This window comes from Bartonella sp. B1098 (genome assembly GCF_944896145.1).
Taxonomy (GTDB): Bacteria; Pseudomonadota; Alphaproteobacteria; order Rhizobiales; family Rhizobiaceae; genus Bartonella.
Window position 1 is genome coordinate 1 of record NZ_CALYLP010000004.1, and the last position, 57,671, is coordinate 57,671.

Sequence of the window (57,671 nt, forward strand, 5' to 3'; positions counted from 1 at the left end):
AGATAAAATATCAACTTATTAAATCATAATGTTCTCTAAAACACAGAAAACATTGAAAGAACAGAATCCTAAAAGTCATGAAAAATTAAGATATTAGGTGGAAAAGCAAGATGAACAGATTTTTAAAAGCACTTATCTACTGAAAAATGAGAGGTTTTTAGCATATTTTATTTTTTCATAATGAAATTATATATAGTTTTTTTTAACTAATTTATGCATAATATATTATGTAATTTAAATAAATTGGGGACGTTTTATGAATACAAAATGTTTAATTGCACTCTCTCTTTTCACTTTTATGACTGCTTCAACAGCGCAAGCGGCTGATACGGTAATGTTTCAACCATCAAAGTCGAATGTTACAGCGCCAAGTGGTTTAGCTCCAAGGATTGCGCCAGTCACTGTTTCTGTGCCTTTTTCTTGGTCTGGTTTTTATTTTGGCGGACAAATTGGACAAGTTTTCACTAAGAGCACTTTAGATTACGCTCCAAAAACAGAGAACGGGAAATGGGCTTGGGTCAACAGAGATCTCTCACCAAAACCATCAGGATTTGTCGGCGGTTTTTATGCAGGTTCTAATATTGATTTAGGAAATAGCCTTGTTGTTAGTTTTGATACAGATATGATCTGGTCTGGGCGGAAAAACAGCCAAACGGACAATGGCAAGAAAATTCTCGATAACTTAGACTCTCTTAACGCAGTCTTTCAAGAAGCTGGAATTCCTATTATAAAACCCGCTGCTCAGGATGAAAAGATCCCCAACTATGGTGATATTATTGTGAGCAGTGTCACATTGAAAGAAAAATGGGCTGGCGCTCTGCGTGCGCGCATTGGTTTTGCTTCCCATCGTCTTATGCCTTATATTGCAGGGGGTGTTGCCTACACACAGATGCAATATATCCTATCTCTTTTAACAAAATCGCAAGAAGATTCGACAGTATTTGCTTCTGGCAATGTGTTCGATAAGACAAAAAGAATGATTGGTTATACTGTTGGTGGTGGCTTTGATCTTGCCATGACAGATGACATTATCATGCGTACAGAATATCGTTATACAGATTTTTTTAAACAGAAATTTGCCAATGATGAACTTAAAATGAGTGCCCAGGCGCATAATTTTCGCCTTGGCATCGCTTATAAATTCTAATGTCTTGTAGAAAACAATGAAACGTTTAAAAAGCCCTGTAAAAGCAGGGTTTTTTTATGCTTCTCTCCCCCCTTTAAAAAAGACGAAGACTCTAAAAACCAGCGCTAAACCGTCCATAAAGGCTAAACCATCCATAAAGAAATTGTGAAACAATCCAGCTTTTCGCAAGCTCCTATCCTCCCCCCCCTTTAGAGGACACATGTGAAATAGAAAAGCTTTACCCTCACGATCATTACATGAAATAAGGAAGAACACGGATATTTCTTTAAAACAAAGACGCATACTGCGCATCAAGGGCAGCTGATGATGATAACACGGACAACAGCATAGCAGAGATAGAGTGTATGTGTTTATTTTTCAATCTTTATCTTCACGCCTCCCAAAGCAATGTTTCTTCATCGATAAACAATCCAGTTTTTCAGTGTCAATTCACCGATCACCTCCTTTTTCCTCAAGTAAGATCACTTGATAGGGTCACGGAAATTGCTTTTCGCGCCCCATCTCAAAAAAACAAAGATTTTAACCCGCTATTTTAAACCACTATTCTAAAAACCCATGGCGGATTACCTTCTATCACCCCACGTCAAATGACGCTGTTGACAACTGTTCTATGCAGAGTGGAGCAAGAATATCGCCTCTCTCTGTTTGTGTCATTTCTGAAGCGAAAGAGACAATCTCATTGGGGAAGAACTCATTGGGGAAGAATATGACGTTGTAAAAGCAAAAAAAACCATTTGTGAAAAGCCGTTTCCAGCCTTACCTTCTCCTTTTTGACGTCTGCTTCAGCAAGCAAAGGCCAAGCAGTATCTTTTAAAGAGTTGAGTTTACACATAGACCTCACGTTTTTTTTTCAACCCATTTGGGTCCCCTCACATCATAGGAGAGTCCTTCAAACCATGCCCTCAAGACACGGGCTCATTTGCAGGCGTATTAAAAAAAACATGAAACCCGCAAACCCATTTCGCCACAGATCCCATAAAAAATAAAATCTATTGTGCACCCTCTTTACCCTTCATTAAAGAGCACGCTGGAAGCTTCCTATACTTTTCCCCCCTCCAAGGATACCCCTTCGCACTTAATCAAATTCATGAAAAGGCATGCTTGTACAGTTTTACGCCACAAAAGTGTATCCGGTTTATCATGTGCAAGAGCATGGTTTTGACTGATTGGCAATCAACAGATTTTAAAACAAGAGCCCGCTCTCGTCTTCAAGGTTGTTCATTCAACAGACAAAACAATAAATTCTCTTGATAAATCCCAATATTTTACAAATCCCAGGATTTTATAAATCAATATGGCGCACTCTGACAGGATAAAATAGAAGTCTTTATCAAAGTGGTGCGGGTGGTCGGACTCGAACCGACACTCCTCTCGGAACCAGATTTTGAGTCTGGCGCGTCTACCAGTTCCACCACACCCGCACTTGTATTATAAAAGACAGACTTGTCGATTATTCCTTTGCACTATATGAAGAAGCATAGATTCGTCAACAGCAGACTTTTGATTTTTTAAGAATTTCTCTCATTTTTTCTCTGTTTAATGGAATATTTTCTTTATCGCATTTATAGCAAATTCATTGGTAAAGTTTTTACCTCTTAAATTTATAAAAAACTCATGATATTAAACAAATTAAAGCTTTGGACGATTTCTTTAGCAAATCGGCGTACAGCACCACACTGGCTTGGTTTCATTGCCTTTATTGAAAGTTCTTTTTTTCCCATTCCCGTAGATATTTTATATATCCCGCTGCTGCTTATCCGCCAAAATCGGGTTTATTGCTATGCTTTCATTGCAACCATCTGTTCTGTTTTAGGAGGCATTGCCGGTTGGTTTATCGGACATTTTGCCTATGACACCCTTGCCAAACCCATTTTAGAATTTTACGGTAAAGTTGAAAGTTTTGAAGCTCTAAAAAACCATGCAACCCTGCAATTTCTAATCATTTTATTGATAACATCAGGTTTTTTTCATCTTCCCCCCATCAAAATTGTCACAATTTTGGCGGGTGTGATGAGTGTACATCTTGAACTTTTCATTCTCATTTGTATTTTTTCCCGAGGTGCCCGTTTTTATCTTCTCGCGTGGCTGATTAAACATTTTGGACAAAAAGCAATGAATTTTCTGAAACAGCATTTCAAATGGATTATCCTCATGGGGTGTGTTAGTCTCCTTTTAATTTATGGGCTTTTCATAGCTTTTTTTAACAAACAGCTTTTATAAGGAACAGACCCAATGGCATGTGTTTTTTCTTCCCATTCCCTTTTACACAAGCATCTTCATCTAGAACCCAGCAGAAAAGAACAAAGTTTATGGGCTTTTTTTCTGGCTTTTTGCTTGTCCGCCACCGTAGGTCTTGCCCTTTGTTTTGAATATTTTGGTGGGTATCTTCCTTGCGATTTATGTCTTATCGAACGTTTTCCCTATTACGGTGCCATCCCCTTTTTGCTCTTAGCAGGTTTTGGAGCATGGTTTTTTCGCATGTCTTCTTGGATACAACTTTTATTTTTATGTGTTTTTGTCTTAATGAGCATCAGCCTTGTTTTAGCCATTTATCATGCCGGTATTGAATATGGCTTTTGGGAAGCTCCTCTCAGTTGTGGTTTAAACGCTGTGCGAAAAACCTCAGACATTAACCAACTGCTTAATCAATTAAACAACATTCACCCTCCTTCTTGTTCAGAAGCCCCCACCCGTTTTCTTTTTCTTTCATTTGCCGGTTGGAATGTGGTTGCAAGCCTCCTTTTCATCCTTATGAGCCTCTATATTACTTCAAAAGGCATTCTTTCAGTCCACAAGACATAAACGAATTCCCCCCATGCAGAACAGCATACTTTCTCTTTAAAACACTGCATAGCGCATGGGTTTGCAATAGCAAAAGAGCCCCCAGCACAAAGCGTCGAGAACACAAAAATTATCCCTGCAACACGCGTCCGCAAACATCATCTTCTCATCAAACTTCTCCTTAAACATTAAAACGGATGAAACACACCTTTTGTTGTAAAATCTTCCTCTGTTTTCTTTTTCATGCCTTTGCAGATTTAATGTTGTTATCAATATTCTCCTCTCCAAAAGGAGGAGAAAAACAACGAATATCTATATTTTATTGTTTTGCTTCTCTATACTTATCAGCAATATTTTGATAGAAGCTGGCGGCAGAAAAGCGATCAGAGAATTAAGTGAGGGGACCAATAAATATTGAATGGTCAACCATGCCTGAGGATAAAAACACAACGCCTCCCACTACCCCTCCCTCGCTCACTCCTGTAGAGATCTGTCACATTGAAGCACCGCATAGTGTGATGGAACATGATCATACCGCATGGCGAGAACATGAGAAATTTGGAGATCTTAATGCGCCTTACACAAAACCCCCTCATATAAAACCTCGTCTCAAATCAGCACCGCGCATTCGACAAGTTTTTTGGTGCGATTTTCCTCATGATTCGATCCTCCCTGAATTCTGGAAAAAACGTCCTGTTTTAGTGCTCTCTAAGAATGCGAAACTCTACGGGAATGTTACGGTTTTGCCCTTTTCAACAAAATCGCAACCGAATAATCCCGCGGCTTATGCTTTACAATCTCCAATAGAACATAAAAAAGCATGGATTATCTGCAATTATGTGACAACCGTTTCGGTAAGCCGTCTGAGTTGCTCACGGGGCGTCCCAAGGTTATCGGAGGAAGAATTTCATAAAGTTATTTCTCTTATGCTTAAATATTTACCCCGTTTACACCCTTGACTTTTTTTTACAATAAGCGTATATAAAAAAGCATATACGGCATCAGTAATGGTGGCCGCTTCCCCGCAAGGGGAGATAGGAACGGAGGAGTGGGAAACCACTCCTTTCGTCATTTAAGCGCTCCCTTTAATTTAAGCGATCCAGCAAGAGTATCACCATCATCACGCAAAAGCAACGATCACAAACTGCAGTAAAGAGGCTTACGCAGTAGCAAGGATTATAATTCTCTCTTTAGAGAACTGTTTCACAATAAACAGCCCGCAGGATGCATTCTCCTTACACGGTTACCTGTTTCCTTTAAACAAGCGATTTTAATGGTCAATTTTATTTCCAAGAAACACCCCTCTTTGGTGGAATATATTTTTCTTTGTTTTATCCCCTTGAAAGCCCTTGATATTCTTCAAGTGTCATTCTTTAACGTTGACCACCATCACCATAAAACAAAAGCTTGTTCATCACTTCCATTGGCCAGAAATAAATGGACAAAAGAGACACTGAAATATCGATCATCATCTGCGCGAGCGACAGATTCTTCCAGAGTGACCACGCCCTACAATCGTTTTTCTTTTCGCATTTTTATCATGATAAATCATAAGATATCCTTTTCGTATTATGCCATGAGAGGATTTTACTATGGCGCCAATTTTTCAAGAGAAATCCTTCACAAAGCGATAGAGAGCAAGGTTTCTTTATGGAAAGCGCGCAGGACGCCGTGTTTTGACCTTTTCCATCACAATGATAAATTCAAACTTTAACCAACGCGACAATACGCTCCCTCTAAATGATTTTCGCACCACCTCATCCGCCACAGGCTGCTCCAATATCGATCCATTCATCGGTGTATTTCCTTGAGATTTTTTTGCACTTTCAGTCCCCGTAAAAAAAGAAAAGATTTTTTTTAGCATTGTCACCTCCATAACATTTTCAACTCCATTGCATTTAATTTTCCTATTCAGTTGATTCGAATTGAACAATGCCCAAAAAAAATCAATAAAAATAGAGGGTTAAGTTATGAAAACGATAGGGGAGGTTTTACTGCCCCACAATATCTCTTTCCCCCCTCTGAATAGTCATTGAAATACGATAAAATATTTTCTTATGTAAAAACAATTAGTTATAATCTAGGGGAGAATAGCTTAAACCTCCCCCCTGAATAGGAAGGCATCCTCAAAATTATTAAAAAAAACGACGTAATTTTAGTGATCTTTTTATTTTTTTTCTGATAAAATTAATTGGCAGGTTTCTTAGGAGGAGCCCCTCCGGTAGGTTCCCAATTAGCAACAGCCGCTAATTCCTCAATGAGCTTCTCTCTTGGTATATTTTCACCATTGGCCAACTTGTACTGGACGGCATGTTCACGAAGCCACTTTATAAGCGTTGCTTTAACACTTTTACCCAGTTCAGCCTCACTCACGGCTTCCCACGCCGCAACACAGCTACAGTAAGCTTTGGAGCATAACGTGGATGATTTGGATCTTGAAACGTACATTTCTGATCTTTAATGTCGTCAGAATCATTCTTAGGGAAAAAATGCAGGATAAAAATCGCGCAAGAAAAGCCAATAAAAATAGAGGGATAAGTTACGAAAACTATAGGGGAGGTTTCAGTCTTATGTAAGCCTTTTTCATCCTAACTTATCCTTATAAAAAACGTTTTTTTAAAAATATAAAGAATATTTTCTTATATAAAAACAATTAGTTATAACCTAGGGAAGGATAGCTTAAACTTCCCCCTAAATAGGAAAGCATCCTCAAAATTATTTAAAAAAAAACGACGTAATTTTAGTGATCTTTTTGTTTTTCTTCTGATAAAATTAGTTGGCAGGTGTCTTAGGAACCCCTCCTTTAGGTTCCCAATTAGCAACAGACGCTAATTCCTCAATGAGCTTCTCTCTTGGTAGATTATTATCATCGACCAACTTGTACTGAATGGCATGTTCACGAAGCCATTTTATAAGCGTTCCTTTAACACTTTTACCACTCTCAGCCTCGCTCACGGCTTCCCACGCCGCCACAGCTGCAGCAAGCTTTGGAGCATAACGTGGATGATTTGGATCTTGAAACGCATATTTCTGATCTTTAATGTCGTCAGAATCGCCCTCAAGAAAGAAAAATGCAGGGCGCTGTCCATATGATAAAAGCCATTCTTTTAAATCTTTAACGGAAACATGCGAGGAATCTGCATCTATAAAATCCTGAAAATTATAGTACGACCATTCTATCGTTAACCGGTGATCTTTTCCTGCTTGAACGATGGCATGATAAACTGCTCGGAAATTAGCAATATTTTCTAATGATAAAAGAACATTACCTTCGTAAATATCACCCTTTTCTGGTTCTATTTTGTTGACAAACCGACATTTTCCTGGATTTAATCCGGCTATTAAAAGTGCTGCCTGCGATATTGTTAGTTTTTCAAGAAGTCGCCATAATTTTAAACCGTCATCAATTTCCATATACTACGTCTCTGTTATTATCTACAAAATTTAACCATTTTTTTAAACATCAAGAGTACTCATCCTTTGATGTTTAAAGACTATGCACTTCTCACATTGCGACTCATCTCATTCATCAAAATGAAGACCTCCCCCATGTATGATCCACAAGGAAATGATTTTGATTGATTCAATATAAGAAGTTTTGAAGTGAGAGAATCCTACTGAATTTGGGGCTTTCATGCAAGATATAAGGCGCGTTGCAAGGCGATAAATGACCTTTCATAAAGCACCATTTTCATGCGTGATCAAACAATTTGATAGATAATATCTTTTGCACTCTAACCTTTAAAACAAGTTCCAATTACAGCACAAAAGATAATTTGTTAGACGCAAACAAGTCCACCTCAATGCTAATATCATAAGAGGGCTGACTTACACTTAAAACGCGATGCGGAATGTAAAACGATCCAATAAAAATGCCGAGAATAAACGCTGCTAAAGACTGTCGCGAACATTGGGGACTAAGACAAGTGATGGCGCTGGCGTGCTCTTTTATGAAGCATAAAGATGAGAAGACTCAATAGATTTTTATTATTTCATGGGGGAATTTATCTTACTTCATGGGTGCCTTACTGCTCTACCCTTCACGAACATCCTTACGAAAAGGAACTTAGAGCCCTTGAGACAAGGTCTCTTTTAAAGAATGATCTCAAATTTCAAAAAGTTTTTTATCGTTTTTTGAACGCACCAACTAAATAATAGCGCTGGCTTATTTTTTCATACATTTCCGAGCATAAATCCATTGACTCTCGTACAATAATTGGAATGCTCCATTGGAACACCCCTTTAGCAAAATAAAGCCTATTTTCTCTCAATTCCTTCACGGGCCCCCCTCGCGACACCCCTGAATAAATCTCCTTTATTGATTGGTCAGCTTTACTTTCATGGCGCCCGCACATTCTTTTTTTCTCACTGCAACCTTTTTGCATTTTTTCAGTTTGTAACTTTTAGGTTGACTTTCAGTTTATTTTTCTTCATCTTTTAGAATTATTCTAAAGTGCAAAGGAACAGAAAATGTTGAAATCGTTTTTTTCATTTGTACAGCGTAAAGCTCTGTTCTTTCGTTCAGCACAAAACATGCTCCTTCAAGCGCTGAAAGTTAAAGAGCAACAAGCAGCGCTCTATTTAAAATATGCAAAAGCGCTAGAGCCTTATTCCTCTAAAGAAGCGGCAGTTTTTACGGCGATGGGCATCCAAGAACTTGAAAATTATAAGCAACTTTTGTGTCTTTCTTGCCAAAATCGAGCGCACACGGCAGATGGATTATGTGAGCAAACTTCTTTTGTAAAAAGCAAGGGGAGCCACCCCTCTCCTAAAAAAACAGCAGCAAATCACACCATAAAAAAGCCCTCGAAAGCGCAAAAACAAACACTTTTGACATGGATTCAACCAGGTCTTGCCGGGTTAATGGATGGCTCTGTCTCCACCCTTGCCCCCATTTTTGCTGCCGCTTTTGCCACGGGAGAAACGCATCAAACTTTTTTGATCGGGCTTTCAGCTTCCATTGGAGCGGGACTTTCAATGGGTTTCACAGAAGCCGCCCATGATGATGGAAAATTATCAGGACGGGGTTCGCCCTTGAAAAGAGGTCTTGCCAGCGGCATTATGACAACATTAGGTGGCTTAGGTCATACACTTCCCTATTTGATCAATTCTTTTTATGTTGCAACAGTGATTGCCTGTATCATTGTTTTTTTCGAACTCGGCGCCATCGTCTGGATCCAGAACAAATACATGTCAACCCCTTTTTGGCGTGCCTCTTTACAGGTCATCATTGGGGGAGCTCTGGTTTTTGCCACAGGGATTCTTATCGGCAGTATTTAAAAACGCGCATCCCTTATCCTTTCGATCTCGAATATAATTGAGCTCTCTCATAGCGCGTCCTTTTTAACGGGCATCAAATCATTATTGGCAATCCCTTTATTAAAAAGATTCTTATAGTGCTTTGGGCTGCATACTTTAGCGTATTCTGGATTAACAAGAGATCATAACTAAGCTCTGGGGACAACCTGCATAAAAAAACCTTTATCGACTTGTTTTATGAATATGTTTTGTTAAAGTATTATTTTTTTCTAGACTTCATATTTTTGAAATGCTTTGATCATGCCGCATACTGAAACCAACGCACCACTCAACAAGCAAAAAAATTGTGTCTCTTCAAAATCTTCACACTGCGTGACTTTATCCGTCGAGATTCTTGCACACGGACAAGGTTTAGAACTTCCTCACTACGCGACAGCGGGTTCTGCGGGTCTTGATCTACGCGCCGCCCTTGGAAAAGAAGAAACGCTTGTCCTTTCGCCAGGGCAGCGTGCTCTTATTCCAACGGGTCTCATTTTTCATTTATCCCCAGGGTATGAAGCGCAAATACGCCCACGCTCTGGTCTAGCTTTAAAACACGGCATCACATGCCTTAACACTCCAGGGACGATTGATAGTGATTACCGTGGCGAAGTCAAAGTTTTGCTCATTAATTGTGGTCAGGAAGACTTTTCTATTGAACGAGGCATGCGCATTGCCCAAACCGTCATCGCCCCCGTCACAAAAGTCACTGTTTGCGCCATTGAACCAGAGCAAAAAGACAACCAAAACCATCACGAAAGCCGTGGAATAGGAGGTTTTGGTTCCACAGGACATACTTAAAGCAGCTCAAAGCAACACAAGGCTCATTCTAAGGTTTTTTTTACTTCTTAATCCCTTGATTTTTTTGCGAGTACCCTTGGAGTTGGGAAATCCTTTACGTAGTGCGTCATCATAATACTAATACCGGAACAGCTTGAGGGATTGATTTGATATATTCTTTTTGAGAACTCTTGATTTTTGAGGTTCCTGGAGCTTTTAAAGCAAAGCAGCGCCCATTTATGCCCAAGGCTTTCACCTTTTAATCAAACGCACAAAGCCCTGCATCCTTTCTCTTCTCAGGTCCCTTCTCAACATTCACGACCTCATATCATTATCAATTCAGAAAATCTTGCATTTGAAACAATGAAACTTCCCTCTCGACGCAACAGCGGGTTCTACTGGTCTTAATTGATATACAATCCTTGAAGAAGCAAAAATCTTTGCACGTAAGATATGCCCTTATTCCTTGATGTTTTTCCTTGATCACTTAGGGCTTTTAAAGCACGCATCCTCCTCCACGCGTCTCATTTAAAAACACAAGCTTCCACATGCCCCTACCCCCCCAGGGACGATTGAGTGTAATGATCCAAGAAAACACCTCCTCTTGATTGGATTTAAGAAGAATTCCTTGTCTTGTAAAATGAGCAATTCAAATGCCATAAGAGTGGCTCATGACCAATTTGTTTTTTCCACCATCACACCCCAAGGCTCTTGTCCGTTAGCAGCAAGATTGAGAACATTTTATAATCCGATCAGACTGATTTCACGCTATCCAGCACATACATCTCTGGTTGCATCAATCGATGACACCGTCCCTCATCAATTTTACGCTATGACTTTGATAAGTTGCTTTGCTTCCTTCAACAAAGCTATTTTTTATCAGACATTTTTTATCACGGAGCAGAAGTTGTTCCAGAAATATGAGCGTTTTCCACAGTACTGGTTGTTACGGCCTCCACATGCCCCACCAGGTTAGTCCCCGCCCTCTCGATAGCACCGTCTGTCACAACAGATCCATTTGTTCCATCTGCTGTTTTATGATTGTTCCCTTCTCTTGCGGCAAGAGTGGGAGAGTTTTGCAATCCGACAAGACCGATTTTCCCATATCCAGCCATGCGTATTTGGTTTAATAAATCGATGACAATGCCATAATCAATTTCACTATCGGCTTTGATTAAGATTTTTGTCTCTAAATTTTGCTTGGTCTCCCTCAACAAAGTTTCCCTCAAGGCTGCTTGTTCTATAAGATGATCGCCAATGTAAAGAGAATGATCTTTTTGCAAAGTGACATAAAGGGGCTCATCAGGTTGAACCACTGAAGGCGCTTGAGTGATCGAAGGAAGCTGAACAGGAATGACAGATGTTGCCAAGGGAGCAGCAACCATAAAAACAATCAGCAAGACCAACACAACATCAATAAAAGGGGTCACATTGATTTCACTGTGCAACCCACTCTCATCGAGATCAAAATCATCATTAAAGCTTGCTTTCATTTTTTATGACTTTTCTGTTGTTTTTGTCGGTCCAGTTCACGACTCAAGAGCCTTTCAAGAGCAGCAGCGATATCACCTAAATCACTGCGATACCCATTCAAAGCACGCATAAGGCTATTATACATAACAACGGCAGGGATCGCTACAAAAAGCCCAATCGCCGTTGCAAATAAGGCTTCAGCAATTCCAGGAGCAACCACATCAAGCCGCGTTGTTTGCGATTGCGCAATCCCGATAAAAGAATTCATAATTCCCCAAACCGTTGCAAAAAGCCCCACAAAGGGCGCAATAGCCCCAATAGTTGCAAGAACAGCGCTTCCACAGGCAACACGTCGTGTCGCAGCCAGCAAGCAGCGTGACAAAAGCGAATGAACCCTTTCCTTTAAACCCTCATGAACATCACGGACATAACCATCACGAGAAACATTCCCATATTGATCGTTTTCCTCATAAAAGAGAATATCTTCAAGCGTTTGTGCACTTTTCCTTGGATTGGTTCTCTCACCCGAACTTTCGCTTGTTCCTTCAGGAGCAACAAAATGAACCTCTTGCGTCGAAAGATAGATCTCTTTAAGAACTTCTTTGAGAAAAAACACCCCTGCCCCTTTGCTTTCTTTCAAGCTCGCAGCCAAACGCATAAGAGTCTGAGCGTTCAGAACCAATCGGAGTTCATGACGCACGCGTCGTTTTGCCAAAGTGATCTCAATAATTTTCACAAAAGCAATTGTCCAAGATATCAAAGAAGCAAGCAACAAAAGAATGATAACAGCTTTCACCACCCAATCAGCAGCCATAAACATAGAAAAAGGCGAAAAATCATGCATTGCCAATACAGCAGAACTCTTCTCTAAAGGGACTGTTTCAGATTCCATTTCTGTCTCACAACTCTCGTGGTCTTAATCTTCCATTATACGCTGAATCGCCATTCTGCAGAGCCCCCCTGTTCCACACCGCTACTTCAACATCACCTCCGCATTACTCTTAAGAAAGAAAACTTGATAAATCAAGTATAGTTTTATTCCCTAAACACTCTCTCTTATTCTAAAGAAATCATTCAAGAAATTTTTTATAACCCTTCAAAAGTTTACCTTACTTAAGTCACTTTACTGTGTAAATTTGGCAAAATGATAAACTTATCAGAAATCTCCCATATAATATTACAATTGATAAAAATAACGCATCATCTTTCTACTTACAACATATTGATTTATAAGAATAATTTATCATAATTGTTGTTGAACAAGCCTTTCAGACGCAAGCTTTTCTCATTTCAACCGCTCTTGAATAAAGAGAACAAAACATCTGCCTGCAAGAGATAATTTATACGGGCTAAACAACACAGATTTTTCTCTTAAAGAAAAAGATCTTTAACCTTTTAAAAGAAACAGCCCCCCAAAAGCGAGAAAATGGTGCTGAATACCTTGAAAGGCATAAAACAATTTTAAAAATTGTACAAAAAGACAAGGAACTAAAAAACACTTTTAGCGTTATCCTAGCAGTAAAAATTTTCACTCCAATGCAAATGATTACGATGAACACAGCAAACACCACTATACAAGAGAGGGACAGAACATCATGAACAAGAACAAAACAACACAAAACAATAAAACCGCCGCAGAAAAAAACCTACACAACGAGCTCCAGGGACAATTAGAAACATTACGTCATGAAATTTCAGGGATGACCTCCACACTGACAGATCTTGGTGCAAAAAAATTCAATGTAGCCAAAGACAAAGCGGAAAAACTGTATCACTCAGCAAAAGAAAGTAGTGAAGACATCATGTCTCAAGCAAAAGACAAAATCAGTGATCTTGAACAAACCATGAATCAATGTGTTCGCAAAAATCCTGGCAAGAGTGTTTTGTTTGCAGCAGGGGTTGGTTTTATTCTTTCTCAATTACTGCGTCGTTAAGCAATGCATAAGTTTATCGCTCCTCTTTTAAACCATCTTGTCGGTGGAGGGCTAAAAAGCACTGTCAAGCAAGTGCGCCTTCAAGCAATTTGCTGTGGGTTTATTGGCATTTCATTTTTGATGGCTTTGCTTTTTTTATGTATGATTGGTTTTCTTGGGTTATGTACTGTTATGAAGCCACTTTTTGCCGCCAGTATCATGTTTTTAATTTGGATTTTTCTTGCCGGACTAGCACTCATGATCAACAGGGTTCTGAAGATTTATCAACGCTATGATCAACAAAAAAAGACCGAAGAACAACGCCACAAACTGATGACAGATGCAACTGTTTCCAGCCTTGCTGTTCTCAGTCAACATCTCCCTTTTGCCAAATTAGGCGTCCCCATTCTGGGACTAGCAACGTATTTTCTGTGGAAAAAAGATAAAAAAGACCGCCTTTCCGACGAAAATATGTAAGACTGTCATTCTAAATCCCCCCGGTGCTTTCTTTTACAATAAAGAAAGCACCTTTTTCTTCTATTTTTTGAAACAATCTTAATTTATCTTGTTGTGATGAAGCAAAAGAGACAATTTTCACACGCCCTAGCATTTTAATCGCTCCCCCCATTTTCCCCTGTCACTCGCAGAGGTAAAACTTGCCAAGCAATGTTAAATAAGCAGCAAACAATCCATTACCGACCTTTCAAAATTACCTGCCTTTCTAAATAAGAGCCCCCTCATTACCGTCTTTACTGCCAGCTCGTGTGTTCGGCTGCTTTAATAGATTTCTCCTTTAAAACGCGGGTTATTTTTTTAAGAAATAGCTTTTACACACTCTTGCCTCACTCGTCGGTAGAATTTGTTTTTTTATCGCATGTGGCCCCTGCTTTGTATTTTCTGATGTTATAAAATCCTTCCTCCAGATAATAAATTCCCCTGCATTTACAAGGATTTTAAACTATACTTTACCCTCATAAGACCCAATGAACATGGACATAACAGTCGTATTACTAAATACGATTTACTACACCTTATCAACACAGAATAACACATAATGTAAATCAGTTAAACAACACTATAAAAATAAGAGCAATACACAACGGGTAGTATGGAATGAGCGTAAATAAAGATGATTATTATGGAATTCTTGGTGTAAGCTGCGAATGCAATAATAATCAGATAAAATCGGCTTTTCGTCAGTTAGCGATGCAATATCATCCTGATCACAATTCTAGTAATAAGAAAGCGGAACAAAAGTTTAGAAAAATTTGCGAAGCCTATGAAATTCTTAAAGATCCTCAAAAGAGAGCTGTTTACAATCAGTTTTATCATGAAACTTTTAAAGATAATGATACAACTTTTGAAAGTAGGAGAAGCCAAAAGAATAGCAGCAAAAAGACTGCTATAAGCGAGTTTACAGCATATAGACCCACAATTTTCTTAATAGCATTGATCATTGTTCTTAGTGTTATCAAAACGCCACCAGAACTATTACCCCTCATATCAATTCACTGTCTTTATTTATATGAGCATGAGATTCTGGTGATTCTTAAAAGCTTTACCGATTACAATAATCGCATGAGGATTAGCTGTCATTTTTTTCTCGTTAAGTTTCATCTCAACAATAGTCGTAATCTTTTTGTATGCTGTTGTAAATTTCTATGGCGTCAAGAAATTGAAGAAACTTGGTATAGTTGAGGAATAACTTTTAAACCCACATATGTTTTTGTAAAAAATGCTTCTCAAAGTATCTTAAGCGCCCTCTCTAATAAATTCACAAGATACGATCATGTTTGATCTTCTATAATAAACTATTACACCGTCGCATAAAGATTATAATGTCTAGAGAGGGATTGTTTTCTTTATTGCTTCTTACACGGATTTACAATGATGTGTTTTTTTGGCTCCGCTGTTAAAAATGATTTTTGTCTGAATTTGTCGGCATCATGATGGGTGAGAACCTCTATCATCTCCCGCACGAGCAGTATCCAAAATTTCCCGCGCCCCACCTTGCCCCATCATGCGAATAATGGGTAAGGTTCCAAAAAAGACAAACCTCTCACCCCCTTTTTTGCCAATATCTCCCCTGCTCTGCTTTTCATCCCTCTCTTTAACCAGCAAATTTGCCAACTCTCGTCTCTACTAACTCTTTCTCACGGCCATTCCCTTACAGATCCTTTCCTCAAAATATCTTATAAAACTTCTCGCACGCCACTCTCATCCATTATGCAGAAAAAAAACACACTTTCAAAAACAGATCACGCCCTCTGCTAAAAGTCTTAGTTTATGATACTGCACGCAAAAAAACTCAAGATTTCTCAAACGCAGTATCCACGCGTGCATCATGCTGAGTGATCACATCCATCAACTCTGTCACGACCGTATCCAGCACATCTCGTGCATCCCCCTCCGCCATAAGGCGAATAACCGGCTCAGTTCCAGAAGCACGGATCACCAATCGTGCTTTTTTTCCCAACCGCCTTTCTGCTTGATCAATGGCCGTTTTGACGGGATTTTTTTTCAAGACATTTTTATCTTTAATCGTTACATTTTTTAAAATTTGTGGAACAGGTTCAAAGCGTTTACACAATTGGCTCATAGGGCTTTGACTTTCCTTCATACAAGCTAAAATCTGCAAGGCTGCCACCAACCCATCACCCGTTGTCCCAAAGTCACTGAGCACAATATGCCCTGAAGCTTCTCCTCCAACATTATATCCCTTTTGGCGCATGGCATCGACAACATAACGATCTCCAACTTTTGTTCTGATAAGGTCCAATCCTTTGCTGTTCAAAAACCGCTCCAGTCCTAGATTGGACATAATCGTTGTAACAACCCCATTGCACCGTAACCGTCCCATTTTATGCCAATTTTCAGCAATCACAGCAATCAACTGATCCCCATCAACTGTTTGTGCTTTTTCATCAACAATGAGCACACGATCGCCATCTCCATCAAGAGCAATCCCCGCATCAGCACGCACTTCATGCACTTTTCGTTTTAAAGAGCTTAAATCGGTTGAGCCACATTTTTGATTAATATTGGTGCCATTGGGTTCATTATGAATAGCAAAAACCTCAGCTCCCAACTCCCATAAAGCCCGGGGGGCGGCTTTATAAGCAGCGCCATTGGCACAATCCACCACAATACGCACAGCATCTAAGCGAACATCACGAGGCAAAGTTCGTTTAGCATATTCAATATACCGATAAATATCCCCCTCGACTCGTTTTACGTAACCAATTTCAGCAGAACTTGCTAAAGATTTTGACAGATCTGTATCGATCAATTGTTCAATTTTTGCTTCCATATCATCTGAAAGTTTAAAACCATCAGGACCAAAAAGTTTAATGCCATTATCATAGAAAGGATTATGAGAAGCAGAAATCATCACGCCAAGATCCGCGCGCAAAGAACGGCAAAGCATTGCAACAGCAGGTGTTGGTACTGGCCCCAATAAAAAAACTTCCATTCCTGCAGCAGTCAGTCCTGAAACCAAAGCATTTTCCAACATATAGCCAGATAATCGGGTATCCTTGCCAATCACCACACGACGCGATTGATGGTGTGAACGGAATAAGACCCCTACAGCCATCCCTACCTTCATGGCAAAATCAGGTGTCATAGGAAATGAATTGGCTTTTCCCCGAATTCCATCTGTCCCAAAATATTTTTGCACCATGCCTCGTTCCTTTATCCTTCTTCCCTTAGCTTTTCTTTAACACTCTAACAGTCCCCTTGGGGACAATGGATCCTCTGATCCTATACCCGTTACCCGCTCAACGAGACCATTGGACTTGCCCCTCATCTTTTTAGAGCATCAAAGACCCTCTTCACCATTGACGCATCTAAACGACGCTCAACCAATAATGTTTCTCCTCTGCACACATAAAGCAATATTATTTTCTAAACAGGCTTTACACATTCCTTGAAGACACCCAAAGGATAGTCTCACACCCTGCCAAAATCGCAAACCAATCCATCGCCTCACCTCGCGCTCTTGAGCAAACCTGCAAGCCCATTCATCATCAAACCTCACAATCCTCTCGGCCCAAAACCGCAAGACACCCCCATCACTTAACCTCGCACCCTTGAGCAAACCCGCAAGCCCATTCATCATCAAACCTCTCAACCCTCTCGGCCCAAAACCGCAAGACACCCCCATCACTTAACCTCGCACCCTTGAGCAAACCCGCAAGCCCATTCATCATCAAACCTCTCAACCCTCTCGGCCCAAAACCGTAAGGCATCCCCATCACTTAACCTCGCACCCTTGAGCAAACCCGCAAGCCCATTCATCATCACAAACCTCACAACCCTCTCGGCCCAAAACCGTAAGGCACCCCCATCACTTAACCTCGCACCCTTGAGCAAACCCGCAAGCCCATTCATCATCAAACCTCTCAACCCTCTCGGCCCAAAACCGTAAGGCACCCCCATCACTTAACCTCGCACCCTTGAGCAAACCCGCAAGCCCATTCATCATCACAAACCTCTCAACCCTCTCGGCCCAAAACCGTAAGGCACCCCCATCACTTAACCTCGCACCCTTGAGCAAACCCGCAAGCTCATTCATCATCAAACCTCTCAACCCTCGGCCCAAAACCGCAAGACACCCCCATCACTTAACCTCGCACCCTTGAGCAAACCTGCAAGCCCATTCATCATCACAAACCTCTCAACCCTCTCGGCCCAAAACCGTAAGGCACCCCCATCACTTAACCTCGCACCCTTGAGCAAACCCGCAAGCCCATTCATCATCAAACCTCTCAACCCTCTCGGCCCAAAACCGTAAGGCACCCCCATCACTTAACCTCGCACCCTTGAGCAAACCCGCAAGCCCATTCATCATCACAAACCTCTCAACCCTCTCGGCCCAAAACCGTAAGGCACCCCCATCACTTAACCTCGCACCCTTGAGCAAACCCGCAAGCCCATTCATCACAAACCTCTCAACCCTCGGCCCAAAACCGTAAGGCACCCCCATCACTTAACCTCGCACCCTACCAAACCTGCAAGAGAACAGACCTCCTTATCCCCTGCTAAAGCTGTCATAATAAACGGATTTGCTTAATTTTTTGCTTCCATATTTTAATATTACATTAAAGGCGCAAAGCTTTGCTCGCGCCTTTTTCAAAGAATTTAGAAATTTTTCCAAAACATAGCCACTTAAGCGCTATTAAAGGGTTCTTATTTTCCTTTATCAGATCCCGAAGGCTTTGACTTTTTTTCAACACTGTTTTTACTTTGAGAGTGATTGAGTGTTTTTGTGGAATCTTTTGCGTTTTGGGCTTTTTTCTCAGCTTCACCCGATTGCACTTTTTTAGACTCAGTATCCTTGGACATAGTATCATTAGATTTTGCTGTTTTTTTCCCAACAGCACCCTCTACCTTACCGCCCTCACCTTTAACGGTTTCTGCTTTATGGGACAGTGTTTTAGGCGCTGTTTTAGCGTCTTTTTCATCGCCCACAGAGTCCCCTGCTTTCACCGTTCCAGTTTTTGGAACAGAGGAAGTCCGCAGCGCAGCATTTTCATCTTTCTGTGTGCGTGAAGGAGGCTTACCTGCAATGACTTCGTTAATTTCAGCGCCCGTTAAAGTTTCATATTCCAACAAGCCTTGAGCGAGAGCAAACCATTCTTTTCTTTTTGTTTTTAAAATATTGGTGGCATTTTTATAGGCATCATCAATAAGCTTACGCACTTCCATATCAATCATGCGGGCTGTTTCTTCAGAGACATTTTGCGTTCGTGCAACAGAATGACCTAAAAAGACTTCATCTTGGTTATCGCCATAAGCGACATTTCCAAGCAGATCAGAAAATCCCCACCGTGTGATCATGGCACGTGCTAATTTCGTTGCTTGCTCAATATCAGAAGAAGCCCCCGATGTGATATTTTCCTTTCCAAATTTCAACTCTTCAGCCACCCGTCCTCCCATCATGATGGCCAAACGAGAAATCATCCAGCGATAACTCATGGAATAGCGATCACCTTCCGGCAACTGCATCACCATTCCCAATGCCCTTCCCCTTGGAACGATTGTTGCCTTGTGGACAGGATCAGCAACCGGTACATTAAGAGCCACAATAGCATGCCCTGCTTCGTGATAAGCCGTGAGTTCTTTTTCCTCTTGCGTCATAGCGGTTGAACGACGTTCAGCCCCCATCATCACCTTATCTTTTGCATCTTCGAATTCTTGCATTGTCACCACTCTTTTATTACGGCTTGCAGCCATAAGAGCAGCTTCATTGACAAGATTCATCAAGTCTGCACCGGAAAATCCTGGTGTTCCCCTTGCCAAAACTTTCAAATCAACATTCGGAGCTAAAGGGACATTGCGCACATGCACTTTCAAGATTTGTTCCCGTCCAGAAACATCTGGGTTTGGCACCACAACTTGTCGGTCAAAACGTCCTGGTCTCAATAAAGCAGGATCCAGCACATCAGGGCGGTTTGTCGCAGCAATCAGAATAATACTTTCATTGGGCTCAAACCCATCCATTTCAACAAGCAACTGATTTAAGGTCTGCTCGCGTTCATCGTTTCCACCCCCCAGTCCAGCCCCCCGATGGCGTCCAACAGCATCAATTTCATCGATAAAGATAATACAAGGTGCATTTTTTTTAGCCTGCTCGAACATATCACGCACACGGCTTGCCCCAACACCAACAAACATTTCCACGAAATCAGATCCTGAAATGGTGAAAAATGGCACATTGGCTTCACCCGCTACAGAGCGCGCTAACAGCGTTTTACCGGTTCCTGGAGGACCAACAAGCAAAACACCGCGTGGAATACGTCCTCCTAAGCGTTGAAATTTTTGTGGTTCGCGTAAAAATTCAACAATTTCTTGCAGATCTTGTTTTGCTTCTTCAACGCCAGCAACATCCTTAAAGGTAACACGTCCTTGCGCTTCATTAAGCAATCTTGCTTTTGATTTCCCAAATCCCATTGCTCCGCGTGATCCATTTTGCATTTGTCGCATAAAAAAGACCCACGCCCCAACAATAATAATAACAGGCAACAAAGAAAACAGGAGATTAAGAAAAATACTATTTCCAGAACTTTCAGGAATAGCTTTAACATTGACGTTTTTGCTTTCCAATTTTTGTATCAAACCTGGATCGCGTGGTGCAAAAGTTGAAACAGTTCTCTGTTCGACAGTTTGTCCTGTTAATTTTTGACCTTGAATGGTTACCGATTTCAGCTCGTTATTCTCAACCTTTTGCAAAAATTCAGAATAGGAGACTTCTCCACCACCAGAACGTTGACTATCTCCATTAAAAATAGAAAACGATATAATCAAAATCAAGGCAATAACTCCCCAAATGAGGAGAGAGCGGTAATTGGAATTCATATTCAGCCCACTTAATCAAATATAGATTTCAAACAGTTCCCCTTAACATATAACCTTGTCAGCCCCTTGCCAAGGGATGAGAGACGGTTTATTCTCTTTTAGCGTTATTTTTCTTTATCTTTTCACCTCAAGATTAAAAAAAGGTTCCACAACATTCACCAGCGCAGCATCTTCTCGTGAGGAAAGCCAATCAAAAGGCGCCATAATCCGCTTGATGATAACATTTTTATGAATAATCGCTTGAGAAATCAACTCAGGAATATCACATCCTTTATCATTTGAAATCATCAGCAGCGATTGTAAAGAGGGAAAATGAGGCTTTTCAAGGTTAAAATTGCTATTTTTCAATGAAGATTTCAGCTGTTCTAAATTGGCAGCTCCAACCTTTATAGCCTCAGATCCATGATTGGTAATCTGATAGCGCCCATCCCATATGAGCGTTTCCTCTGTCCCTACCAGAGTCTCTTTCATATTGCGCCCTTCACGCCATAAAGCAACGCCATCTTTGTTATATTCAATAACACAGCCTGCATATGTAAAACGCTGCTTTACGGGAGAATGGAGACAGAATTTTTGAACAAGCGTGCTTAATTTTTTTTGGGGGAGCAAATAAAATCCCCCACCCATCAACACGGCAAAAAGCCCAACAACAAAAGGGAAACAAGCGTGTTTGTGTAAAAGTGGCGCAGGCTTTTTGATGAAACAACGCCCATATTGAACCGTAATATCCAGCGCTACAATTAAATCGGCAATATTTTGCGCTTGTTGACGACGCTGCAAGGCGGCTTGATTTATTTTTTGAGCAATATCAGTAAGCTTTTTCGAAGAAAGAGATTGGCGCACACGCACACGTTCAAAATTGCGATCTTCGTTTGTGGGATCATCAATCCACATTTTTCCTTGTGTGCGTAAATAATTGCGCAATGTTTGGCGTTTTATGCCAAGAAGCGGCCGAATCAAACGCACTTTTCTATGCAACAATGCTTCACGTGGAATACAAGATAAACCACGCTCATAGAGTCCCTCTTTTTCAGCACTCTTTTTTCTCGTTTCTCTAGCATGATCTCCATCACCCATAACCCTAGTTTCACTGCACAACGCACCAGCAAAATCACCCGCAGAAAAACCATCACGCATAGCACTAGCGTCATCACCCAAAAGCTTCCTGCTCTTTTGAAGACGTTGAGACCGCATTTGGTAAGTTTCAACCTGATCATTGAGTGTATGGCCCGTCATAATAAGGGAAGCGCCTTGTCTTTGCGCTTCCAAAACCAAGAGATCATAGCGTGCAACACGAGCGCTAGAAGCAATATGTGTCTTTGGTTTTGTGCCTTCCCACCGCACAGTGATATGTTTAATGTGATGGGCACGACAAATTTCCGCAATAGTTTCTGCTTCACACGCTGATTCTTTACGCAATTGGTGATCAACCGTCACAGCAATGATTTCTGGGGGCACTGAGAGCGTTTCCAAATACTCTTTGACCAAAAACATTAAAGCTAAAGAATCACTTCCCCCTGAGACGGCAAGAATCACTCGTCGACACTGAATAAAATCCGATGTTTTAAAGAGATTTCTTGCCAGTCTAACGCACACCCAAAACGACCTCGCTGCTTATTTTAGAGGGTTACAAAACACAGACTCTAACATTTGATGATGTTTTGATTTCTTTGCGAAAAAAGCACAATCCTTTTCATTTTTCTCAAGAGCAACCATACTTCTTGCTAATTTCAGCAAAATCTCAGAGGTATAGAGCTTCTTTTTATCGGCATACCATGCGGATAAATAAACTTGAGCTGCTTCATGATAGCGTTTTTGTCCCAACAAAGATTCAGCCAACCAAAATAAAGCATCATCACTCAAAGGATCTTTTTTGTAACGATTTTGAAAAGCACAAAAGCTTTTTTCAGCCTCAACATAGTTGGCAGAACGGATAAAGTCATACCCTTCCTTATACAAAGCTTTGGAAGAAGAAAGCGTGTCACTCTGATCTGCTTTAATATGAGCCGTTACATCATGCGCTTTTTGTAAATGATCGCCTGTTTCCTTCGCTGTATGGTCTTTCACATCTGCAACCTTTGTCTGATCACTCGTGCTATGATCCTGCACCGTTTCTTTTTTTACAGTCTGAGATTTTGCATCCAAAGCGGCACTTTCAATAGAACAAGAATAAACAGAAGAGTCTTTTTTATCAAAAAGCCGGTGGAACTGATTGTTAACAGTCTTCAAATTGTTATGCTCAAGCACCATCCGTATCTTATGTAAAAGCTTATCTAAATCATAATCTTTAAATAAAGCCTGCTGATTCTCTAAAATAATCCCTTGGTGCTCCGAAACACCAGCAGCATCAGGGACTTTCTTCACCGCATCGGAAGCCTTATCAGCGGCGTCAGAAGCTTTTTCCACCGCATCAGAAGCAGCTTTACCGGCAGCGTCAGGGATTTTTTCCACCACATCGGAAGCCTTATCAGCAGCGCCAGAAGCTTTTTCTACCGCACCAGAAGCAGCTTTATCAACAACGTCAGTGGCTTTTTTCACCACATCGGAAGCCTTATCAGCAGCGTCAGAAGCTTTTTCTACCGCACCAGAAGCAGCTTTATCAACAACGTCAGTGGCTTTTTTCACCACATCAGAAGCAGCTTTACCGGCAGCATCAGGGATTTTTTCCACCGCATCGGAAGCAGCTTTACCGGCAGCATCAGAAGCTTTTTCTACCGCACCAGAAGCAGCTTTATCAACAACGTCAGTGGCTTTTTTCACCACATCGGAAGCCTTATCAGCAGCGCCAGAAGCTTTTTCCACCGCACCAGAAGCAGCTTTACCGGCAGCATCAGGGATTTTTTCCACCGCATCGGAAGCCTTATCAGCAGCGTCAGAAGCTTTGTTCACCGCATCAGAAGCAGCTTTACCGGCAGCATCAGGGATTTTTTCCACCGCATCGGAAGCAGTCTTATCAGCGGTGTCAACTTTATCATGTGCTGGATATTTAGAAGCCTTTCGTGCTGCACTTTCAGCAAATGAAATAGAACAAGCTATGAAAACTGCCATATAAAAGATCGTTTTCCAATTAATTTTACGGTACATTCTTTTCTCCCCTTAAGAGTTTATTTAATGACTGTTCATATCACTTAGCGTTGTCACAGCACGTCGATTTTGATTCCAACAGGAAATATCATCACATACCGCAACAGGCCTTTCTTTTCCGTAAGAAATTGTTTGAATCCGTTGCGCAGACACACCAAGAGACACGAGATAATTTCGCACAGCAACAGCACGACGCTGTCCCAGTGCCAAGTTATATTCACGTGTTCCCCTTTCATCAGCATGACCTTCGATCATAATAGAATAATAAGGATAATGAAGCAACCATTCTGCTTGGCGCGTTAAAATACGTTCAGCATCGGCATCCAATGAAGAAGAATCGAGACTAAAAAACACGCGATCCCCCACATTAACCGTAAATTCTTTTCCTGAACCTGGTGACACTTGATTCAAACCAGCATCATTCATATAAGCGCCATTCATACCGTGAAATGCACCGGTATTTTTTTTTCCACATCCCCCCAAGCATAGGGAGAAAAAAAGGAGGATCACTAAGGAATGAGAGATGGTATTTTTGGTAGAGCACATAGTCCGTTTCTCCTTGAATTTCGTAAAGAAAGGTAAATTCTTAAAAATATTTTTAAGAATAACCTTTAATTCCTAATGAAGACGAAATTTTTCTGTTTTTTTGTCATCATTTTTCAGTCTCTGCCAATTTTTTCCCCTTTATAGCTATTCCCCTAACATCTCCATGATCAATTGAGCAACATTGCTCTGAAACGTCATGACGCTTACGCTTCCTCTTGATCTTGACGATTTTTTTGCAGCGCGTTCAATTTTGCAAAAACTTTATCAGCATCAAAAGTCTTGTGTGGGTTGTCTTCACGCTCATTTTCCTCGAGAGAAGCGTTTTCCGTCACAGAAGCGGGAAGTAATGACCTGTCTTCTTCTGCAATAACAGGGCGGTTTTTCGCCGCACGTTGGAGTTCAAAATCTAAATCGATTTGCGAACACAAGCCAAGCCCTACAGGATCAAGAGGAGATAAATTAGCACTATTCCAATGGGTTCGAAGGCGGATTTGTTCGATGGTCGCTTTTGTTGTCCCAATCAACCGTGCAATTTGTGCATCTTTCAACTCGGGATGGTTGGTCACCAACCATAAGATACCATTGGGACGATCTTGACGTCGAGAAAGAGGGATATAGCGTGCTCCTTTACGTTTCTTTTCAGGAATGTGCACCCTCGATTGAGAAAGTTTCAAGCGTGCGTTTTGATCCGCCTCCACCCGTGCAATTTCACTGCGCGTCAACTGCCCAGAACTAATCGGATCAAGACCTTTAATACCATAAGCGGCCTCTCCATCGGCAATAGCTTTGACTTCCAAGACATGCAATTTACAAAATTCTGCAATCTGCTCAAAAGAAAGAGCTGTATTATCAACCAACCAAACAGCTGTTGCTTTGGGCATCAAAAGTTGCGTTGCCATTTTTATAAATCCTCTTCTGCGCCTCTTTTATGAGGCAGGTTACCGCCCATTCAAGAGCACTGGAACTTCTTCATTATATGTTCTTATATGTTGGTTTTTTCCACCCACTATTTAAAATAAAGCGAGACTGGAATAAACCATTTTACCATGAGATTACATTCTGTTATAGCGTGATTTTTGCTCAACGACAAGAGATCTCTCTTGGAATGATCCTCAACAAAGGTGTCTTTACCTTTAGGATGAATTTTCTTATAAAGGATTTATTTGATTATTTCACCTCATGCTGTGGCACATTTATTCTGGTGGGTATTCTGGTGAGCTGCGTGTTTTATCGCCTTACATTCTAAAAAACACCCAACCCAGAAAGAAAGCCCTTAAACAGGAAGGAAAACTATGGCAGGCCATTCACAATTTAAAAATATTATGCACCGTAAAGGGCGTCAAGATGCGATGCGCTCGAAAATATTTTCTAAGCTTGCACGCGAAATTACCGTAGCGGCAAAACAAGGTGCCCCTGATCCAGCCATGAATCCACGTTTAAGGTTGGCTGTTCAAAATGCCAAAGCACAGTCAATGCCGAAAGATAATATTGAACGCGCGATTAAAAAAGCTTCAGGCACCGATGTCGAAAATTATGATGAAGTCCGCTATGAGGGCTATGGACCAGGTGGTGTTGCGGTTATTGTTGAAGCTTTAACCGATAACCGTAACCGCACCGCTTCAAACGTGCGCGCCGCCTTCACCAAATCAGGAGGAGCCTTAGGCGAAACAGGATCGGTCAGTTTCATGTTTAATCGGATTGGGGAAATAATCTATAAACCAGAAGCAGGAACAGCAGACAACATCATGGATGCAGCCATTGAAGCTGGTGCTGAAGATGTACAATCCGAAGAAACCGGACATCATATTACCTGCGCATTTGAAGATATTGGTGAAGTTTCAAAAACACTTGAAGCAAAACTTGGTGAAGCAGAATCGATTAAAACAATTTGGAAAGCCACCACCCTTGCTCCCATAGATGAAGAAAAAGCTTTATCCGTTTTACGACTGATTTCAACCTTAGAAGAAGATGATGATGTACAAAATGTTTATGCTAATTTTGATGTTAGCGATGAGATTTTGGCAAAACTGTCCGTATAATGCCCATTATTGCCCCCTCTCTTACCGATGAGGGACTAAAAAACATCTTTCACCTCGTTGTCCATAAATATAAAAGCCCCGCATAAAAAGCGGGGTCAATCATTGGTAGCGCCCAAAAAACCACAATCAATCAATCGCAAAAATAGAACCGATGGCCCCAAAAAGCGAATTGAAGAACAAAGAAAGCATAAAGCAAGCCTCCTTGAACGCTCAACAGTTTTGATGATAAAGGCTAAGACTCTGTAGTCTCACGCTTTTCTTAAATATCCCAAAGATTATCCCTATAGCCTCTCTCTTTGTTTTTAAAGAGTCCCCTTTCCTCCCTCCTCTCAAGGGATGAAAATTTCACTCCCATCTGATCTGTAAACCATAAGGAATTATTTTTAAAAAAACGTTTTCGTCTCAAGAAAACTCGACTATCGATAAACAACAGCCGATGCTGGATGAAATTGATAGCTCCCATGCCTCCTCTCACAAGTGCGTTCTTTAAACTGATTAAAGACCATTGAGATTGTGTAGACTGATATTTCTTTTCTGTTTTTATCTTTTGATCAAGCATTTTTTTATTGTATATTGAGCAATGGCGACCATGCTGGATCAGAAGCATCATTGGGTGTAGGGAGTTGACGTTCATTGCGTCCCGTAATATCAATGGTATAGATTTTGGGTCCCATACCGGGGTTTTTACGAAAGAACATCAACACACGACCATTGGGGGCCCAAGTCGGTCCTTCATTATGAAACCCTGTGGTTAAAATTCGTTCTCCTTGTCCATCAGGGCGCATAACACCGATAGAAAATTGTCCGCTTAATTGTTTTGTAAAGGCGATATAGTCACCCCGTGGCGACCAAATGGGTGTCGAATAACTGCCCTCGTTTAAAGAAATACGCTGAATATCACTGCCATCGGCATTCATTTTATAGATTTGCGGCTTTCCACTACGATCTGAGGAAAAGACGATTTGTGTTCCATCTGGTGAATAAGAAGCGGAGGTATCAATGGCAGCAGTTGTTGTCAGCCGCGTCATTGTACGGGTCCGCAAATCCATGGTGTAAAGATTCGCACTTCCATCATTTTGCAATAAACTCATGATGACTTTTTGTCCATCAGAAGAAAAACGCGGCGCAATTGTCATGTTATGAAACGTTCCAATCAACTCTCTTTGCCCCATTTCAATTTGTTGGAGATAAACATGAGGGATTTGATTATCCTCATAAGCCATATAGGTAATTTCTTGCCTTTTGGGTGAAAAACGCGGTGTAAGCACCAACTCACTTCCATCAGACATATAAATCAAATTTGCGCCATCTTGATCCATCATAGCTAAACGTTTAATGCGTGCATTTTGCGGACCTGTTTCATCGATAAAAACAATTCTTGTATCAAAATAGCCACTTTCTCCTGTCATTTCACTGTAGATCTCATCAGCGATCATATGGGCTACACGCCGCCAACGTTCTGTCGCGGTATAAAAACGTCGTCCTTTCAATTGTCGCTGTCCAAAAACATCCCATAGACGAAAATCGACTCTCAAACGTCCGTCGTTTTCTCTCATGACTTGCCCCGTCACCAAACCTTGCGCTTTTATTTTCTGCCATGAAGCAAAATGTGGTTGTTTATTCGGATTAGAAATTTTTTCAAAAAAATGTTCCTTATCAAGTGGTAAAAAAAGCCCCGACCGTTCAAGATCGGCTGTCACCACAGCAGATATTTTCAACCCGATCGAATCATTGGAGATAAAATCTGTAATTGCAATGGGAATGGGATTAAAATCAGCGCTAGAAATTGTTCCTTTCAATTGCGCATAAACCGATGAGAAACTTGAAAGCCACAAACTGCAAGTGACTATAAACCACCTAAAAACTTTATGTTTTGTTATAGTCATCATGGAATGTGTCCTTTCATTAAGCGAATTTAATTTCTCTCATTTATCATCTTATTTCTTGGAGAGGGTCAACATTAAAGTCAAAACCCTGCCCCCACAGGTCATATTGATCACGAGGAAGATCTGCATAAGGTTGGCATGAAAAGACAGCCGCGTACACCTGCCTTATCATAATCGCCTGTTGGCTCTCAAGACCGCTTACAGGATCAATGATAGGCTCCCCCATAACCATCCCTTCACGGTCTAAGTAAAAACGCAACCGCACGATGGGACGGTTTTTTAAATCGCCACCAAGCGCCACAAGTTTAAGCTTCTGTTGAATACAACCCCCCGCAATACTGACCAATGTTTGTGCCATTTTTGTGATATCATTGATATTTTTTCTTGCCCCCATTGCTTCTAGTGTATGAGAACGTTTTGCTCCCCCTCCTTGTGAGCGCGCACGATTGAGCAAATTATTTTCTTCCAGTGCCAAAATATCTTCGATAGTTTGTTTCTCTTGATTTTTCTTGTTAAGCTCTGGTGTCTTTTGCTTCAATGCAGCCCCATCATTCTTCATTGGAAATTCTTCATTAAATTTTGGTTTAAACTGCGGAAGAAGAGGTTTTTCTGGAAGTGCAATTTTAGGCGCTTGCTGAACAACCTGCTCTGCTGGTGCCTTTTGTACCGTTGGAGCTAATTCTTTCGGCAATACCCTCTCTTCATTTTTGTGCGCAGGCTGAGGCACAGTCTTAGACGCTTCCTCCACTGCTTCTACAGGCATCTCAGGTGCAAGCTTGGGGGCTTCCTCCACCGCTTCTACAGGCATCTCAGGTGCAAGCTTGGGGGCTTCCTCCACTGCTTCTACAGGCATCTCAGGTGCAAGCTTGGGGGCTTCCTCCACCGCTTCTACAGGCATCTCAGGCGCAAGCTTGGGGGCTTCCTCCACTGCTTCTACAGGCATCTCAGGTGCAAGCTTGGGGGCTTCCTCCACTGCTTCTACAGGCATCTCAGGCGCAAGCTTGGGGGCTTCCTCCACCGCTTCTACAGGCATCTCAGGCGCAAGCTTGGGGGCTTCCTCCACTGCTTCTACAGGCATCTCAGGTGCAAGCTTGGGGGCTTCCTCCACCGCTTCTACAGGCATCTCAGGTGCAAGCTTGGGAGTTTCCTCTGCCGCTTTTGAAATATCCTCTGTTTTTGCTTCGACTGATTCTGTAAGTTTAGATGGTTCTGAGGGATTGCTTGGCGGCGGCAGTGTTGTCTCAACGGGGCGCGGCTTTTCCTTTGGTTGGAAAGGCGCAAGACTATCTCGTTGTCCTTCTCCAATATGGCGAGCATCTTCTATCTCTTGGGGGGCAGTGGTTGGTTTAACAGCAGGAATTGCATGGAGTGGCGCTTTTACATCGCCTTGTTGAGAGGAAAACTCTTCGCTCACAGGCGCAAGAGTGATGGGAATTGCTTCCAAGGGTTGTGGCAAAGAAACAGAGTTTGTAAACTGAACAACACCCCAACCGAGAAAAATAACATGGACCACAAGGGATAAAGCCAAGCCTCGTTTCATACTATGATAAGAGTCTTTGTTCATTCTTTATGCCTTAATTGATACCTTGTATTTTTTTCACTTTTAATCACGCTGCACTCTTTAAAAACATTTAAAAACAAATAGTTATGGACAATGTTATTGTCCGTTATTTATTGTGCTAGACTTGCTAACGCAACTTGAGAAAACCCTGCTTTTTGAATATCTGCGAGCAATTTTAAGACTTGTTGATATTCAACAGTTTTAGCAACCCGCACAAAAATTCGTTGATCTTTTTGTGTAGGATCCGCTTTTAGAAGAGTTTTAAGCTGTGCAATCAACGCTTGTGAACTTTCATAATAATCTTGATGAATGGCAAAGCGCCCTTGCGCATCCAGTGAAACTGTAAGGGGTGTTTTTTGTGCGCGGACGGGCCCCGCTTGACTGCGTGGTAAATCCAAAGGAACACCGTTCACCAAAAGGGGAGCAGAGACCATAAAAATAATAAGCAACACCAACATGACATCCACAAAAGGGGTGACATTAATCTCACTCATCAGTTGGCTTCGTGAATGATGCCGCCTCCGTGTATTTTTTTGAGAAGAAGAAGAAACAGAAATTCCCACGGGATAAGCTCCTTTTTATAAAGAGGAAGGTGCCGTACGTGTTTCATCAATACGCCGTGAGACAATTGTTGAAAATTCATCGGCAAAATTTTCTATTTGTGCAATGATGCGTGCACTTTCATGGGTCAATTTATTATAGGCAATAACGGCTGGAATTGCCGCAAACAAACCAATAGCCGTTGCCAAAAGTGCTTCTGCAATCCCTGGTGCGACAATGGCAAGAGATGTATTTTGAGAAGCAGAAATAGAAAGAAAAGACTCCATAATACCAATCACTGTTCCAAAAAGACCGATAAAGGGTCCTGCAGATCCCAGTGTTGCAAGAAAACTTAACTTTGATTCTATTTTTTCACTTTCACGTCCCAGTGTTAGATCCATCGCCTTATCAATTCTGCTCTGCAAACTGATCGAAGTATGGGTTCCTTTTTCAAGAGATTTTTTCCATTCAGCCATTGCTGCCATAAAAACAGCAGATATGCTATTGGTACGGTGACTCTTACAGGTGACATAAAGATCCTCTAGCGCTTTGCCAGACCAAAATGTCCGTTCAAATTGTTTGATTTCACGCCGTATTCTCCGGTAGGTAAAAATTTTATCAAAAATAATGGCCCAACTCCAGACGGAAGCAAGCAGCAACCCAACCATAACAACTTTAACGACGAGACTTGCTTGCATAAACAAATGCAACATTCCCATTGTTTCCGGATTCATTAGTTCACCATGCGGCATAATTTTTGTCCCTCTAAATGAAAGGTGCACTTCTTAAAATTTTATAAAACAGATTGTTTTATAGTTTCTAAATTTAAGTAAAAAATTTTAGTCTCACATAAATCCATGCACGAAAACAAGACCTGTTTCTTAAATTTCTTTAAAAAGTGATCATCAAAGACATCTCTCAAGACATCTCCCCTCTCTCTCACAAAGACATTTATGCAAGATCACCCTAAAGCCGCCCCCTTCATCAATACCTATGAAGGATAAAACCCAATCCCCCCGTTTATGAAAAGAATGCTCCACCATCTTGACTTTCCCCCCTCACTGTAAAAGACAAAATTTCTAACCTCGCACCGTTTTGCAAACAATAATCTACGCCAGCTTTCCTTAAAGCGAATTCCCTCTATTGGCTTCAAATCCCCGCCTCTCAAACAACCCCATTTTACAGTATAATAGAATAGCTAATGTTTTAATTTGTCTTGCCAATCTCCTTAAAGTACTTTATCAATCAAAAGATATTTTGATCGTCTACGCACCGATCAAGAGGGATTAAAGGTCCTAAGCTCTAGCGTACAAATAAATCCACTGTTGTGGATATCCCGGGATTCCGGGAGATTTTGCTATGTCCAGGTGCATCTCAGCACTAAAAGCAAAAAGCTGACTAGAGCTCAGTACCTTTAACTCCCGGAATACTCATGCGAGGGCGCTCGCAACCGGTGGGGAGCAATGCAATCTCAAAATCTTAATATTGATCTTTTGGTCGGCAAAAAAATTCGCTTAAAACGAAAAATGCTGAAAATGTCTCAAAAAACCTTAGGGGATGCTTTAGGCGTAAGTTTCCAACAAATTCAAAAATATGAAAACGGCTTAAATCGTGTAAGCGCAGGGCGTTTAATGCACATTGCTAATATTTTGCATGTTCCGATTGCCTTTTTTATGCGGAGATCATGTCAAAACAACAGTTCCCCTACCCTCACGATGAAATCATCTCCAGCAGTGAAGAATACCTGCTGCTTCAAAGGTTTAGAACGCTCACCTCGATAAAACAAAAAGCTATTTTACAACTCATCATGGATGAGAATGCAAACTAACATCATGCGATAGCATACAACACATTCTCTATAACGCGATACGCACTCATAGAGCCTACATGCTCTCTTCAATAAGCATTCATGGGAATTTGGTAAAAGAACAACCTTCATTGTAGCGCTTTATGACTTGTAAACACCCCGCCTCTCATGAAAAAAGCCGTTTTTTATTGCCAATCTTCTGAAATGGCTTTAGGAATTAAAAGGTGTTTTAATCGCATACTCGATAATCAAAAGAGCTCTGAAAAATCTAAGCTTTAACGTAAAAATGAACCCGCTTTTCGAGTATGTGGAATTCCGGGAGTTTTTGCCATGTCCAAGTGTTTCTCAACACTAAAAGCAAAAAAGCTAACTGAACTCAGTCCTTTACTACTCCCGGAATACCAATGCGAGGGCGCTCGCAACCGGCGGGGGGCTTAACATGCAAACCAAAAATTCACATTTTAACGATATTTATCGGCAAAAGAATTCGTCATCGGAGAATATCAATGAAGCTTTCTCAAAGCAGCAAGCAAAATATTCATCCCCATACCGTTTTGCAAACAATAATCCGTCAATACGCCAGCTTTCTTTAAAGCGAATTCCCTCTCATTGACTTTAGATTTCCACCTCTCAAATAGTACTATTTTACAGTATAATAGCATAGCCAACGTTTTAATTTGTCTTGCCAAACTCTTGAAAGTACTTTATTGATGAGCTTGTGTTTTTGATCGTCCACGCAACGGTCAAATAGGGAGTTGAAAACCCGAAAACTCGTACATGAATTTGTCCCACTATGTGGGTATCCCGGAATTCCGGGAGCTTTTGCTATGTCCAGGTGCTTACTAGCACTAAAAGCAAAGAGCTGATTCGAGTTCAGTATTTTCAACCTCCCGGAATACTCATGCGAGGGCGCTCGCAACCGGTGGGGGTGCAAAATGCAAACCAAAAATTCACATTTTAATGATATTTCTTATCAAGCAAAAGAATTCGTCATAGAAGAATGTCAATGAAGCTTTCTCAAAAAGAATTAGAGAATTCTTTAGGTGTCAGTTTCCAACAAATCCAAAAATACGAAAAAGGGTTAAACCGTGTAAGCGCAGGACGTTTGCTAGAAATTGCCAATCTACTGGAAGTTCCAATGAGCTTTTTTTATGCGGATATTATTGCTACAAAAGAAGATAACCCCACAAAAGAACCTCCCTCACACGATGATCAAGAAATCTATAGCGAAAAAGAACACGCCCTTTTGAGAAATTTTAGAGAACTCCACCCTAAAAAACAAAAGGCAATTTGGTGGTTAATTTCCGATTAAGCAAAAGCACACACAAAACTCCAATCCTTTATTTCATTTTTACAGATCCACGTTTTTATGCTTTTTCATTTTGACAGAAATCAGTAAACGAAACTATCCTCCGCACCATTCTATAAACACTGGTCTGTCAAAACGCTGACTTCTGATGCTAGCGGATTTCTCAGCTTATTATTTCATAGGATTATCACTGTCTCTCAAAGAAGAGTGTTCCCCAGCCCGCAAATCTTTCCCTAAAAATATTCACCCCCCACTTTCACATGAAGCCCCTTACATTACCCAATGATCACCGTCCAAAGAGCAGTGTTTTACGGCATGATAGGATAAGCGTTTCCAGCTCAAAATTTGCGATCAATCCTGCCACTTAAAACGCTTTATAAAAGGCATTTTATGCCTTTCTCAATCCTTTTTATCTCCACCCATCAACCCTGCCTGTAACAAGAAAAAAATGTGACATGCAAGAAAATGATTTTGGTGAATTCACAAAAGAATTTGAAATGAGAAAATTTTACACCATCCACGGTTCTCATTTAAATTGAATAACCCTATCTTATCATTATCAATAAAACTGTTGTATATTCAACATACAAGAGTTTTAACCAAGCATTTTTGCAAACAGCTCTTTGGGTAAACGTCGCGGTTTTGCCTCCTCATTAATCAGAGCAATTTCAACTTTCGCTGTTACCAACGTGGTCGCCTCGTGCACAATAGATTGCTCCATAAAAAAGCGTGCTCCTTGGACATGATTAACACGTGTTTTAACAACTAAAAGATGATCAATTTGGGCTGGTCGTAAAAAACTAATTTCCATATGACGCACAACAAAAAACAGTTTTTCCCCCTCCCCCCCTGCAGCTAACATTTTATTATTAAAACCTGTTTCCCGTAAAAATTCTGAACGTCCCCGTTCAAAAAATTCCAGATAACGCGCATGATAAACCACACCGGAAAAATCTGTATCAGCCACATAAACGCGCACCTGAAAATTATGAAAAGCATTTTTATGATCGCTCTTGAAAGGCATTACTTCTGTCATTGACTTCATGTCCCATAAAATCATTTAAGTTAGAAAATTGTTTATCAATCAAAAGATTGAACATATTTTTGTGTTGAAGTTGTGAAAAGAAAAAGCACAAAATCCCCCCTATCGTTCTAAACCTTTTCGGTGAAAACACAAGAACCAGAGGCGTTCTTCTTGTCCTTATAAGAGCTTGAGATAAATCATCCGCACAGTTCTTATTAAAAAGATGCCTTAGTCCTCTTCCCCATCCCATAAAGTTGTCTGAAGTGATGCATTGTCTTGAGCATCAGAAAGTTGCGTACGCTTTTGTATCGATGTTGAAGCAGGCGCAGCAAGTCCTAAATGGCTCCACGCCTTTTCCGTAAGAATGCGTCCTCGAGCCGTTCTTTGAATAAAACCTTGTTGGAGAAGATATGGCTCAACAATATCTTCAATCGCATCGCGTGGTTCTGATAAAGCAGCCGCAATGGTTTCAATGCCTACCGGTCCTCCTAAAAAAGTTTCCGCAATCAGCAGCAAATAACGCCGGTCAAGCGGATCAAGCCCAAGATAATCCACTTCAAGGCGCGAAAGCGCTTCATCGGCGATTTTTCGATCAATTTGTTTTGCCTGTTTGACCAAAGCAAAATCACAAACGCGCCGTAAAAGCCGTCCAGCGATACGCGGAGTTCCACGTGCTCGACGTGCAATTTCATGGGCGCCATCATCACTGATCTTGACGGCAAAAAGCCGCGCATTACGCTGCACAATATATTCCAATTCCTCTATCGTATAAAAATTAAGACGAATAGGGATGCCAAAACGGTCTCTAAGCGGTGTGGTCAAAAGCCCCAACCGTGTGGTTGCCGCCACTAAAGTAAATTTAGCCAGATCAATTTTAACCGAGCGTGCTGCCGGCCCCTCCCCAATGATCAAATCGAGTTGATAATCTTCCATAGCTGGATAAAGAATTTCCTCGATTGCTGGATTTAAGCGATGAATTTCATCAATAAACAAGACATCGCGTTCTTCAAGATTGGTCAAGAGAGCGGCTAAATCTCCTGCTTTAGCAATGACCGGTCCTGAAGTAGAGCGAAAATTAACGCCTAATTCCTTTGCCATAATCTGTGAAAGCGTTGTTTTTCCCAGTCCCGGTGGTCCTACAAACAAAACATGATCCAACGCTTCTTTCCGAGTTTTTGCGGCTTCAATAAATATCTTTAAATTAGCCCGCGCTGCTTCTTGCCCGATAAAGTCATCGAGAACTTGTGGTCTTAAGGAACGATCCGGATCGTTGGGAAGGGGCGCAGCCTCTAAAAGGCGTTGATCTTCATCTTTATGCATTGTTACCTTTTATTTAAGTAGGAGAAGAAAGCAATTTGAGACTATGGCGGATCAAGAGGGTAGAAGAAACAGCTTCCCCCTCAAGGGCGTTCATCGCCAGAGCAAGAGCCCTGGCTGCTTGCTCACGTTCAAAGCCTAGCTTCATCAAAGCGGAAAGCGCATCCTGCGCAGGTTGATTAGCCCTCTCATGCTGCGGAATTGAAACAGTCTTGACCGCCTGTTCAAAGGGAAGCGTTTTACTTTTCAACTCACCCACAATTCTTTCACTAACTTTTTTACCAACGCCTGGCGCTCGACTAATCATCGCCCCATCGTTTAAAGCAATAGCTTGTGCGAGTTCATCTGGCGATAAAGTGCCCAAGATTGCTAAGGCAACCTTAGCCCCTACGCCTGGAACATTTTGGAGCATACAAAACCACTCCTGCTCAGCTCTTGTTGCAAAACCAAAAAGGCGGATTGCCTCTTCCCGAACATGCGTTTCAATAAAGAGGCTTAACGCCTCCCCAACAGAAGGCAAAGAAGGACGCAACCGATTTGAAATAAAAACAACATACCCCACACCATGAACATCAAGCACGATATAATCTTCAAAGATATGTTCAAGCGTACCCTTTAATTTGCCAATCATGTTGTCGCCCCAATCATATCTCCACCCTTGCCTGATAAGATTGCTCAATCCTCTTACGATGCATGCTATGACAAAGAGCAAGCGCAAGGGCATCAGCGGCATCATTGCTATCAAATTCAGCCCGTGGGAGTAAAACTTTTACCATCATATGAATTTGTTCTTTCGCCCCATGTCCAACACCAATAACCGATTTTTTTACTTTGTTGGGTGCATATTCAAAAACAGGACACTTTGCCTGCGCAGGAACCAGCAGTGCAATCGCACGTGCTTGCCCAAGTTTTAAAGTTGCCGTGGCATCTTTGTTGACAAACACATGTTCCACCGCAGCTTCATGAGGCATAAATTGATGCACAACCTCTGAAAGACCTTTATGGATCTGACAGAGTCTGGAAGCCAGATCACACTTTACATCGGAAGAAACTGTCCCTGCAGCAACAAACTGAAGACGATTACCCGCAAGATCGATAACGCCCCATCCAGTATACCGTAGTCCGGGATCAATGCCTATAATACGAATCGTCTCTGCCATAAATTCCAGTTTATACACTTTTCCCCCTTTTGAATAAAGGCTCGCCCACAAAGAAAACAGCAGTAAAACATAAAACCCGTAAAAAGAGGAGCATGTATCATGATTTATGCCGTATAACACCCGAAAAAACAGCAGCTTTATAAGACTAAAAATGCCATCAAACAAAACCCCTCACACCTGACAAGGAAGCAAAAGAAAAGTATAAAAACGCCCCTTCTATCTCATCTCCCCCTTCTATCTCATCTCCCCCTTCTATCTCATCTCCAATGTCATAATGATTAAACCATCTCAAACGAGCAAAGAGAGGATCCATACATTCATAAGTATAAAAATTCTCCTCTCTGGATCGTATATACGCCACCGAGTCTTTTTACGTTATACCCACCCATGTTGATTTGTTTTGCCAACAGATTTTCATCTTCTAAAGTACTAGAAGCCGCCGCTTCCCACCCCGCGCGCATAGATTTTTGCGAGCCTCTCAAACGAGAGTAAATGAGCAACAAATTGGCGAAAAATTTCTGGGAGTTCGTTCCAATGAGGGGTTTCAAGTTCCAATGTCGGTGTCTGAAGAGAAACTTTAACGATTTCTTTTTTTATTTGTTCTGATGACATTTCCCCTTCGCGAAAAACCAAGAGAATATCCTCTAAGAACGCCCAAAGGCTGTTTTGAGTAATTCGATTTGTTTTGCCAGCAGATTTTCATCTTCTAAAGTACTAGAAGTCGCCGCTTCCCACCCCGCGCGCATAGATTTTATGCGAGCCTCTCAAACGAGAGTAAATGAGCAACAAATTGGCGAAAAATTTCTGGGAGTTCGTTCCAATGAGGGGTTTCAAGTTCCAATGTCGGTGTCTGAAGGGAAACTTTAACGATTTCTTTTTTTATTTGTTCTGATGACATTTCCCCTTCGCGAAAAACCAAGAGAATATCCTCTAAGAACGCCCAAAGGCTGTTTTGAGTAATTCGATTTGTTTTCCTACTGGATTTTCATCTTCTAAAGTACAGGAAGCCGCCGCTTCCCATCCTGCGCGCATATACTTTATACGAGCTTCTAAACGCAGTGAATGAGCAACAAATTGGCGAAAAATTTCTGGGAGTTCGTTCCAATGAGGGGTTTCAAGTTCCAATGTCGGTGTCTGAAGGGAAACTTTAACGATTTCTTTTTTCATTTGTTCTGATGACATTTCCCCTTCGCGCTCTGCTCGAAGAAGAAGGAGTTGAGAGGCAATTTGCATCAGTCTTGTACTTAAATACATCGCCTCCTTTGCATAGAGTGCAGAAATTTCTGTCGAAAGGGAACGCGCGACGACTTTCCCTTCTGAATCGATATAGGCTGCTGTTTTTTCAATCAGCGCCATTGTCTCTTCATAGAGACGATTAAAAGCATTTTCAAAAGCATTATGCTCAATCATGATAATAGGTTCATCATAGGGACGTTTATGTACGCTCACGCTTTTATACTCCAAGGATCAGCACAAAACCACACCGCTCAATATTATATCACTCAACGAACAGAGTCTTAAAAAGTTTCTTTTGTTGCTGTATAGAATGCTTTTTTTTTGAAATGACTACCTCTTTTAATTTTTTTGTGCAATGCGCTTTTTATACTAAGGTTAACGCAGCCAAACAAGGATCACGGGACCGCGTTTTTCTTATAAGCGGATCAGTTTTCTTGAAAAAGCCTCCTGTAAAGACCGCCGTTTTTCACAATAATAGGCGACTCCAAATTGCAGAGCGATGCCCGTTATCATTAAGAGGCTATCGGAAAAAAACGTTCCTGTCATCACTATTTTGATAATTTGTCCAAACATGGCAAAAATAGTTCCTGTTACAAAGACCGGTAAACTATGTTTTCCTAGGATTGCTAAAGGATGTTGTTCTGAAACAGCAAACCATTTATTGACGCGCGGCAACGAAAGAATAAGAAAAGATAATGCCAGAACATGGAGCAAACGCGGCAAACTTAAAAAGGTTTTATTAAAGTTGAGCAACGGAGAAGACCAGCCCAACCAACCCAAAACGCCCCACCAATTTAAGCGAACCCATAACAGTGCCACCAAGAGATAGCCTGCCGCACAAACCACCCAAAAAGACTGAAAAGCGATTGTTTTTCCTTTTTTAAGCGCTAAAGTGCTGGTCAAACCTATGACAAACAAGAATTGCCAAGACAAAGGATTTAAAAACCATTTTCCCTCTATAGGATAAGAAGGGGGCGCAATTTTATAAAATCCACAGATGAGATAAAGTATAAATGAGCCCAAAAGCAGCCACTTTGTCTGTTTACAACTCAAATATAGGATAAAAGGCGCAAAAAACATCAAAACCATATAAAGCGGCAGAATATTATTATAGCCTAATTGATGCCCCAAGCTTAAGCTATGCAAAAATGCTATAAGCGGTTGTGTAACAAAAAGCCCCACATTATTCATCGCTAACAGTTTTTCTGTTCTCCATAAGAAAAAGGCTCCTAAAAACAAGCTTAACGTGACAAAAGTGGTCAAAAGATATGCGCCATAGAGCTGCAAAGCCCTGTACCAAAGTTTACGCACAATGAAGGAAAAAGACTTTTTCTGTAACCGCGCATGAAAACTTAAGCCCAGCGAAACGCCTGAAAGCAAAACAAAAACTTCTGCAGAATCAGAAAAGCCAAAATTTTTATGGGTTATATGCTCATAGAGTGTTCCGGGAATATGGTTGATAAAAATCGTCAATAAGGCTAAAGAACGAAAAACATCAATGCGTGTATCACGACGAAAAGGCTGCGTCTTATGATCAACAACGGCTTGGTATTTCATAAATGGATCCCCACGCATCACAAAACTTTGAAATCACATAAAAATGGTGGTTACCTTTATCGCAAACGAGGTAGGATGAAACTTTAACTTTTAAGAGTCAAGTTTCTTTTTAAGTATTTATTTTTTTACAAAAATCAGAGATATGGCATGACACAACAAAAAAATAAACCGATTGAAACCCCTCTTTTCCCTCAATTGGTTTTAACACTTGATATTCGACGCAATATTCCACACGGCTTTTTGCGTCCCATTTTGCAAACAAAGTCTTTTGCCTGTGTCATCCTTTACGATTCTGAACAGCAGAAAGATGATGGCTCTTTTTTACAAAAACAGGCTCAAACTTACGCAGAAGATATTCAAAACAATGACGCCGCTCTTCTTATCGCTGGTGACAGTCGCATTGCTGGACGCATAAAGGCTGATGGATTGCACATAGAAGATGATCTTAACGCTCTTGAAAGCTTTAAAAATCAGCAAAAGGAACAAAAAATCATCGGCTTTGGCAATCTACGCAATCGCCATAGTGCTATGCTTGCAGCAGAAACAGGCGTTGATTATCTTCTCTTTGGCAAATTAGGAGCTGATAAAAAACCCCAAGCGCACCCACGCAATCTTCAGTTAGCCACATGGTGGTCAGAGATTATGGAACCCCCCGCCATTATTCAAGCAGGCAGCGATTTTGCAAATTTTGATGAAGCCTTAAAGACGGGCTGTGAATTCATTGCTGTGGAAGAAGTCATCTTTACCCATGACACCCCCTTGGTTCTGCTTCAACTTTGCCACGAAAAATGTAAAAACGCCCCCTTGTAAAGCGCCTCCCTTTACAACTTTTCTTGTAAAGGAAAAAGCCCCCAGATTAAAGCATACTCAAAACACGCGCCCCACCCCACCACACCTTACAGACACGCACATTCTATAGACTAAAAAGAACCGCCCCCCCCCTTTTTTAAATAGCAAACGATTGCGCAAGTTTTGATGAAGAGACCGCCTGTAAATTCATTGCCGTGAACGAAATCATTTTAGGGAACAACACTCCCTTGCCCCTGCTTGAAACAATGCAAAAAAAAATGCAAAATCTCCCCTTGTAACATAAGAGAGGAATTCATAAATAAAGTGCTGACTTTTGTGTTACTTATATAAAATACGTAATGCAATATATAAATAGGAGAAAAATTCGTTTCATTCATCCACAATTTAATCAGATCGCTTCATTACACCGTAAAGTTTCCCATCATTCAGTCAAATTTTTCCCACGTTTCAATCAATAAAATGGAAGGTGACCGTCTTTCTTGTGCATAGTTTAAGAAAATAAAAATTATAAATCTCTTTAAATTCAAATGGTTATATAAATAAATCGTCACTTATTATAATATCTAGCATTATAAATGGAAAGAAATAAACAGTGAAATATAGCGGAACCTTCGAAGACCTCAACGATATAGTTTGCAAGGCTGGAGTTAAAATCAAAGAAATTAAATTCCTATCACTTAATTCTTCTGGAGGATATCAGATCAGAACCTCTAGTGGAGGAATTATTAATTGGTATGGAAGTACAGGAACACTTCAAATTCAAGGTAAAGACTTAGCTGCGAAAAAGCTAAAAGAAGATTTAACGCCATATCTAGAAGAAACATCAACGCCTCCTTCCCCAATAATTCTTTCCAACATTCCAAAAACGCCTTCCGATGTCTCAGATAAAAAAATTTTTATCGTTCACGGTCATGATCATACTGCCCTAGAGCAACTTGAACTTATTCTTCTCAAACTTGGGCTCAACCCATACATTTTAAAAAATACGAGCAGTAATGGTTTAACTATCATTGAGGCTTTAGAAAAAGAAATCTGTAAGCCAAGCAGTTCTATAAGATTTGGTATTGTACTTCTTACTCCCGATGATATGGGCTATGTCAAAACTGCCAATGCAGACACAGCACAACCCCGTGCGCGACAAAATGTCATTCTCGAAATGGGTATGTTAATCACCGCGCTTACTCGAAAAAATGTCGCTATTCTAAGAAAACAACACGTTGAGATCCCTTCAGATGCTCAGGGAATTATATACACTCCTTTTAAAGAACATGTAAAAGAAACAGTTCCAACACTTGCCGACCACTTAATGGAAGCTGGTTTCACTTTAGATCCAAAAGCAATTACTCTTGCATCACGTTAAATTTGCATAACACTTATCTTTAGTCTCTAAACACATGCCGTTTGCCTATAAATTTGCTTCCAGCAAGCCAATATCCAATGCGCAAAATAACTCTACTTTTTTCCTTCTTTTTACCCCTCTCAACAAACACGGGGTCTAATGTCGTGATTTTGGGACTCGTTCCAGAGGGGTTGAGAGGTAAGAATAACCTCTCATTCAAAAAACAAATTTTATAAGTCAAAAAACTATTTTTATTTGTAAATTTTCTAAAATTACTTTACACATTAAAAGGTGTCTTGGTCGCATACGCAACGACCAATAGGGATTAAAAACCCGAAGACTTGATACATAAATTTGCCCCGCTTTGCGGGTATCCTGGAATTCCGGGAGATTTTGCTATGTCCAAGTGCTTACCAGCACTAAAAGCAAAATGCTGAATCAAGTCAGTGTTTTTAACTCCCGGAATACTCATGCGAGGGCGCTCGCAACCGGCGGGAGGGTAAAATGCAAACCAACAATCTTAATATTGATCTTTTGGTCGGCAAAAGAATTCGCTTGAGACGAAAAAGGCTCAAAATGTCTCAAACAACTTTAGGAAACGCTTTAGGAATAAGCTTCCAACAAATTCAAAAATATGAAAACGGCTTAAATCGCGTAAGCGCAGGACATTTAATGCAAATTTCCGATATGTTGACTGTTCCGATTTCCTTTTTTTATGCCGATATCGCCACCAAACAACATGCACCCTACCCTCACGACGAAGTCATCTCGAACACTGAAGAATATCTGCTACTCAAAAGATTTAGAACGCTCACCACTGTAAAAAGGAAAGCTTTTTTACAGCTCATCATGGATGAACATGCAAGCTAACATCATTCGATAGCGGTGCACACCACGCTCTGTTCAAAGCCTCCCTCAATGTGGTTATTTTATTGCTTTCACGCAAAACGCATCATCTTTCATTAAAAAAGCTGTTTTTTATTTGTAAATTTTCTAAAATTACTTTACACATTAAAAGGTATTTTTGATCGTATACGCAACGATCAACGGGGATTAAAAACCCTAAGGTCCGATACATAAAAATGAACCCACTGATGTGGGTATCCCGGAATTCCGGGAGATTTTGCTATGTCCAGGTGCCAAAAGCACTAAAAGCAAAATGCTGACTCGGACTCAGTGTTTTTAACTCCCGGAATACTCATGCGAGGGCGCTCGCAACCGGCGGGAGGGTAAAATGCAAACCAACAATCTTAATATTGATCTTTTGGTCGGCAAAAGAATTCGCTTGAGACGAAAAAGGCTCAAAATGTCTCAAACAACTTTAGGAAACGCTTTAGGAATAAGCTTCCAACAAATTCAAAAATATGAAAACGGCTTAAATCGCGTAAGCGCGGGGCGTTTAATGCAAATTTCCGATATTTTGAATGTTCCAATTTCCTTTTTTTATGCCGATATCGCCACCAAACAACATGCACCCTACCCTCACGACGAAGTCATCTCGAACACTGAAGAATATCTGCTACTCAAAAGATTTAGAACGCTCATCACTGTAAAAAGGAAAGCCTTTTTACAACTCATCATGGATGAACATGCAAGCTAACATCATTCGATAGCGACGCAAAACACGCTCTGTTCAAAGCCTCTCTCAATGTGGTTATTTTATTGCTTTCACGCAAAACACATCACCTTTCATTAAAAAAGCTGTTTTTTATTGCCAATCCTCTGAAATTACTTTACACATTAAAAGGTGTTTTGGTCGCATACGCGGCGACCAATAGGGATTCAAAAACCCGAAAACTCAAACATGAATTTTCCCCACTCTGTGGGTATCCCGGGATTCCGGGAGTTTTTGCTATGTCCAGGTGCTCACCAGCACTAAAAGCAAAAAAGCTGATTTGAGTTCAGTATTTTTGACTCCCGGAATACTCATGCGAGGGCGCTCGCAACCGGCGGGAGGGTAAAATGCAAACCAACAATCTTAATATTGATCTTTTGGTCGGCAAAAGAATTCGCTTGAGACGAAAAAGGCTCAAAATGTCTCAAACAACTTTAGGAAACGCTTTAGGAATAAGCTTCCAACAAATTCAAAAATATGAAAACGGCTTAAATCGCGTAAGCGCAGGACATTTAATGCAAATTTCCGATATGTTGACTGTTCCGATTTCCTTTTTTTATGCCGATATCGCCACCAAACAACATGCACCCTACCCTCACGACGAAGTCATCTCGAACACTGAAGAATATCTGCTACTCAAAAGATTTAGAACGCTCACCACTGTAAAAAGGAAAGCTTTTTTACAGCTCATCATGGATGAACATGCAAGCTAACATCATTCGATAGCGGTGCACACCACGCTCTGTTCAAAGCCTCCCTCAATGTGGTTATTTTATTGCTTTCACGCAAAACGCATCATCTTTCATTAAAAAAACTATTTTTATTTGTAAATTTTCTAAAATTACTTTACACATTAAAAGGTGTCTTGGTCGCATACGCGGCGACCAATAGGGATTCAAAAACCCGAAAACCTAAACATGAATTTTCCCCACTCTGTGGGTATCCCGGAATTCCGGGAGTTTTTGCTATGTCCAGGTGCTTACCAGCACTAAAAGCAAAAAAGCTGATTTAGGTTCAGTATTTTTGACTCCCGGAATACTCATGCGAGGGCGCTCGCAACCGGCGGGAGGGTAAAATGCAAACCAACAATCTTAATATTGATCTTTTGGTCGGCAAAAAAATTCGCTTAAGACGAAGAATACTCAAAATGTCTCAAACAGCTTTAGGGAATGCTTTAGGAATAAGCTTCCAACAAATTCAAAAATATGAAAACGGCTTAAATCGTGTAAGCGCGGGGCGTTTAATGCAAATTTCCGATATTTTGAATGTTCCGATTTCCTTTTTTTATGCCGATATCATCACAAAACAACTGCCTCCACACCATCACGATGAAGTCATCTCGAACACTGAAGAATACCTGCTGCTCAAAAGGTTTAGAACGCTCACCTCAATAAAACAAAGAGCCATTTTACAATTACTTTCAGAACCCAATGAAAGCTTTTAATATCACGTGAATACGACAGGCTCTGTTCACCCTACAGACTCTGTGCATCTTCATACATCACAAACATCCCCCAAAAGAGCAGCGCTTGAAAATTTATTGGATCAATCTGCAAGAGCCCCCCATGCAATCATTTGACTTTGTCTGTTAAGCATAAGTTTTAAATACCATGAAAGATGATGGCAGTTTTTTAAACAATGTGTAAATATTGATGAATAAAAACTTGATGAGATACCAATACGTGATAGTCTAACGATAGAAAAGGTGCTTGTCTTATCCTTGTGCAAGAACTTTCTTAAGAAAAAACGAGTCAGAAAAAGGAAAAATGATAGAGGGGGAATGGAGATGTTAAAATATTTATTTCTGTCACAACTTTTGTTAGCGGCTGGTTGTGCATCTCCGAGGAACTATGTATCGAATTATGTTGATGAAAATCTTGTGTCGAAGGAGAGGGAGACGAGATTAATCGCAAACGATTTTTCTAACGATATCAAAAGATCTTTACCAATCAATCCAACCACACTTCCCCTCTTATAAAGTGATACAATAGACAACTTTACGCCTTTATTTATCGATCTGTCGCGGCAAACGGGATAGAATGTGATTTATACAGATCAACCCCAAAAGCAACAAAACATGGGTGTGGGGTTGTTTTACATACAAACACCAAAGGATGATGGACGTATAATTTCTGTGCTTCAGTATGATTGGTCGGGAGAACCAAGTTATTATCTACGTATTTATCAGAATAAATAAACCCGCTCTTTGAATATGGACATTCTCTCTATTTCAAACGTAAAGACTTAAAAGTTTTTGCAAAAGATAAAGAAATTTGCACCTCATTTTAACGGCTCTAACAAGTGCTCCTACACGCTCTCTTTTTCTCAACATTTCGTGTTTTTTATAAGCAATTCATTGTGTATTTTAAAAAGTATCCTCATCATAATCGCTTTTTTATTTTGGGGTGATAAAGTCTTGATAAGAGAAGGTCACCTCTCTGGGTCATTCTTTCATTATTGTTGTTTAAAAAAGCACTGTTTAAAACAGTCTGGTTCTGATCAACGTTTATGCTATCTTTATAAAGGGACCTAAAAACCTCCCTTAACTGAAATGAAAAATAAGTGAGCAATGGAATTCTGATACGGCTTGTAATGATGAAAAAAAAATGTGAAAATTCTGATCGATAATGAGGAGGAGATATCGATGATCAAGAAAGGTGTTAAACTGCTTATCCTAGGAATAGTAGAGCTTACAAGTTCTGTTGTAAATTCCGCTGGCAACACTAATGAATCGGCAAGTTTTGAACACTCTTTCAATACGATTCAAGAATCTTCCCCCCCAGAAGAACCTTTTCACCCCTTAAAAGCTGGAGACTATGACCAAGCCTATGACTATTACATCCAAGGCTATTATTTAAAAGCTTTTCGAGAAGCTCTTCGACGTGCTGAAAAAAATGATCCTTTTGCGCAAACGCTTCTTGCCCGAATTTATATGGAAGGATGTGCTGTTCCTATTAATGGAGCGCAGGCTGCTTTATGGTTTGAACGTGCCGCCAAACAAGGGGAACCCCAAGCACAACTTCGCTATGGGCTTATGTTGTTTGATGGTCATTTTGTAAAACAAAATCAGGAACTTGGTGAACAATTTATTCGAAAAGCTGTCAAGGCAGGTGTCAAGGAAGCTTATTTTTATTATGGACAACTGCTTCTTTATAAAGCCTCCCTGGAAAAACAGAATCTTCCCGGCGTTTCTTCTCCAAGCCGTGAAAATGAAGCCATCGAGCAAGCCTTAAAATGGCACTTAAAAGGGGCTGCTCTTGGGGATGCTGAAGCGGCTTTTGCGGCGGCAAACATTCTTTCCCTAGGCACGTTAACTCGACCAAAGGATGATCGTAATGCCCGCAGGCTCATGGAAGTTGCGGCTCAAAACAACCACTTAAAAGCTCAACTTCATTTAGCACAATGGCTGATAGAGGGCCGTGGAGGCGCAAGAGATTTTGATCGTGCTTTTCATTTGCTGCTTCACAATGCCAGAAACATGGTTGCCTCCGCCCAAATTTCTCTTGCAAGACTTTATCGAGACGGCATCGGAACAAAAGGTGATACGATCATGGCAGCAGCATGGTATATGCTTGCGAAAGAAGCAAAAATGCAAGCCCCTGATCTTGAAAGAATGCTCCAAGGTATGGACAAAAAACAACAAGAAAAGGCACGCAAAGAAGCAATAAAGCTCCTTCCCGTTTTTTAAAACGCCCTGTATCATTTACTGAACACTATCCAATGCACAAAATAAGCTATCCGCTTGTAAAATATTTATCCTCCAGATATGGAAAGATCAGAGGATCAAAAGAGCACTGCCTTCTTTTTGATTGCATGAGAAAAACACCGCCTCTGGTTTAAAAAACCGTTTTTTATTGTAAACTTCCTGAAATTACTTTACACATTAAAAGGTATTTTGGTCGCATACGCAGAGCTCTAAAACCCGAAAACTCGTACATTAATTTGTCCCGCTTTGCGAGTATCTTGGAATTCCGGGAGATTTTGCTATGTCCAGGTGTTTACCAGCACTAAAAGCAAAAAAAGCTGATTAGATTTCAGTACTTTCAAGCTCCCGGAATACGCATAAGAGGCGCTCGCAACCGGTGGGGACAATGCAATCTAACCTCATGTGATAGTGCACACCACACTCTCAATAACGCGATATGCACTGTTCAAAGCCATACTCCCTCGATATGGGTGCTTTTATTACTTTCATAAAAAAAACACACCGCTTCTTATTCAAAAAACTGTTTTTTATTGCCAATTCCCTGAAATTACTCTACACATTAAAAGGTGTTTTGGTCGCCTACGCAACGACCAATAGGGCTCTAAAACCCGAAACCTCGTATATTAATTTGTCCCGCTTTGCGGGTATCCCGGAATTCCGGGAGATTTTGCTATGTCCAGGTGCGTCTTACGCACTAAAAGCAAAATGCTGATTCGAGGTCAGTGTTTTAGACTCCCGGAATACTCATGCGAGGGCGCTCGCAACCGGTGGGGAGCAATGCAATCTCAAAATCTTAATATTGATCTTTTGGTCGGCAAAAAAATTCGCTTAAGACGAAGAATACTCAAAATGTCTCAAAAAACCTTAGGGGATGCTTTAGGAATAAGTTTCCAACAAATTCAAAAATATGAAAACGGCTTAAATCGTGTAAGCGCGGGGCGTTTAATGCAAATTTCCGATATTTTGAATGTTCCGATTTCCTTTTTTTATGCCGATATCATCACAAAACAACAGCCTCCATACCACCATGATGAAGTCATCTCGAACACTGAAGAATACCTGCTGCTCAAAAGGTTTAGAACGCTCACCTCGATAAAACAAAGAGCCATTCTACAGCTTATCATGGATGAGAATGCAAGCTAACACCACGCACGAGCGCACCACATTCTCTATAAAGCGAAACGCGCTGTTCAAAGCCATACTCCCTCGATATGGATGCTTTTATTGTTTTCATAAAAACACACAGCGCTTCTCATTTAAAAAACTGTTTTTTATTGCCAATCTGCTGAAATTACTTTATAAATAAAAGGGTGTTTTGGTCGCATACGCGGCGACCAATAGGGCTCTAAAACCCGAAGACTCAAACATGAATTTATCCCACTTTGTGGGTATCCCGGAATTCCGGGAGATTTTGCTATGTCCAGGTGCTCTTTAGCACTAAAAGCAAAAAGGCTGATTTGAGTTCAGTGTTTTAGACTCCCGGAATACTTATGCGAGGGCGCTCGCAACCGGTGGGGAGCAATGCAATCTCAAAATCTTAATATTGATCTTTTGGTCGGCAAAAAAATTCGCTTGAGACGAAGAATACTCAAAATGTCTCAAACAGCTTTAGGGAATGCTTTAGGAATAAGCTTCCAACAAATTCAAAAATATGAAAACGGCTTAAATCGTGTAAGCGCGGGGCGTTTAATGCAAATTTCCGATATTTTGAATGTTCCGATTTCCTTTTTTTATGCCGATATCATGCCAAAACAACAGCCTCCACACCATCACGATGAAGTCATCTCGAACACTGAAGAATACCTGCTTCTCAAAAGATTTAGAACGCTCACCTCAATAAAACAAAGAGCCATTCTACAGCTCATCATGGATGAGAATACAAGCTAACACCACGCACGAGCGCACCACATTCTCTATAAAACGAAACGCGCTATAAGGTGCTACACGCTCTTTTCTTACCTCATACACCTTTAAAGGACACAAAGCTCCTTCCCGATCCAATTTCTCAGCAATCAGGCTTCTCAGAACGAAACTCCGCTTTCCGTTTCATGGGGTTGATTTCACAAGATTATTCGGACAAGTTTCCCCGCACAATATCCCCGTGTCATTTTCATAAAACAACGCCTCATGGTTTTACAAAATTTCTATCATCAGTCTGAATGAGATTTTACAACACAACGGGATAAATTTCCCCAAAATCCTCAAAAGTCTCAAAAAATTTTGTGCAAATTTTTAAAAAGCTTGCGTCTTGGCACTTTTTATGGTCTTGCAAAGAACTGAAAAGCAAGAATACATCAAGGTCCTTTTTGTCCTTAAGCTTTTCTTTGCAAAACTCATAAGAAAACTTATGAGAGAACCCCATGAGAAAATCCATGGTAAGACAGATGAAAAGTACACAAAGACCATGAGGGGACCGCAAAACGAACAAGAAATTTTGAACCTAAAAACAACAAAAGAGTTCACTGTTAAGGCAGCAAAGAAAAGCGCCGTAAGGACAAAGTAAGAGAACTCTTTTTGCAAGAAGAGAATTGGATAGAAACGATGAAAATTAATGGCAATGAAATTCGCCCAGGAAATGTGATTGAGCATCAAGGAAGTCTGTGGGTTGCCGTCAAATGCAACGCTGTAAAGCCTGGAAAAGGTGGTGCATTTAATCAAGTTGAACTGAAAAATTTGCTTGATGGTACAAAACTCAATGAACGCTTTCGTGCCGCTGAGACGGTTGAAAGGGTCCGCCTTGAACAAAAGGATTTCACCTTTCTTTATCAACAAGGGGATGCTTTGGTCTTTATGGATTCAGAGTCTTATGAACAGCTTGAACTCCAAAAAGACTTTGTAGGTGAACGCGCTGCTTTCTTGCAAGATGGGATGACTGTCACAGTTGAACTTTATCAAGAAAAGCCTATCGGCATCTCCCTACCTGATCAAGTTGCTGTCACGATTGTGGAAGCTGATCCAGCTCTCAAAGGACAAACGGTGACCTCCTCTTATAAACCTGCCATTCTTGAAAACGGGATTCGTATTCTTGTTCCCCCTTTTATGAATGCCGGAGAACGGATCATTGTCGATACCAACGAGTTGATCTATTTGCGTCGTGCAAATGAAAAAGATAAATAAAGGAATAACAAGATGGCCCATTCTGCAATCATGAATGTCATAGTGCAAGCTGCCATGAAAGCAGGACGCTCGCTCGTGCGTGATTACGGTGAAGTGCAAAATTTGCAAGTATCTTTAAAAGGTCCAGCCGATTACGTTAGTCAAGCAGACCGTAAAGCAGAAAAAATTATTTTCACTGAACTGAGCAAAGCACGCCCCAAATTCGGTTTTCTGATGGAAGAGTCTAAAGAAATCGTTGGAGAAGATTCACAACATCGTTTTATTGTTGACCCTTTAGATGGCACTACCAATTTTCTCCATGGCATTCCTTTTTTTGCCGTTTCCATTGCTTTAGAAAGCCAAGGCAAAATTGTTGCGGGTGTCATTTACAATCCGGTAAGTGATGAACTCTTTACCGCAGAACGCGGCAGTGGTGCTTTTTTCAATGACCGGCGCTGTCGTGTTTCTGCGCGGCGCAGACTAGAAGATTGTGTCATTGCCACAGGCATGCCTCATTTGGGTCGTCCAGGTCATGGAACCTATCTCATTGAACTGCGCAATGTGATGATGGAAGTTGCTGGCCTTCGCCGTTTTGGTGCAGCATCCCTTGATTTAGCCTATGTTGCAGCAGGACGAACCGATGGCTATTGGGAGGACAACTTACAAATTTGGGATATGGCTGCCGGAATCTTGATGGTTCGTGAAGCCGGTGGTTTTGTCACCGATAAAGAAGGTGGTGATGACATATTCCGCAAAAAAAATATCCTCGCCGGCAATGAACACATTCGCACCAAACTAGAAAAAGTTCTCAAAAAAGGCATCTAAACCCTATAATCATAATCTTTTAAAAATCCCGTCCTAAAAAGCCCCTTAAAACTTGTCCCCCCTCTTTAAAGTTTTATAGAATCTTAAAAAAAACAATGTGGAGAGAGGCTTTTCAACTTTCTTTACAGACACAACAGAAAATGATGAATGAAACACCATCACCAAACAATCAATGCCCCCTCCCCCCTAAAAATGCAATGACAGCTTAGCCAATATTATTAACGCTGCTTTTTTGCTCAATTCCCCTACAAACACGCTAGAAAAAAAAGCACCATCACAACAAAACACTCCAAGAAGCAACAATCATACCAGAAACAAGCCCCTCCTTCTTCTCTTAAAAAAAACCTACACGTCTCGCCAAAAGCTTGCCTCCAAACCGCCTCTCCTCTCTGCTAAGAGCTATCACACATGCCTCTCAAGAACCCCCACCCCTACAGAGCAACAGAAACCTCAGCAAATTCATTGCACGCCCCATTCCCCTTCATTTAATCGTCTTGTAAACAGCCTATGAACCGTGCACGAGATCTGTAGTAACAAAAATCCTTATTTTCAAAAATCGCTTCCCGCATTTCTCTCTTAACCTGTTCTCGATCATTTTCAACAGCCTCTTCCAGTTTCTTTAGCTGCTCCTCACCGAAAATAATTTTTAATTTTTTTTGTGAATTTCTTATTCCAACAAGCTTTTCCCAAAAGATCAACCGATCATCACATTCCTCATTTGATAATCTCATCCATTCTTTAGCACCTGATGCGTAGGCTTTTTCAAATATTCGTAACTCTTCAACAATGAAGAGATCGTTTCCCCTCTTTTTATCATTCTCTCTACAAATATTGATCGCATTTTTAACTGTATTAAAATCGCAACTCTTATCAAAGGCAAGATACCCCTGTTTCACTGTCTTAATAAGCTTTTTATAGTAAATAAACGTTTCTCTTGCCGTTTTATAATCACTGGAAATATCACACAATAATGATAGAATTTCTCTTTTATAACATAACAACAGATTACATTGATTAGACAAAAAATCCGAATGCTTTAACATTTCACTTATCTCTTCATTTTCTGTAGTAAGTATAGATATGTTGTCCCACAATGTATCGATATTTTTTTGATTTTCAGTCTTCTTTTTAGATGATTTTTCTTTATACTGCTCATATTCAGCTGTAATCATATCATCAAGAACATATAGAAACCAATGAAGCGATAACTTCGTAGGTTCGTACTGTTTTTTATTTGTAACAGGATTTACAAATTTTTGCAGAGAAATTCCATTCTCTTCCATTAATTGCACTGCTTTTACATAATATTCCTCAAAAAATGTTTCACTCAAACGACCACATATTTTTTCATAATTCTTTTCAGTAAAGTCTTCTTTGAGTGCCTTTTCGTACAATAAATGCAATTCCTTCTCCCCTTGCGCACAAATACCTTTTACCAATGAAGGTCTATTGCCGCTGACCTTTATTCCTGCTCTAGGGTTTTTTATCCCCAATACATTCCTTTCCCATTGCCTTACTCCCTCATCCCATTGTTCAATCCATTCCTTTGATATTTCTTGCGTTGTTTCAAGAAGCCTCTGTTCCCCTTCTTCAATAATCTTTTGATATATCTGACACTCTCGATTTTTTTGCCCAAATTCTTGCTCTTTTTGCTTAAGTTGTTCAGTCAATTGTTTGTTACGATAAATTTTGGCTACCAGCATTATGCCTACCACACAACACACTATTCCCATTGCAAAGCCTAACAACACGTTCGTTGAATATCCCCGATACCACAACACACCCATCACTATGGCGAATACAACCAATCCCATACAAACAGATTGCTTCTTCCACTTTCGGATAAACTTAATTATAGTTATTATGAAATCAATTCTTTCTATCGTGGCAATAATTACGTCTATTATCTCCATCCATTATTTCCCTCTTTATTATTTATGCAACCTTCTCATCAACACCTCAATATTGTATCATTATGTGTATATACGATTCGCAACTATCTATATATTATATTTTAATGGATATAATATACAAAATATAGATATTTTTTATTGCTATAATACAACAATTTGTGTTTAATTATACTTTTCTGGAAGTTGATGCGCTTTAAAGAAAAGCCAGCCCTTAAAACTGCTAAGCCTACTTTAAAAGAGTGCTGTTTATTGCTCTTAAAGAGATGACTTTTATCTCAAGATCTCTTATTCAGGTGAAAATTGCAATTTTGCGAGATAAGCATAAACGCCATTTTTTGCCACAAGTTCGGCATGGTTTCCCTCTTCCACAAGAGCGCCTTTATCCATCACAAGAATACGATCCGCTTTTAAAATGGTTGCCAAACGGTGCGCAATCACCAATGTCGTGCGGTTTTTCATCAGCCCTTCTAAGGCTTCTTGCACAAGTTTTTCACTGTTTGCATCTAACGCAGATGTTGCTTCATCCAGCAGCAAGAGCGGCGCATTTCTTAAAATTGCCCGCGCAATACCGATACGCTGCTTTTGCCCCCCAGAAAGCATGGTGCCACGTTCTCCCACTTCTGTATCCAAACCGTTTGGTAAGGCTTCAATAAATTCAAGGGCATTGGCAGCTTTAGCAGCTGCAATAATTTCCTCTTCCGTGACATTTTCAGTGCCGAAAATAATATTATCACGCAATGTGCCATCAAAAATAGCAACATCTTGAGGAACATAAGAAATTGCTCCACGTAAATCTTGTAAAGAGAGTCGATCAATCTCCACGCCATCAAGTCGAATTTTTCCACTTGTCGGATCATAAAAACGCAGGATCAAAGAAAAAAGTGTGCTTTTCCCTGCTCCTGAAGCACCAACAAAAGCAACCGTTTCACCCGCTTTGATCGAAAAGGAAAGCGCGCGTAAAATCTTCTTTTGTGGTCTAGAAGGATAGGTAAAATCAACATGATCAAAAATAAGTTCACCTTGAACAGGTTTTGCCAAAGAGACAGGTTTTTTGGGGGCTAAAATCATGGGTTGTTCTTGCAATAATTCAGCCAATCGTTCAGCAGCCCCTGCGGCTTGGATTAACTCTGCCCCCAATTCTGACAATTGTGCAAAGGTTGAGGCTCCAAAAACGGCATAGAGAACAAATTGACCTAAAGCTCCCGCTGTCATGGTGCCATTCAAAACATCACGCGATCCAATCCACAACACAGCCACCACACTGCTAAACACAAGAAAAATGGCAAAGCCCGTAAAAAAGGAACGCAAAATCACAGAAGCCCGCGCTGTCTGAAAGGCACGTTCTACCAACTGAGAAAAACGTGTCGCAACAAGTTTTTCAGCAGTAAAAGCTTGCACAGTACGAATAGCGCTGACCTGTTCTGTTGCCACAGCATTGGCATCTGCGACACGATCTTGTGCCGCCCGTGTGCGTGTACGAACCTTGCGCCCAAAAACCACTAAGGGAATTGCCACAAAGGGGATAGCAAGCAGCACCAAAGCAGACAATTTGGCGTTGGTGATCACCATCATCACGATTGCCCCAATCACCACAATGAGATGACGCAAAGCCGTAGAAGCCGTCGAGCCAACAGCCAATTTTATTTGCGTCGTATCTGTTAGAAGTCTTGAAACAATCTCGCCTGAATGCGACCGATCAAAAAAAGCAGGAGAAAGTTTCATAATATGGACAAAAACATCACGGCGTAAATCGGCAACAATCCGTTCTCCCAAGGTAATGACACAATAATAACGGCAAGCCGAAGCAAGTGCGAGCAACAAAGCCAAAGCGAACAAAATAAAGAAATAAAAATTGATGTAACCATGGCTTGAAGTGGAAAAACCATGATCAAACATTTTGCCGATAGCAACAGGCAAAGCGAGCGTGACAAGAGCTGCAACAGACAAAGCGATAAAGGCAAAAATAAACAACCAGCGATAACGCATAAGATAAGGACCGAAAGTTACAAGCGAAGAGAAGGAAGATTTTTTTTCTAAAGACTTTGCAGATTTTTCTGAATGACGATATAATTTCATAAAACTTCACTCACTATATTAAATGACTTATAACATGTGACACACTGATGTATCTTGAACACTTGTTTTTTGATGCGTGCTCAGTTATAGGAATAAGTACTTTAATCAATGTATCAAAAAGACAAAGGAAGCGCACTTAAAAAATCGAGTACGTGTTCTTTCATTCTATAAACGCAAAAGGTTTGACGCATGAAAGCGAATATTCATCCTAACTATCACAAAATTACCGTTGTTATGACGGATGGGACCCAATATACAACACGCTCCACTTGGGGGAAAGAAGGGGATACCCTTAATTTGGATATTGATCCAAGAACACATCCAGCATGGACAGGTGGGTCCCAGACACTCGTAGACCGTGGCGGACGTCTTTCTAAGTTCAAAAATCGTTTTGGCAATATTGGTATGTAAAAACCTCATTCTCATGAGGCACAAAGATTTTAAACAAAACGATTGCCTCATTAAGCGATGAGGCTTTTTTTGTGCTATAAATAAAGAGCGCACTTTAAAGATCAATTTAAAAACGCATCCAACAGAAATAAATAAGTTCCAAGCACTTATAAATCGTGATGGTTGCGTTCTTTTAAATTCAAAAATCATTTTGTGATATAGCTATATCAAGAGCACCTAAAATACGCCTTTGTTGCTAAATATAGGTGCTTTTTCCCCTTATGGCGTATCAGTTTTGTAGAAGGCTTTGAGCCCTTTATATTTAAATAAAAAAATCATAATTGGATTATATTGCATAAAGATGCTTTCTCATTTTTCCATTTAACACACGATAACATACCATTGAGGCACCCTGAGAAGCTGTCCTCTTATATCATAATTTCATAAGCCGCGTGAAAAAGACAAAACAAGCCGTTTTGGTATCTTTAAAGTCAAGGACGCAGTGAGTCCGCCCTACAAGACTTCCATTGAGCTTTTAGGTCCAAGGTTTGTTATAATCCCTTCATTAAATGCAGCTCTAATGTCATGATTTTTGAGAACGATTATTAAGAATTTGAGAGGCTGCCCGCCTCTCATTTTGATTTATACACAAACGAAGTGCGCTCTATTTATTCAGGGAGAATAAGAATATACCCTGGAGGTGCTAAACGGAATAAGAGAGCATCGTACCCCCACCTAGCAGACATGCAGCAAATATAAGAAACGCCTTCACAAATTGCTAAGAGTAATGTGAGCGATATATCGGCTTCATCTGCTGTTGCTTCGCGGCGTTGTAAGAAATATCCGAAAAAAAAAGAAAAAGCACGCCACTCCACTCGCTCCCGAAAAGAAGCTTAGTATGCCATGAACTAGTCCACACATTTTGAACAGGATAAGAAAAATTGTAAAAATAAACACTGCGAATATTACAGCGAATACCCCACGCACTATATGGCAAAATTTTCGCATCATAATTGCAGAAACGCTCTGCTCTGCGTACCGATTTTTTTCTTTGATGCTTGTATTCTTAGAAGATATGCTGTCCACAACCCTCCCCCCCAATTTCTAAGCCAAAATGCTACGAGATTAATTTTCTATAATGATATCATCACAAAATACAAGAAAAATTTATTCATTGTAATGAAAAAAGAGGTGTTTTATTGAGGTGCAAATCTATCTTCTTTCGCAAGAGTTATTCAACCCGTCCATCAATAAAAGACTACCCGCTCATTGAAAAGGAAGCTATCCTGACGCACAAAAGCTTCATAAGCTGTATGTCTAATCCATAGAGAAATCACAACTCTCCAATCAACCCGCTTATCCACCTTTGTTAAACTGCAATCAAATGGATTCTGCTGATGACAAGCAATGATAACATGAAAAAAAGAAAATATCACAATATCAAACTCTTCAATATAATATCATCTTTATGATTTTTACTTAAAAAGTAAGCCCCCCTCATGAACGACAACACACTGCTGCGCATTCACGAATTTCCTTTAAGGCACCATCTCCCCTTCCTACAAACGCACCTCTCCCGCAATCTTATCTCGCGATGCCACGCATAAAGACTTTTAAATGTCCAAGGAGAAAACTCTCTAAGAAAGCTTTCAAGCCTAAAACGCCCCCATCATTTTTATCATGATGAGGATTTCCCAATCACGCAGAAACATGCAAAATATTCCCCATTTAAGCATAGAGCTTGTACTTCAAGCGCTTTTCTTTTCTTGGCTCTTTTGTCCCCTGCTCTTTTATCCATTGTCCTAAAGCTACCAAATGGTTCATCCGCGCACGATGATGAAATGCCTTTTGTGCGAACCACAATATTTTCATGGCGACCAGCCCATGCTTTTAAAGCAGCCGCTTGCAATACGCGTCGATTAAGAAAAGGTCAATTTCCAAGGCAATGCGCCCAAAGCATTGATCGTGAATAAATGGGGCAGACAAATGCGCCATTGCTTCCTGAGCTGATTGCCCGCAAGACAAGAAAAGCAATTCTTAAGAACAGCGGCAGGAACAGTCTGTTTAAGCACACGGACCGTCTT

Annotated in this window: 53 protein-coding genes, 1 tRNA gene and 5 pseudogenes (1 of these 59 running past the window's edge); 26 read left to right on the forward strand and 33 right to left on the reverse strand. The window is 40.6% G+C overall.

Annotated features, from left to right (window positions below; translation table 11 throughout):
• The first annotated feature begins 256 nt into the window (after positions 1 to 256).
• The gene (locus NNJ85_RS07475; protein ID WP_254474932.1) at positions 257 to 1,147 is read left to right on the forward strand and encodes an outer membrane protein; all 891 of its coding nucleotides are present in this window, start codon (positions 257 to 259) and stop codon (positions 1,145 to 1,147) included.
• A 691-nt stretch (positions 1,148 to 1,838) separates the two neighbouring features.
• On the opposite strand, the gene NNJ85_RS07480 is transcribed toward NNJ85_RS07475, so the two are convergent.
• Complete coding sequence (locus NNJ85_RS07480) at positions 1,839 to 1,979, reverse strand: hypothetical protein (protein WP_254474933.1); 141 nt, start codon at positions 1,977 to 1,979, stop codon at positions 1,839 to 1,841.
• A 504-nt stretch (positions 1,980 to 2,483) separates the two neighbouring features.
• Positions 2,484 to 2,568: transfer RNA gene (locus NNJ85_RS07485), tRNA-Leu, on the reverse strand.
• A gap of 193 nt (positions 2,569 to 2,761) precedes the next feature.
• On the opposite strand from NNJ85_RS07485, the gene NNJ85_RS07490 reads away from it, so the two are divergent.
• From NNJ85_RS07490 to NNJ85_RS07500, 3 genes are all read left to right on the forward strand, one after another.
• Positions 2,762 to 3,367 (forward strand): YqaA family protein, encoded by a 606-nt coding sequence (locus NNJ85_RS07490; protein WP_254474934.1) that lies wholly within the window; start codon positions 2,762 to 2,764, stop codon positions 3,365 to 3,367.
• A 12-nt stretch (positions 3,368 to 3,379) separates the two neighbouring features.
• Positions 3,380 to 3,949: a disulfide bond formation protein B gene (locus NNJ85_RS07495; protein WP_254474935.1), complete on the forward strand. Its 570-nt coding sequence runs from the start codon at positions 3,380 to 3,382 to the stop codon at positions 3,947 to 3,949.
• A 407-nt stretch (positions 3,950 to 4,356) separates the two neighbouring features.
• Positions 4,357 to 4,887 (forward strand): type II toxin-antitoxin system PemK/MazF family toxin, encoded by a 531-nt coding sequence (locus tag NNJ85_RS07500; RefSeq protein WP_254475174.1) that lies wholly within the window; start codon positions 4,357 to 4,359, stop codon positions 4,885 to 4,887.
• A gap of 689 nt (positions 4,888 to 5,576) precedes the next feature.
• Here NNJ85_RS07500 and NNJ85_RS07505 read toward each other — a convergent pair.
• From NNJ85_RS07505 to NNJ85_RS07515, 3 genes are all read right to left on the reverse strand, one after another.
• Entirely contained in the window at positions 5,577 to 5,792 is a 216-nt protein-coding gene (locus NNJ85_RS07505) for a hypothetical protein (RefSeq protein WP_254474936.1), read from the reverse strand.
• A gap of 323 nt (positions 5,793 to 6,115) precedes the next feature.
• Positions 6,116 to 6,376 carry a hypothetical protein gene (locus tag NNJ85_RS07510; RefSeq protein WP_254474939.1) on the reverse strand — a complete coding sequence of 87 codons (261 nt, stop codon included), beginning with the start codon at positions 6,374 to 6,376 and terminating at the stop codon, positions 6,116 to 6,118.
• Between the two features lie 324 nt (positions 6,377 to 6,700).
• Complete coding sequence (locus tag NNJ85_RS07515; protein ID WP_254474941.1) at positions 6,701 to 7,342, reverse strand: hypothetical protein; 642 nt, start codon at positions 7,340 to 7,342, stop codon at positions 6,701 to 6,703.
• Between the two features lie 1,056 nt (positions 7,343 to 8,398).
• On the opposite strand from NNJ85_RS07515, the gene NNJ85_RS07520 reads away from it, so the two are divergent.
• The gene (locus NNJ85_RS07520; RefSeq protein WP_254474942.1) at positions 8,399 to 9,208 is read left to right on the forward strand and encodes a VIT1/CCC1 transporter family protein; all 810 of its coding nucleotides are present in this window, start codon (positions 8,399 to 8,401) and stop codon (positions 9,206 to 9,208) included.
• A 279-nt stretch (positions 9,209 to 9,487) separates the two neighbouring features.
• A complete protein-coding gene (dut, locus tag NNJ85_RS07525) occupies positions 9,488 to 10,027 on the forward strand; it encodes a dUTP diphosphatase (RefSeq protein ID WP_254474944.1) in 540 nt (179 codons plus the stop codon).
• Between the two features lie 872 nt (positions 10,028 to 10,899).
• Here the strand turns inward: dut and NNJ85_RS07530 are convergent.
• A complete protein-coding gene (locus NNJ85_RS07530) occupies positions 10,900 to 11,499 on the reverse strand; it encodes a biopolymer transporter ExbD (protein ID WP_254474946.1) in 600 nt (199 codons plus the stop codon).
• A complete protein-coding gene (locus tag NNJ85_RS07535; protein WP_254474950.1) occupies positions 11,496 to 12,371 on the reverse strand; it encodes a MotA/TolQ/ExbB proton channel family protein in 876 nt (291 codons plus the stop codon). The genes NNJ85_RS07530 and NNJ85_RS07535 overlap by 4 nt, the downstream gene beginning before the upstream one ends.
• A gap of 703 nt (positions 12,372 to 13,074) precedes the next feature.
• Here NNJ85_RS07535 and NNJ85_RS07540 point away from each other — a divergent pair.
• From NNJ85_RS07540 to NNJ85_RS07550, 3 genes and pseudogenes are all read left to right on the forward strand, one after another.
• A complete protein-coding gene (locus NNJ85_RS07540) occupies positions 13,075 to 13,413 on the forward strand; it encodes a YqjD family protein (protein ID WP_254474951.1) in 339 nt (112 codons plus the stop codon).
• A 3-nt stretch (positions 13,414 to 13,416) separates the two neighbouring features.
• Entirely contained in the window at positions 13,417 to 13,869 is a 453-nt protein-coding gene (locus NNJ85_RS07545) for a hypothetical protein (RefSeq protein ID WP_254474952.1), read from the forward strand.
• Between the two features lie 636 nt (positions 13,870 to 14,505).
• Positions 14,506 to 14,742, forward strand: a pseudogene (locus NNJ85_RS07550) (DnaJ domain-containing protein); the annotation flags it as partial.
• A gap of 594 nt (positions 14,743 to 15,336) precedes the next feature.
• On the opposite strand, the gene NNJ85_RS07555 reads toward NNJ85_RS07550, so the two are convergent.
• From NNJ85_RS07555 to NNJ85_RS07600, 10 genes are all read right to left on the reverse strand, one after another.
• Positions 15,337 to 15,522: a hypothetical protein gene (locus NNJ85_RS07555; protein WP_254474954.1), complete on the reverse strand. Its 186-nt coding sequence runs from the start codon at positions 15,520 to 15,522 to the stop codon at positions 15,337 to 15,339.
• A gap of 178 nt (positions 15,523 to 15,700) precedes the next feature.
• Positions 15,701 to 17,074, reverse strand: coding sequence for a phosphoglucosamine mutase (gene glmM, locus NNJ85_RS07560; protein WP_254474956.1), 1,374 nt, complete (start codon positions 17,072 to 17,074; stop codon positions 15,701 to 15,703).
• A 177-nt stretch (positions 17,075 to 17,251) separates the two neighbouring features.
• Positions 17,252 to 17,557, reverse strand: coding sequence for a hypothetical protein (locus NNJ85_RS07565; RefSeq protein WP_254474958.1), 306 nt, complete (start codon positions 17,555 to 17,557; stop codon positions 17,252 to 17,254).
• Positions 17,557 to 17,832 (reverse strand): hypothetical protein, encoded by a 276-nt coding sequence (locus NNJ85_RS07570; protein ID WP_254474960.1) that lies wholly within the window; start codon positions 17,830 to 17,832, stop codon positions 17,557 to 17,559. The genes NNJ85_RS07565 and NNJ85_RS07570 overlap by 1 nt, the downstream gene beginning before the upstream one ends.
• Positions 17,833 to 18,106: 274 nt before the next feature.
• Positions 18,107 to 18,379, reverse strand: a complete 273-nt coding sequence (locus tag NNJ85_RS07575; RefSeq protein WP_254474961.1) for a hypothetical protein — start codon at positions 18,377 to 18,379, stop codon at positions 18,107 to 18,109.
• A 203-nt stretch (positions 18,380 to 18,582) separates the two neighbouring features.
• Positions 18,583 to 20,751: an ATP-dependent zinc metalloprotease FtsH gene (ftsH, locus tag NNJ85_RS07580; RefSeq protein ID WP_254474962.1), complete on the reverse strand. Its 2,169-nt coding sequence runs from the start codon at positions 20,749 to 20,751 to the stop codon at positions 18,583 to 18,585.
• 114 nt (positions 20,752 to 20,865) lie between these two features.
• Positions 20,866 to 22,347: a tRNA lysidine(34) synthetase TilS gene (tilS, locus tag NNJ85_RS07585; RefSeq protein ID WP_254474963.1), complete on the reverse strand. Its 1,482-nt coding sequence runs from the start codon at positions 22,345 to 22,347 to the stop codon at positions 20,866 to 20,868.
• A gap of 18 nt (positions 22,348 to 22,365) precedes the next feature.
• The gene (locus NNJ85_RS07590) at positions 22,366 to 23,835 is read right to left on the reverse strand and encodes a tol-pal system protein (protein WP_254474964.1); all 1,470 of its coding nucleotides are present in this window, start codon (positions 23,833 to 23,835) and stop codon (positions 22,366 to 22,368) included.
• A gap of 24 nt (positions 23,836 to 23,859) precedes the next feature.
• On the reverse strand, positions 23,860 to 24,381 hold the full coding sequence (gene pal, locus NNJ85_RS07595) for a peptidoglycan-associated lipoprotein Pal (protein WP_254474965.1): 522 nt from the start codon (positions 24,379 to 24,381) through the stop codon (positions 23,860 to 23,862).
• 203 nt (positions 24,382 to 24,584) lie between these two features.
• A complete protein-coding gene (locus tag NNJ85_RS07600; RefSeq protein ID WP_254474966.1) occupies positions 24,585 to 25,280 on the reverse strand; it encodes a DUF1013 domain-containing protein in 696 nt (231 codons plus the stop codon).
• Positions 25,281 to 25,673: 393 nt separating this feature from the next.
• On the opposite strand from NNJ85_RS07600, the gene NNJ85_RS07605 reads away from it, so the two are divergent.
• Both NNJ85_RS07605 and NNJ85_RS07610 read left to right on the forward strand, forming a co-directional pair.
• A complete protein-coding gene (locus NNJ85_RS07605) occupies positions 25,674 to 26,420 on the forward strand; it encodes a YebC/PmpR family DNA-binding transcriptional regulator (RefSeq protein WP_005774608.1) in 747 nt (248 codons plus the stop codon).
• A gap of 102 nt (positions 26,421 to 26,522) precedes the next feature.
• The gene (locus tag NNJ85_RS07610; RefSeq protein WP_254474967.1) at positions 26,523 to 26,666 is read left to right on the forward strand and encodes a hypothetical protein; all 144 of its coding nucleotides are present in this window, start codon (positions 26,523 to 26,525) and stop codon (positions 26,664 to 26,666) included.
• 317 nt (positions 26,667 to 26,983) lie between these two features.
• On the opposite strand, the gene tolB is transcribed toward NNJ85_RS07610, so the two are convergent.
• The 4 genes from tolB to tolQ all read right to left on the reverse strand — a co-directional run bounded on the left by tolB (position 26,984) and on the right by tolQ (position 31,159).
• Positions 26,984 to 28,309 carry a Tol-Pal system beta propeller repeat protein TolB gene (tolB, locus tag NNJ85_RS07615; protein ID WP_371923340.1) on the reverse strand — a complete coding sequence of 442 codons (1,326 nt, stop codon included), beginning with the start codon at positions 28,307 to 28,309 and terminating at the stop codon, positions 26,984 to 26,986.
• A 43-nt stretch (positions 28,310 to 28,352) separates the two neighbouring features.
• Positions 28,353 to 29,870, reverse strand: a complete 1,518-nt coding sequence (locus NNJ85_RS07620) for a cell envelope biogenesis protein TolA (protein WP_254474968.1) — start codon at positions 29,868 to 29,870, stop codon at positions 28,353 to 28,355.
• Positions 29,871 to 29,977: 107 nt separating this feature from the next.
• On the reverse strand, positions 29,978 to 30,430 hold the full coding sequence (gene tolR / locus NNJ85_RS07625; RefSeq protein ID WP_254474969.1) for a protein TolR: 453 nt from the start codon (positions 30,428 to 30,430) through the stop codon (positions 29,978 to 29,980).
• A gap of 15 nt (positions 30,431 to 30,445) precedes the next feature.
• Complete coding sequence (tolQ, locus tag NNJ85_RS07630) at positions 30,446 to 31,159, reverse strand: protein TolQ (RefSeq protein WP_254474970.1); 714 nt, start codon at positions 31,157 to 31,159, stop codon at positions 30,446 to 30,448.
• A gap of 711 nt (positions 31,160 to 31,870) precedes the next feature.
• Here tolQ and NNJ85_RS07635 point away from each other — a divergent pair.
• The 3 genes and pseudogenes from NNJ85_RS07635 to NNJ85_RS07645 all read left to right on the forward strand — a co-directional run bounded on the left by NNJ85_RS07635 (position 31,871) and on the right by NNJ85_RS07645 (position 33,526).
• Positions 31,871 to 32,235, forward strand: a pseudogene (locus NNJ85_RS07635) (helix-turn-helix domain-containing protein).
• Positions 32,236 to 32,653: 418 nt separating this feature from the next.
• On the forward strand, positions 32,654 to 32,827 hold the full coding sequence (locus NNJ85_RS07640; protein WP_254474971.1) for a hypothetical protein: 174 nt from the start codon (positions 32,654 to 32,656) through the stop codon (positions 32,825 to 32,827).
• A gap of 322 nt (positions 32,828 to 33,149) precedes the next feature.
• Positions 33,150 to 33,526 (forward strand): annotated as a pseudogene (locus tag NNJ85_RS07645) (helix-turn-helix domain-containing protein).
• 592 nt (positions 33,527 to 34,118) lie between these two features.
• Here NNJ85_RS07645 and ybgC read toward each other — a convergent pair.
• From ybgC to NNJ85_RS07685, 8 genes and pseudogenes are all read right to left on the reverse strand, one after another.
• Positions 34,119 to 34,559 carry a tol-pal system-associated acyl-CoA thioesterase gene (ybgC, locus tag NNJ85_RS07650; RefSeq protein ID WP_254474972.1) on the reverse strand — a complete coding sequence of 147 codons (441 nt, stop codon included), beginning with the start codon at positions 34,557 to 34,559 and terminating at the stop codon, positions 34,119 to 34,121.
• A 216-nt stretch (positions 34,560 to 34,775) separates the two neighbouring features.
• Positions 34,776 to 35,867: a Holliday junction branch migration DNA helicase RuvB gene (gene ruvB / locus NNJ85_RS07655; RefSeq protein WP_254474973.1), complete on the reverse strand. Its 1,092-nt coding sequence runs from the start codon at positions 35,865 to 35,867 to the stop codon at positions 34,776 to 34,778.
• 13 nt (positions 35,868 to 35,880) lie between these two features.
• Complete coding sequence (gene ruvA, locus NNJ85_RS07660; RefSeq protein WP_254474974.1) at positions 35,881 to 36,495, reverse strand: Holliday junction branch migration protein RuvA; 615 nt, start codon at positions 36,493 to 36,495, stop codon at positions 35,881 to 35,883.
• A gap of 13 nt (positions 36,496 to 36,508) precedes the next feature.
• Positions 36,509 to 37,024 carry a crossover junction endodeoxyribonuclease RuvC gene (ruvC, locus tag NNJ85_RS07665; protein ID WP_254475178.1) on the reverse strand — a complete coding sequence of 172 codons (516 nt, stop codon included), beginning with the start codon at positions 37,022 to 37,024 and terminating at the stop codon, positions 36,509 to 36,511.
• 429 nt (positions 37,025 to 37,453) lie between these two features.
• Positions 37,454 to 37,657, reverse strand: coding sequence for a hypothetical protein (locus NNJ85_RS07670; protein ID WP_254474975.1), 204 nt, complete (start codon positions 37,655 to 37,657; stop codon positions 37,454 to 37,456).
• An 11-nt stretch (positions 37,658 to 37,668) separates the two neighbouring features.
• A pseudogene (locus tag NNJ85_RS07675) lies at positions 37,669 to 37,934 on the reverse strand (DUF1465 family protein); the annotation flags it as partial.
• Between the two features lie 20 nt (positions 37,935 to 37,954).
• Complete coding sequence (locus NNJ85_RS07680) at positions 37,955 to 38,473, reverse strand: DUF1465 family protein (protein ID WP_254474976.1); 519 nt, start codon at positions 38,471 to 38,473, stop codon at positions 37,955 to 37,957.
• Between the two features lie 201 nt (positions 38,474 to 38,674).
• Positions 38,675 to 39,817, reverse strand: a complete 1,143-nt coding sequence (locus tag NNJ85_RS07685) for an OpgC family protein (RefSeq protein WP_254474977.1) — start codon at positions 39,815 to 39,817, stop codon at positions 38,675 to 38,677.
• A gap of 147 nt (positions 39,818 to 39,964) precedes the next feature.
• Between NNJ85_RS07685 and NNJ85_RS07690 the strand changes: the two genes are divergently transcribed.
• The 11 genes from NNJ85_RS07690 to NNJ85_RS07745 all read left to right on the forward strand — a co-directional run bounded on the left by NNJ85_RS07690 (position 39,965) and on the right by NNJ85_RS07745 (position 51,208).
• A complete protein-coding gene (locus NNJ85_RS07690; protein WP_254474979.1) occupies positions 39,965 to 40,627 on the forward strand; it encodes a thiamine phosphate synthase in 663 nt (220 codons plus the stop codon).
• A 592-nt stretch (positions 40,628 to 41,219) separates the two neighbouring features.
• Positions 41,220 to 41,987: a TIR domain-containing protein gene (locus tag NNJ85_RS07695; RefSeq protein ID WP_254474981.1), complete on the forward strand. Its 768-nt coding sequence runs from the start codon at positions 41,220 to 41,222 to the stop codon at positions 41,985 to 41,987.
• Between the two features lie 483 nt (positions 41,988 to 42,470).
• Positions 42,471 to 42,836, forward strand: a complete 366-nt coding sequence (locus NNJ85_RS07700) for a helix-turn-helix transcriptional regulator (protein WP_254474983.1) — start codon at positions 42,471 to 42,473, stop codon at positions 42,834 to 42,836.
• Between the two features lie 364 nt (positions 42,837 to 43,200).
• On the forward strand, positions 43,201 to 43,566 hold the full coding sequence (locus NNJ85_RS07705) for a helix-turn-helix domain-containing protein (protein ID WP_254474984.1): 366 nt from the start codon (positions 43,201 to 43,203) through the stop codon (positions 43,564 to 43,566).
• A 362-nt stretch (positions 43,567 to 43,928) separates the two neighbouring features.
• Complete coding sequence (locus NNJ85_RS07710; protein WP_254474983.1) at positions 43,929 to 44,294, forward strand: helix-turn-helix transcriptional regulator; 366 nt, start codon at positions 43,929 to 43,931, stop codon at positions 44,292 to 44,294.
• Positions 44,295 to 44,656: 362 nt separating this feature from the next.
• Entirely contained in the window at positions 44,657 to 45,025 is a 369-nt protein-coding gene (locus NNJ85_RS07715) for a helix-turn-helix domain-containing protein (RefSeq protein ID WP_254474985.1), read from the forward strand.
• A gap of 1,200 nt (positions 45,026 to 46,225) precedes the next feature.
• A complete protein-coding gene (locus tag NNJ85_RS07725) occupies positions 46,226 to 47,269 on the forward strand; it encodes a tetratricopeptide repeat protein (protein WP_254474986.1) in 1,044 nt (347 codons plus the stop codon).
• A gap of 795 nt (positions 47,270 to 48,064) precedes the next feature.
• The gene (locus tag NNJ85_RS07730) at positions 48,065 to 48,430 is read left to right on the forward strand and encodes a helix-turn-helix domain-containing protein (RefSeq protein ID WP_254474987.1); all 366 of its coding nucleotides are present in this window, start codon (positions 48,065 to 48,067) and stop codon (positions 48,428 to 48,430) included.
• A gap of 378 nt (positions 48,431 to 48,808) precedes the next feature.
• Positions 48,809 to 49,174 carry a helix-turn-helix domain-containing protein gene (locus NNJ85_RS07735; protein ID WP_254474988.1) on the forward strand — a complete coding sequence of 122 codons (366 nt, stop codon included), beginning with the start codon at positions 48,809 to 48,811 and terminating at the stop codon, positions 49,172 to 49,174.
• Between the two features lie 654 nt (positions 49,175 to 49,828).
• Positions 49,829 to 50,404, forward strand: coding sequence for an elongation factor P (gene efp, locus NNJ85_RS07740; RefSeq protein WP_012232455.1), 576 nt, complete (start codon positions 49,829 to 49,831; stop codon positions 50,402 to 50,404).
• Positions 50,405 to 50,416: 12 nt separating this feature from the next.
• On the forward strand, positions 50,417 to 51,208 hold the full coding sequence (locus NNJ85_RS07745) for an inositol monophosphatase family protein (protein ID WP_254474989.1): 792 nt from the start codon (positions 50,417 to 50,419) through the stop codon (positions 51,206 to 51,208).
• Positions 51,209 to 51,693: 485 nt separating this feature from the next.
• Here the strand turns inward: NNJ85_RS07745 and NNJ85_RS07750 are convergent, their stop codons facing one another.
• Together NNJ85_RS07750 and NNJ85_RS07755 are read right to left on the reverse strand one after the other, a co-directional pair.
• Positions 51,694 to 53,121, reverse strand: coding sequence for a hypothetical protein (locus NNJ85_RS07750; RefSeq protein WP_254474990.1), 1,428 nt, complete (start codon positions 53,119 to 53,121; stop codon positions 51,694 to 51,696).
• Positions 53,122 to 53,406: 285 nt separating this feature from the next.
• Positions 53,407 to 55,197, reverse strand: a complete 1,791-nt coding sequence (locus tag NNJ85_RS07755) for an ABC transporter transmembrane domain-containing protein (RefSeq protein WP_254474992.1) — start codon at positions 55,195 to 55,197, stop codon at positions 53,407 to 53,409.
• Between the two features lie 189 nt (positions 55,198 to 55,386).
• Here NNJ85_RS07755 and rpmE point away from each other — a divergent pair, with 189 nt between their 5' ends.
• Complete coding sequence (gene rpmE, locus NNJ85_RS07760) at positions 55,387 to 55,608, forward strand: 50S ribosomal protein L31 (RefSeq protein ID WP_005774581.1); 222 nt, start codon at positions 55,387 to 55,389, stop codon at positions 55,606 to 55,608.
• A gap of 647 nt (positions 55,609 to 56,255) precedes the next feature.
• Here rpmE and NNJ85_RS07765 read toward each other — a convergent pair.
• Both NNJ85_RS07765 and NNJ85_RS07770 read right to left on the reverse strand, forming a co-directional pair.
• On the reverse strand, positions 56,256 to 56,462 hold the full coding sequence (locus NNJ85_RS07765) for a hypothetical protein (protein ID WP_254474993.1): 207 nt from the start codon (positions 56,460 to 56,462) through the stop codon (positions 56,256 to 56,258).
• An 853-nt stretch (positions 56,463 to 57,315) separates the two neighbouring features.
• Positions 57,316 to 57,671: pseudogene (locus tag NNJ85_RS07770) on the reverse strand (class I fructose-bisphosphate aldolase); its annotated part runs 210 nt beyond the window's last position; the annotation flags it as partial.

Bases quoted from the DNA above. Each gene is read 5' to 3' on its own strand.
- NNJ85_RS07475 (WP_254474932.1), top strand. From the start codon at position 257: ATGAATACAAAATGTTTAATTGCACTCTCTCTTTTCACTTTTATGACT.
- NNJ85_RS07480 (WP_254474933.1), bottom strand. From the start codon at position 1,979: ATGTGTAAACTCAACTCTTTAAAAGATACTGCTTGGCCTTTGCTTGCT.
- NNJ85_RS07490 (WP_254474934.1), top strand. From the start codon at position 2,762: ATGATATTAAACAAATTAAAGCTTTGGACGATTTCTTTAGCAAATCGG.
- NNJ85_RS07495 (WP_254474935.1), top strand. From the start codon at position 3,380: ATGGCATGTGTTTTTTCTTCCCATTCCCTTTTACACAAGCATCTTCAT.
- NNJ85_RS07500 (WP_254475174.1), top strand. From the start codon at position 4,357: ATGCCTGAGGATAAAAACACAACGCCTCCCACTACCCCTCCCTCGCTC.
- NNJ85_RS07505 (WP_254474936.1), bottom strand. From the start codon at position 5,792: ATGCTAAAAAAAATCTTTTCTTTTTTTACGGGGACTGAAAGTGCAAAA.
- NNJ85_RS07510 (WP_254474939.1), bottom strand. From the start codon at position 6,376: ATGTACGTTTCAAGATCCAAATCATCCACGTTATGCTCCAAAGCTTAC.
- NNJ85_RS07515 (WP_254474941.1), bottom strand. From the start codon at position 7,342: ATGGAAATTGATGACGGTTTAAAATTATGGCGACTTCTTGAAAAACTA.
- NNJ85_RS07520 (WP_254474942.1), top strand. From the start codon at position 8,399: ATGTTGAAATCGTTTTTTTCATTTGTACAGCGTAAAGCTCTGTTCTTT.
- dut (WP_254474944.1), top strand. From the start codon at position 9,488: ATGCCGCATACTGAAACCAACGCACCACTCAACAAGCAAAAAAATTGT.
- NNJ85_RS07530 (WP_254474946.1), bottom strand. From the start codon at position 11,499: ATGAAAGCAAGCTTTAATGATGATTTTGATCTCGATGAGAGTGGGTTG.
- NNJ85_RS07535 (WP_254474950.1), bottom strand. From the start codon at position 12,371: ATGGAATCTGAAACAGTCCCTTTAGAGAAGAGTTCTGCTGTATTGGCA.
- NNJ85_RS07540 (WP_254474951.1), top strand. From the start codon at position 13,075: ATGAACAAGAACAAAACAACACAAAACAATAAAACCGCCGCAGAAAAA.
- NNJ85_RS07545 (WP_254474952.1), top strand. From the start codon at position 13,417: ATGCATAAGTTTATCGCTCCTCTTTTAAACCATCTTGTCGGTGGAGGG.
- glmM (WP_254474956.1), bottom strand. From the start codon at position 17,074: ATGGTGCAAAAATATTTTGGGACAGATGGAATTCGGGGAAAAGCCAAT.
- NNJ85_RS07565 (WP_254474958.1), bottom strand. From the start codon at position 17,557: ATGGGGGTGTCTTGCGGTTTTGGGCCGAGAGGGTTGAGAGGTTTGATG.
- NNJ85_RS07570 (WP_254474960.1), bottom strand. From the start codon at position 17,832: ATGGGGGTGCCTTACGGTTTTGGGCCGAGAGGGTTGAGAGGTTTGATG.
- NNJ85_RS07575 (WP_254474961.1), bottom strand. From the start codon at position 18,379: ATGGGGGTGCCTTACGGTTTTGGGCCGAGGGTTGAGAGGTTTGTGATG.
- ftsH (WP_254474962.1), bottom strand. From the start codon at position 20,751: ATGAATTCCAATTACCGCTCTCTCCTCATTTGGGGAGTTATTGCCTTG.
- NNJ85_RS07590 (WP_254474964.1), bottom strand. From the start codon at position 23,835: ATGTACCGTAAAATTAATTGGAAAACGATCTTTTATATGGCAGTTTTC.
- pal (WP_254474965.1), bottom strand. From the start codon at position 24,381: ATGTGCTCTACCAAAAATACCATCTCTCATTCCTTAGTGATCCTCCTT.
- NNJ85_RS07600 (WP_254474966.1), bottom strand. From the start codon at position 25,280: ATGGCAACGCAACTTTTGATGCCCAAAGCAACAGCTGTTTGGTTGGTT.
- NNJ85_RS07605 (WP_005774608.1), top strand. From the start codon at position 25,674: ATGGCAGGCCATTCACAATTTAAAAATATTATGCACCGTAAAGGGCGT.
- tolB (WP_371923340.1), bottom strand. From the start codon at position 28,309: ATGATGACTATAACAAAACATAAAGTTTTTAGGTGGTTTATAGTCACT.
- NNJ85_RS07620 (WP_254474968.1), bottom strand. From the start codon at position 29,870: ATGAACAAAGACTCTTATCATAGTATGAAACGAGGCTTGGCTTTATCC.
- tolQ (WP_254474970.1), bottom strand. From the start codon at position 31,159: ATGCCGCATGGTGAACTAATGAATCCGGAAACAATGGGAATGTTGCAT.
- NNJ85_RS07640 (WP_254474971.1), top strand. From the start codon at position 32,654: ATGCAAACCAAAAATTCACATTTTAACGATATTTATCGGCAAAAGAAT.
- ybgC (WP_254474972.1), bottom strand. From the start codon at position 34,559: ATGACAGAAGTAATGCCTTTCAAGAGCGATCATAAAAATGCTTTTCAT.
- ruvB (WP_254474973.1), bottom strand. From the start codon at position 35,867: ATGCATAAAGATGAAGATCAACGCCTTTTAGAGGCTGCGCCCCTTCCC.
- ruvA (WP_254474974.1), bottom strand. From the start codon at position 36,495: ATGATTGGCAAATTAAAGGGTACGCTTGAACATATCTTTGAAGATTAT.
- ruvC (WP_254475178.1), bottom strand. From the start codon at position 37,024: ATGGCAGAGACGATTCGTATTATAGGCATTGATCCCGGACTACGGTAT.
- NNJ85_RS07685 (WP_254474977.1), bottom strand. From the start codon at position 39,817: ATGAAATACCAAGCCGTTGTTGATCATAAGACGCAGCCTTTTCGTCGT.
- NNJ85_RS07690 (WP_254474979.1), top strand. From the start codon at position 39,965: ATGACACAACAAAAAAATAAACCGATTGAAACCCCTCTTTTCCCTCAA.
- NNJ85_RS07700 (WP_254474983.1), top strand. From the start codon at position 42,471: ATGCAAACCAACAATCTTAATATTGATCTTTTGGTCGGCAAAAGAATT.
- NNJ85_RS07705 (WP_254474984.1), top strand. From the start codon at position 43,201: ATGCAAACCAACAATCTTAATATTGATCTTTTGGTCGGCAAAAGAATT.
- NNJ85_RS07710 (WP_254474983.1), top strand. From the start codon at position 43,929: ATGCAAACCAACAATCTTAATATTGATCTTTTGGTCGGCAAAAGAATT.
- NNJ85_RS07715 (WP_254474985.1), top strand. From the start codon at position 44,657: ATGCAAACCAACAATCTTAATATTGATCTTTTGGTCGGCAAAAAAATT.
- NNJ85_RS07725 (WP_254474986.1), top strand. From the start codon at position 46,226: ATGATCAAGAAAGGTGTTAAACTGCTTATCCTAGGAATAGTAGAGCTT.
- NNJ85_RS07730 (WP_254474987.1), top strand. From the start codon at position 48,065: ATGCAATCTCAAAATCTTAATATTGATCTTTTGGTCGGCAAAAAAATT.
- NNJ85_RS07735 (WP_254474988.1), top strand. From the start codon at position 48,809: ATGCAATCTCAAAATCTTAATATTGATCTTTTGGTCGGCAAAAAAATT.
- efp (WP_012232455.1), top strand. From the start codon at position 49,829: ATGAAAATTAATGGCAATGAAATTCGCCCAGGAAATGTGATTGAGCAT.
- NNJ85_RS07745 (WP_254474989.1), top strand. From the start codon at position 50,417: ATGGCCCATTCTGCAATCATGAATGTCATAGTGCAAGCTGCCATGAAA.
- NNJ85_RS07750 (WP_254474990.1), bottom strand. From the start codon at position 53,121: ATGGAGATAATAGACGTAATTATTGCCACGATAGAAAGAATTGATTTC.
- NNJ85_RS07755 (WP_254474992.1), bottom strand. From the start codon at position 55,197: ATGAAATTATATCGTCATTCAGAAAAATCTGCAAAGTCTTTAGAAAAA.
- rpmE (WP_005774581.1), top strand. From the start codon at position 55,387: ATGAAAGCGAATATTCATCCTAACTATCACAAAATTACCGTTGTTATG.